The following is a 55781-nucleotide window of genomic DNA, read 5'->3' as shown; positions in this document are numbered from 1 at the left end:
GCCCGTGTGCGATTGTCAGACCTGACACCGTTTTTTGTTAGCGGCCGCGACCGCCGCTGCGGTGCTGGGCTGCCGCGCGTGGGGCATTGCCACCACCGCCGCCGCCGCTGCGCGCGCCACCACCGTTGCCGCTGGCCGAGCGTGGCTTGTTGCCGCCGCCGTTGCCATTGCCGCCGCCCGGTTTGCGCGGGGCGCCGCTGTTGCGGTTGCCGCCGCCGCCGCCGTTGCGGTGGCCCGGGCCGCCGCTGCGCAGCTGGATCGGTTGCGCCCGCGCGGTCGGATCAGGCTCGAAGCCCGGGATGACTTCGCGCGGCAGCGTTTGCTTGATGAGCTTTTCGATGTCTTTCAGCATGTCGTGCTCGTCCACGCAGACCAGCGACACCGCCTCGCCCGTGGCGCCGGCGCGGCCGGTACGGCCGATGCGGTGCACATAGTCTTCCGGCACGTTCGGCAGGTCGTAGTTGACCACGTGCGGCAGCTGGTCGATGTCGATGCCGCGCGCGGCGATGTCGGTGGCCACCAGCACTTGCAGCTTGTTGTCCTTGAACTCGGACAGCGCCTTGGTGCGCGCCGACTGGCTCTTGTTGCCGTGGATCGCCATCGCGCCGATGCCGTCCTTCTCCAGCTGTTCCACCAGCTTGTTGGCGCCGTGCTTGGTGCGGGTGAAGACCAGCACCTGGCTCCACTGGTGCGTTTTGATCAGGTGCGCCAGCATCGGGTGCTTCTTGTCGCGGTCGACCGGGTGGATCTTCTGGGCGATGATTTCCACCGTCGAGTTGCGGCGCGCCACTTCGATCGTCGCCGGCTTGTTCAGCAGGCCGTCGGCCAGCGCCTTGATGTCGTCCGAGAACGTGGCCGAGAACAGCAGGTTCTGGCGCTTCGGCGGCAGGCCGGCCAGCACCTTGCGGATGTCGCGGATGAAGCCCATGTCGAGCATCCGGTCGGCTTCGTCCAGCACCAGGATCTCGACCTTGCTCAGGTCGACCGTGCGCTGGTCCATGTGGTCCAGCAGGCGGCCCGGCGTCGCCACCAGGATGTCGACGCCGTGCTTGAGCTGCTTGATCTGCGGGTTGATGCCCACGCCGCCAAAGATCACCGCCGAGTTCAGCTTGGTGTACTTGCCGTAGATGCGCACGCTTTCCTCGACCTGCGCCGCCAGTTCGCGGGTCGGGGTCAGGATCAGGGCGCGGATGGCGCGCGGCGAATTGTTGCTGGTGAGCTTGGCGCCGACCGCGTCGGTCGACAGGCGCTGCAGCAGCGGCAGCGTGAAGCCGGCGGTCTTGCCGGTGCCGGTCTGCGCGCCCGCCAGCAGGTCGCCGCCGTTGAGGACGGCGGGAATGGCCTGTTGCTGGATGGGCGTCGGCGTGGTGTAGCCGGTTTCGCTAACCGCGCGCATCAGGGCGTCGGACAAACCGAGAGAGGAAAAAGACATATTAACTTTACGTAAAGATTCTACAGGTGGGGCGGTTGCCGCAGGTTTTCAGTATAACAGCTTGTTTCAATACGGAAATAAAACCTGCGATCAAAAAAGGGAGCCGCGGCTCCCCTCTATCACGGCATGCGCTGGCTTATGCGTAGGGGGTGAGGAGGCCCACCATCTGCGCGAAGATTTTCGGGCTGGCGGCGATGACGTCACCCTTGTACAGGTAGTCCGATTCGCCGCTGAACTCGCCGACGATGCCGCCGGCTTCGGTCACCAGCAGCGCGCCGCCGGCGATGTCCCACGGTTTCAGGCCTTTTTCATAGAAGCCGTCCAGGCGGCCGCAGGCGACGTAGGCCAGATCCAGCGCGGCGCTGCCGGCGCGGCGGATGCCCTGGGTGCGCTCGGCCATGACGCCGTACATTTCCAGGTATTCTTTCAGCGCCTTCGGGCTGCCGGTCTGGTAGCCGGTGGCCAGCAGGGCGTTGGCGATGCGGTCGAGCTTGCCGACGCGGATGCGTTTTTCGTTCAGGTAGGCGCCGGCGCCCTTGGTGGCGGTGAACAGGTCGTTGCGCACCGGGTCGTAGACCACCGACTGGGTGATGACGCCGCGCTGCGACAGCGCGATCGAGATCGAATATTGCGGGAAGCCGTGCATGAAGTTGGTGGTGCCATCGATCGGGTCGATGATCCAGGTGTATTCCGCCTCGTCGTGGGCATTGGCCGATGCGCCGGATTCTTCCGCCAGGAAGGCGTGGTCGGGATAGGCTTTCGACAGCACTTCGATGATCGCTTGTTCAGCGGCCTGGTCAACGTCGGTGACGAAGTCCTTGTGGTTTTTTTCGGTGACGATGACGCGGTCAAGGTCGAAGGAAGCGCGGTTGATGACAGCGGCGCCACGGCGCGCGGCTTTCACCGCCGTGTTGATCATTGGATGCATGGGCTTTTCCGTATAAAAATGCTAACGCCCACCGGGGGATTTCCAGCCCGGCGGCACGACAGGAGACAAAATGACAAAGAGCGGGGCGGCAGCAACAGGTAGAATTCTGCTGGAATTTCCGGATCAATACCGCGCGATTGCGCTATTTTAAATGAACCTGCCCCAAATCAACACGAATCTTTTCAACCAACTGCGATTTATTCTGGTCGAGACCAGCCGCGCGGGCAATATCGGGGCGGTGGCGCGGGCCATGAAAACCATGGGCTACAGCGACCTGGTGCTGGTGACGCCGCGCTGCGACCACCCGCTGCACGACCCGGAAGCGGTGGCCTTCGCCAGTGGCGCGCAGGATATCCTGGCGGCGGCGCGGGTGGTCGGCAGCATCGCCGAGGCGCTGCAAGGCGTCAACTTTGCCGCCGCCGTGTCGGCCCGCTTGCGCGAGTTTTCGCCGCCGGTGTTATCTCCGCGACAATTCGCCGGGCAACTGGTGGCGCCGCCGGAGGCGCGCGCGGCGCTGATTTTCGGCAACGAGCGCTTCGGCCTGCCCAACGAGCTGGTCGAGAAATGTAATGTGTTGATCAACATTCCCGCCAATCCGGAGTATTCGTCGCTGAATCTGTCGCAGGCGGCGCAGGTGCTGGCCTACGAGTGCCGCATGGCGGTGCTGGACGGTGGCGGCGTCCTGCACACGCCGCGCCTGCCGGTCGGCGATGCCAATCCGGTCGGCTTCCACGGCGAGGCCGCCAGCATTGCGCAGATCGAGGGCATGTATGCGCATCTGGAGCAGGCGCTGGTGCACATCGGTTTCCTCGACGCCAGCAATCCGCGCAAGCTGATGCCGCGCCTGAAGCGCCTGTTCGCGCGCGCGCAACTGGAAAAGGAAGAGGTCAACATTCTGCGCGGCATCGCCCGCCACATGAGCGGCCGCGACGGCAAGCAGGACCCCTGAGCCGGCGACGCTGACGCCGGGTTAGATGCCGTCCTCTAACTTTGCCGCCTACACTGTCGGCTAACGACAAAAAAATAAACGGAGACCATGCTCATATCCCGCAGATCCTGGCTGAAGATCGGCGTGGCCGGCGCCTGCGCGCTGGCCGCCGGCGGCGCAGTCTATCGTCTGGCGCAAGCGCCGGCGGCGGCATCGCGCTTCGCGCTCGATGGCGAAGCCCTGGCGGTGCTGTACGCCATCATTCCCGTCATGCTGGGGCCGGTGTTGCCGGCACCGCCGGCCGCGCGCGCCACCGCCCTGACCGCCGCCAGCGGACGGGTGCGCGACGCCGTGTTGAGCCTGCCGCTGGCGACGCAACCGCAAGTGCAGGATCTGTTCGGACTGCTGGCGCTGGGGCCGGCGCGCCGTCTGCTGACCGGCGTGCGCGGCGGTTGGGCGCAGGCCGATCCGGCGCAGGTGGCCGCTTTCCTGCAAAGCTGGCGCACGCATCGCCTGCAGACGCTGCAAACGGCCTACCACGCGCTGCACGACTTGATCATCGGCGCCTGGTACGCCGATCCGTCCACCTGGGAAGCCATCGGCTATCCGGGACCGCCGAAGGCGCTGCTGGCATGAGCGTGATGCCCGATCCCATCCAGGCCGGCCTGGCCGAGGGCTGGCGCGTCATCGATGGCGCGCAACTGCAGGCGGACCAGACGCTGGAAGCGGACGTGGTCATCGTTGGCAGCGGCGCCGGCGGCGGTGTCACGGCCGAGATTCTGGCGCTGTCCGGGCTGAAGGTGATCCTTGTCGAGGAGGGTGCGTTGAAGTCGTCCAGGGACTTTAAGATGCGTGAGGCCGACGCCTATCCGGCGCTGTATCAGGAAGCGGCCGCGCGCAAGACCCGCGACAAGGGCATCAACATCCTGCAGGGCCGCACGGTTGGCGGCGGCACCACCATCAACTGGACCAGCAGCTTCCGCACGCCGGACAGCACGCTGCGTTACTGGAACCAGCATTTCGGGCTGACCGACTACACGCCGGCGGCGCTGGCGCCATGGTTCGACCTGATGGAGGAACGGCTGGGCATCCGCGACTGGCCGACGCCGCCCAACGAAAACAACGATCTGCTGCGGCGCGGCGCCGCCAAGCTCAACATCACAACCGGACTGATACGCCGCAACGTCAACGGTTGCTGGAATCTCGGCTACTGCGGCATGGGCTGCCCGACCAACGCCAAGCAGTCGATGCTGATCACCACCATACCCTCGGCGCTGCGGCACGGCGCCACCTTGCTGACGCGCACCCGCGCCGAACAACTGCTGATCCAGAACGACCGCGTCACGCGGCTTGACTGCGTGGCGCTGGCCGCGGACGGCCTGGCCGCCACCGGCCGTCGGCTGACCTTGCGGGCCCGGCACTTTGTGCTGGCCGGCGGCGCCATCAACACGCCGGCCTTGCTGATGCGTTCGGCCGCGCCCGATCCGCACGGCCTGCTGGGCAAGCGCACCTTCCTGCACCCGACGGCGATCTCCGCCGCCGTGTTCGCCCAGCGCGTGGACGGCTTTGCCGGCGCGCCGCAGACGGTGTACTCCGATCATTTCCTGCACACCGGCCCCCTCGACGGTCCGATCGGCTACAAGCTGGAAACCCCGCCGTTGCATCCGCTGCTGTTCGCCACCACCATGCCGGGCTTCGGCGCGCCGCACGCCGGCGTGATGCGCCAGTTCCCGCAGGTGCACGCGCTGCTGGCCTTGCTGCGCGACGGCTTCCACGCCGACGCGCCCGGCGGCAGCGTGGCGCTGGCGAACGGCGCGCCGGTGCTCGACTATCCGCTGACGCCGTTCCTCTGGGACGGCGTGCGGCGCGCGCTGCTGAGCATGGCCGAAATCCAGTTTGCCGCCGGCGCCCGCAGTGTCACGCCGGCGCACGAGCGGGCCGGCGCCTACAACAGCTGGACGCAGGCGCGCGCCGCCATCAACGCGCTGCCCTACCAGGTGCTGCAAACGCGGCTGGTGTCGGCGCACGTGATGGGCGGCTGTGCGATGGCGGACGACGAGCGCCTCGGCGTCACCAGCGCCAATGGCCGCTACCACGGTCTGACGAATCTCTCGGTACACGACGGCTCGCTGTTCCCGACCGCGATCGGCGCCAATCCGCAGCTGTCGATCTACGGCATCGTGGCGCGCCTGGCCAGCGGGCTGGCGCAACAGCTGACTGGTCGCCCGGCGGCCCGACCCGCGCCCGCCTGAACACGGTATCATGCGTGCATGATTAAACGACTGCTGATCCTGCTGTTGGCGGCGCAAGCCGCACTCATCGGTTTGCTGGCGGCCGCCCTGTATCACGGGTGGCGTCCCGCCTGGCAGGCTGAGCTAAGCGCGCCGGCGACGGCGGTGGTTTACCTGGCCTGCGGCCTGGCGCTGATGGTGTTGCTGCGGTTGCTCATCTCGGCCAACAATTTCTACCTGAGCGCACGCGCCGGCAGCGTCACGCCGCCGGCCCACGCGCTCAATCTGTTCAGTGCCGCCAGCCTGTTCTGTCATGAATTCCACGCCTCGATGCTGACCTCGTCGTACTACATGCTGCGGCCGATCGGCCTGCGGTTGCAACCCGACGCGCAAGGCCTACCGGTGTTGCTGATCCACGGCTACGCCTGCAACAGCGGCTATTGGCTACCGATGAGCAAGTGGTTGACGCGGGCACGCATCAGCCACTACGGCATTGACCTCGAACCGCCGGGCGCGGCGATCGACGAGTTCGCACCGCAGGTGCACGCCGCCGTCGAACGGCTGTGCCGGGAAACTGGCAGCGCGCAAGTCATCATCGTCGGCCACAGCATGGGCGGGCTGGTGGCGCGCGCGTATCTGCGCCGCTATGGCGCGGCCCACGTGGCCCGCGTCATCACGCTGGGCACGCCGCATTACGGCACCGCGTTGGCCCATTTCGGCCCCGGCAGCAACGCGGCGCAAATGCGGCGCGACAGTGACTGGCTGAACGCGCTGGCGGCATCTGAGGCAAATACGCAACGGACATTGATCAGTTCCATCTATTCTGTCCATGACAACATCGTCGCGCCGCAAGACTCCAGCGCACTGCCGGGCGCGCGCAATCTGGTGTTCGGCGCCATAGGCCACGTCGCGCTGGGTCGGCATCCGGCCATTCTGCGTTGCACATTGCAAGAGATTGTGGCGGCGGTGCCAAGCGCGTCCGCGTGATTTTGTGTGAGTTTCTGCCGGTCCTGTTAAGGTATGGTGAGTGCTGTACGCATGGCAATAAAGGCGGAGCGATGACGATCGATTTCGGCACCCTGATCCTGAATGAGAGTCCAGACGCCGTTGTGGTGACCACGCCCGGGGGCGAGGTGGTGTGCTGGAGCAATGGCGCGCAAGCCGTGTTCGGCTATACCAGCGCCGAGGCGCTGGGGCGCCAGCTGGAGGCGCTGATCGCGCCGGCGGGGCTGGCCGGCGACGCCGCGCCGCGGCACGCCGTCAACGATTGCCTGGTCAGCTACGAGTCGGTGCGCCGGACCAAGGACGGCACGCTGGTGTATATCGATGGCTCGTGCAAGGTGCTGCGCGACGCCGACGGCCGGCCCGTCTACATTTTGTGGAGCAAAAAAGACGTTACCGCGCTGAAGGTGCTGCGCGACGCCAAGCTGGTCGAGGCGCGTTACGACGGCATCCTGGAGTCGATGCCGGACGCCATCATCCTGGCCAACGCCGCCGGCCGCATCGTGCTGGCCAACCGTCAGGCCGAGGCGCTGTTCGGCTACCCGCGTCACGCGCTGCGCGGCATGGTGCTGGAAGCGTTGATGCCGCCACGCTTCCGCGCCGCCCATATGCAGCACCGCGCCGGTTTCGCCGCGCAGCCACTGGTGCGCCCGATGGGCAGCGGCCGCGACCTGTACGGCCTGCGCAGCGACGGCGTCGAGTTCCCGGTCGAGATCAGTCTCAGCCCGGTCGCCACGGAGGAGGGGGCATTGGTGATGAGCGCCATCCGCGACATCAGCCAGCGCAAGCAGATTGAATTGGCGTTGCAGGAAAAGAATGTCGAACTGGCCAAAGCGGTTGCCACCAAGGACCGCTTCCTGGCCGGCATGTCGCATGAATTGCGCACGCCGTTGAACGCGATCATCGGTTTTACGGGTACTATGTTGATGAAGTTGCCTGGGCCCATCAATGATGAGCAAAGCAAACAGCTGCGCATGGTGCAAAGCAGTGCCCGCCATTTGCTGTCGTTGATCAACGATTTGCTGGACCTGACGCGCATCGAGTCCGGCCACATCGCGTTGGACGTCGAGCCGCTGCCGTGCCGCGAACTGATCGATGAAGTGCTGAGCTCGTTAAAGCAGCAGGCACGCAGCAAGGGGCTGGCGCTGGAGTTCGAGCCGCCGCCGGAAAACCTGATGGTAAACAGCGACCGTCGCGCGGTGCAGCAGATCCTGATGACGTTGCTGGACAACGCGATCAAGTTCACCAACAGCGGCGCGGTGCTGGTGCGGCTGGCGCGCTCGGTGATGGGGGCGCGGCCGTGCGCGGCAATCAGCGTCAGCGATACCGGCATCGGCATTGGCAGCGGGCAGCGCGACACCCTGTTCCAGGCGTTCTCCCAGCTTGACGGGAACGCGCTGCGGCAGTTCGAGGGCACCGGACTGGGCCTGCATCTGAGCCGCAAATTGGCGGCGCTGTTGCAGGGCGAGATTTTATTTGATAGTGAGTATGGCAAGGGCAGCGTGTTCACGCTGGCCTTGCCGCTGGACGACTACCGCAAGGGAGATGCAACGTGGCAGCACGTATCCTGATCATCGAAGACAACGCCACCAATATGGAATTGATGGTGTATCTGCTGCGTGCCTTCGGCTATGAACCGCTGTCGGCCAGCGATGGCGAGGCCGGCGTGGCGGCGGCCAGGCGCGAGCGCCCGGACCTGATCATCTGCGACGTGCACCTGCCCAAGCTGGACGGCTACGGCGTGGTGGCGGCACTCAAGGCCGATCCCGAAGTACAACACATTCCGACGCTGGCGGTGACCGCGCTGGCGATGGTCGGCGACCGCGAGAAACTGCTGGAGGCCGGCTTTGACGGCTATATCGGCAAGCCGATCGAGCCGGACAGCTTTGTCGCGCAGATCGAGTCTTTCTTGCAAGGGGTTGTCTCGTCCCCGCACACTAAAAACGATACCGCCACGATTCTGATCGTCGACGACCATGTGCTCAACCGCGAATTCCTGATGACGCTGCTGAGCTACGGCGGCCATCGCCTGCTGGAGGCGGCCAACGGCGCCGAGGGCCTGAAGATGGTGCTGGCCGAAAAGCCGGACCTGGTGATCTCGGACATCCTGATGCCGAATATGGATGGCTACGAATTTGTCACCCGCATGCACGAGCACCAGGAAACGGCCGATGTGCCGGTGATTTTCTACACCGCCACCTACCGCGAGCGCGAGGCGGTGGCGGTGGCGCAGTCGTGCGGCGTGCGCTGGGTACTGCCCAAGCCGTCCGATCCTGAGGTGATCCTGGCCACGGTGCAGGAGGCGCTCGGCCTGGCGGCGCCGCCGCCGGCCGACGGCCGGCCGCCGTTCGCGCCGGAGCCGCCGCCGGAAGGGCGCTTCCACGACATCGACCACCAGGTGGCCGAGTATCTGGACGAGCTCGAATCGAGCAGTCAGCTGATCACCCGGCTGGCCAACGACACCGACGAGGCGTCGCCGGAAAGCCTGGCGCGCATGACGCAGCGGCTGTCGCAATCGCTGTCGAGCCTGCAGGCGGTGAGCCTGCGCCTGACCGCGCTGATCGAGCTGGGCATCGAGCTGGGCGCCGAGCGCGATCCGGGCGCCCTGGTGGAAATCGGCTGCCGCGTGGCGCAGAACATCTGCGTGTCCAAATATGCCTGCATCGGCGTGCTGGAGCCGGGCGCGACCGAACTGACCCATTTCGCCAGCTGCGGCGCCGGCATGCCGTTGCGGCAGATCGCGCAAACCCCGCGCGCCGGCGTGCTGCGCGGCCTGCTGGACCAGCGCCTGCCGTGTCGCGTCAACGACCTCAACGGCGACCCGGCCACGCTCGGCCTGCCGCCGGCGCATCCGCCGGTGCACTCCTTCCTCGGCGTGCCGATCGCCTCGCCCGAGCGCACCCATGGCTGGCTGTACCTGGTGGACAAGCTCGGCGCCGACGGCTTCTCGGAAGTCGACGAGCGCGTGGCCGGCACGGTGGCGGCGCAGGTGGCGGTGGCGTTTGAGAACCTGCTGCTGTACGATGAAATCAAGCGCCACCACGCGCAACTGACGCTGGACATGAACGCGCGCATCCGCCTCGACGAGGACCTGCGCCGCTTCCGCCTGGCGATGGACGCCACCGCCGACGCCATCTTCCTGGTCGACCGCGCCGGCATGTGCTTTGTCGACGTCAACGCCACCGCCTGCCGCATGCTGGGCTTCGAGCGCGAGGAGTTCCTGCAGATCGGTCCCAACAAGGCGCTGGAAGGCGATCTGCACCCGCTGGAGGCGCTGCACGACAAGCTGCTGTCGGGCGACCAGAGCGGCGCCATGACCGAGCTGCTGCTGCACTGCAAGGACGGCGCGCCGCTGGCGGTGGAGGTGCAGCGGCGCACGCTGCGCTCCGGCGCCAGCTGGATCCTGGTGGCGGTGGCGCGCGACATCACCGAACGCAAGGAAGCCGAGCAGCGGCTGCTGAAGCTGGCGCATTTCGACACGCTGACCGGTCTGCCGAACCGCAGCCAGTTCCACGACTCGCTGGTGCACTCGCTGCGTCAGGCGCAGGAGCACAAGTGGTCGCTGGCGGTGCTGTTCCTCGACGTCGACCGCTTCAAGAACGTCAACGACACGCTGGGCCACAGCATCGGCGACGAGCTGCTGCGGCAGTTCTCCAGCCGGCTGGTGGACTGCCTGCGCGTGCGCGACACCATCGGCCGCTTCGGCGGCGACGAGTTCGCCGCCATCCTGATGCTGCCGGAAGGGGCGCAGAACACCATCACGGTGGTCGACAAGATCCGCGAATCGCTGCGCCGCCCGTTCGACCTGAAGGGGCACGAGGTGACGGTGACGGCCAGCATCGGCATCGCCGTCTATCCGGATGACGGCGCCGAGCCGGACACGCTGATCCAGTACGCCGACACCGCCATGTACCGCGCCAAGGAGGCCGGGCGCGACGCCTTCCGCTTCTTCACCGCCGAGATGAACGCGCAATCGCTGGCGCGGCTGGACCTGGAAAACGCGCTGCGCCGCGCCATCGAGAACAACGAGTTTGTGCTGCACTTCCAGCCCAAGGTCAGCATCGACAGCGGCCGCATCAGCGGCGCCGAGGCGCTGATCCGCTGGCAGCGGCCAGGGCACGGCATGGTGTCGCCGGCGCTGTTCATCCCGCTGCTGGAGGAGACCGGACTGATCGTGCGCGTCGGCACCTGGGTGCTGCACGAGGCCTGCCGCAAGATCGCCCACTGGCACAAGACCAATGTCGGCGCGGTGCATCTGTCGGTCAACGTCTCCGGCATCCAGTTCTTTGTCGGCGGGCTGGAGGAGGAGGTGCTGAAGGCCATCCGCGAGCACGGCATCGCGCCCGAGCTGCTGGAGCTGGAGCTGACCGAAAGCTCGCTGATGTCCAACGCCGAGGAAACCATCAGCGTGCTGCAAAACCTGAAGGCGCTGGGGATCCAGATCTCGATCGACGACTTCGGCACCGGCTACTCCTCGCTGGCGTATCTGAAACGCTTCCCGATCGACAAGTTGAAAATCGACATCGCCTTCGTGCGCGAGGTGACCAGCAATCCGGACGACGCCGCCATCGTGCTGGCTATCATCAATATGGCGCACAGCCTCAAGCTGAACGTGATCGCCGAGGGGGTGGAAAAGGAGGCGCAACTGGCCTACCTGCGCCGCCACAACTGCGACGAGATGCAGGGCTACTTCTTCAGTAAACCGCTGCCGGAAGAGGAATTCGAGGCCATGTTGCGCGAGGGGCGCCGGCTGCAGGCGCCGCCGGACGCCGAGCTGGACCACCGGCAGACGCTGCTGATCGTCGACGACGACGCCTTCATGCTGGAGGTGCTGACCGATTTCCTGGCGCAGGATGGCTACCGCATCCTCACCGCGCAGACCGCCGCCGAAGGCTTCGACCTGCTGGCGCGCAACCGGGTGCAGGTGATCCTGTGCGACCAGTGCATGCCGCAGATGAGCGGCACCGAGTTCATGGAGCGGGTCAAGAACCTGTGCCCGGACACCTTCCGCATCATGCTGTCGGCCTATGCGGATCTGACGCCGATCATGGCCGCCATCAACCACGGCGCCATCGACCGCTTTTACACCAAGCCGTGGAAGGGCGCGGTGCTGCGTGAAAACATCCGCGAAGGCTTCCGCCTGCAAGCCCAGGCGCATGGCCGCGCCGGCGCGCCGGCCTATCCCAACCCCGCAGCGGCGGTCAAGCTGGAAAGCTAGTAACCCTGCTCTAGTGCTGCCGGCGTAGAATAAACTACCGGCAAACACAACCGACAGGATGGAAATGGCTAAGAAGTTGAAGAAGAGCGACGACCAGTTGGCCGACGCCGTGCGCATGTCGTCGCAGGAAATCTGGCAGGCCGGCCTGGCCGCCTTCGCCAAGGCGCAGGAGGATGAGGGCAAGTTCTTTTCCATGCAGCTGTTCGAGGAGCGCGTGCTGCGCGCGCTGAGCTCGATCGGCGTGCCGACCCGGCAGGAAATCGACGCGCTGCACCAGCGCATCGACGCGCTGACCCAGCAGGTCGCCGCGCTGAGCGCCAAGCCGGCCGCCAAGGCCGGCAAAGCGGCCGTCAAACCGCCCGCCGCCAAGCAAGCCGCCGCTAAAAAAGCTGCCGTCAAGAAAGTAAAATAGCGCGCCGGCGGCGGCCGGCCGCACTGTGTTTAAGCGTGCGCGGGTGTTCCTCTGTGGCGGGCATCGGTGTTATGCTTGCAGCAGAAAAAACAGAGGTCACCCCCGTCATGCTACAAAAAGCCCCCCGCCGCACCCGAGAACGCATTTTAGAGCTGTCGTTGCGCTTGTTTAATGAATTTGGCGAGCCGAACATCACCACCACGGTGATCGCCGAAGAGATGAATATCTCGCCGGGGAACCTGTACTACCATTTTCGTAACAAGGACGATATCGTCAACTCGATCTTCGTCCAGTTTGAAGCCGAGATCGAACGCATCCTGACCGTGCCCAACGGCCGCCGCTCCAATATCGAGGACGTGTGGCTGTACCTGCATCTGATGTTCGAACTGATCTGGCGCTACCGCTTTTTCTACCGCGACCTCAACGATCTGCTGTCGCGCAACCGCAAGCTGGAGCTGCACTTCAAACAAATCCTGGCGCACAAGATCAAGGTCGCCAAGCAGCTGTGCGAAGACCTGCGCAGTGAAAAATCGCTGGAGGCGTCCGATAACGCCATCGACGCCATGGCCACCAATATGGTGGTGGTGGCGACTTATTGGTTATCCTATGAATACGTGCGCAATCCGCGCAAATACAGCGAGCAGCAGTCGATGGCCGACGCGCTGGCGCGCGGCTGCTATCAGGTGCTGTCGCAGATCGGCCCGTACCTGCGCAATGAGACGGCGCTGCTGTTCCAGAAACTGTCCGAAGAATATCTGAAGAAGCTGAAATAGCCGGCAAGGAGGCCGCGATGGCATGGACCGCTTTTCCGTATGCCGACCCGGCATACCGCTATACGCCGGAGACGCTGCAAGCGGCCTGGCCGCAATTGCACGGCGGCGACCGCGAAACGTTCCCGACCCATCCGGTGCTGCTGCAGGCCTGGATCGCCTTCCACGCCGGCGAGTTCGAGCGCGCCGCGCGGCTGGGGCTGGACGTAGGCGTCAACGGCTATGCGGTGGCCCACAAGGCCATCTGCATGTACACCAACTATCTGGAACCGAACGACAAGAAGCGGCTGGCCACGTTCGAGTGCGTGGCCGAGCGCTGCGAGCGGCAGCAGCTGGAACAGCCGGGCAACCTGGCCGGCTATTACTGGCATGCCTATGCGCTGGGCCAGTATTCGCGCGGCATCTCGGTGGTGAAGGCGCTGGCCCAGGGCTTGGGCGCCAAGGTCAAGCGCAGCCTGGACATCGCCATCCGGCTGGAACCGCAGCGCGCCGACGCCCATGTGGCGCTGGGCGTCTACCACGCGGAAATTCTGGATCAGGTCGGCGCCGTGCTGGCCGGCCTGACCTACGGCGTGAAGAAGGAAGAGGCGTATCGCCAGTTCGAGCTGGCGTTAAAGCTGAATCCGGATTCGGCCATCGCCCGCATCCAGTACGCGCGCGCGCTGCTGATGCTGGACAAAAAACACAAGGTGGCGCAGGCCATGGATTTATACAAGCAAGCCGCCGACGGCAACGTGCGCGACGCCACCGAGCGTCTCGATCAACTGGCGGCGCAGAAAGAACTGGACGAGGAAAAACTCAGTGGTTAAGTCGATTTGTGTGTACTGCGGCGCCAATGCCGGCGTCTCGCCCCGTTTCGCCGAACAGGCGCGCGTGCTGGCCAAGGTGCTGGTCGAACGCAACCTGGCGCTGGTGTATGGGGGCGGTAATGTCGGCCTGATGGGCATCATCGCCGACGAGGTGTTGCGCCTCGGCGGCGAAGTGACGGGTGTGATTCCGAGCGCGCTGGTCGAGCGCGAAGTCGGCCACACCGGCCTGACGCGCCAGTTCATCGTCAAGGACATGCACGAGCGCAAAGCCATGATGGCGCAGTTGTCCGACGGCTTCATCGCCATGCCGGGGGGCATGGGCACGCTGGAGGAATTGTTCGAGATGCTGACCTGGGCCCAGCTTGGCATCCACAGCAAGCCGATCGGCGTGCTCAACGTCGACGGCTACTACGACAGCCTGGTGGGCTTCATCCGTCACGCCACGCAGCAAGGGCTGGTGCGGCCGCAGCACGCGGAACTGATGATGGTGGAAAGCGAACCGGAAGCGTTGCTGCGCCGCTTCATTTAACGCCACAACTTGCGGCCTTCGGTCTCCAGCTGCGTCAGATAAAGGCGCAGGTCAAATTCATACTGGTGGTAGTTGGGCTCCATATAGGTGCACAGCTTGTAGAACGCCTTGTCGTGCTGCTTTTCCTTGATGTGCGCCAGCTCGTGCACCGCGATCATGCGCAGGAATTCCAGCGGCACGTCCTTGAACATGCTGGCCACGCGGATCTCGTGTTTGGCTTTCAGTTTGCCGCCTTGCACGCGCGAGATCGCCGTGTGCAGCCCCAGCGCGTGATTGATCACATGGATCTTGCTGTCGTACTCGACCTTGTTGATCGGTTCGGCATTGCGCAAATATTCGGATTTCAAATCCTGCACGTACTGGTACAGCGCGCGGTCGGTGCGCAGTTCGTGCGGCGTGCTGTAGCGCTTGAGTAGTACCTCGCCCAGCTTGTTCTGGGCGATCAGTTGCGAAACTTGCTGCCGCGTTTGTTCGGAATAGGCGCTGAGGTACTTCAGGGAAGGCATGACGGCTGCATCAAAATGGCGAGCCGAGACTGTACCACAGCACCTGCAGCTAGTCGGTGATCGCCAGCGCGCTGAAGGCCTTGCCGTTGAAATAGACGATCTGGCAGCTCGCTTCGCCGAAGCACAGGCTAATGGCGTCGGTATGGATCTCGACCGGCGCGCAGGCGCCGCCGTGATGGCAGACCGGCTGATAGCTGCCTGGGCGGACCAGCGACCATTGCGGGGGATTGGCCTGGATATCGCCGAAGGTCTTGACCACGCTGACCGCGCCGTTGCCGGCCGCTATCACGAGCAGGCCGTACGTGGCGCCGTTTTTGGCCAGCACAGCGACATCGCGCTGTCCCTCGCGCTGGAAATTCCCCGACACCGTCGGTGCCGCCAGCGCTTGCCAGCCATGGGGTAGCGGGGGCGTGCCGCTGGTGGCGGCATGGACACTGGCGGTGGCCAGCAGCGCGCATAGCGAAAGCCGGAATTTGTGCATGGCGTCCCCGAAGATGAGTCATTGAACGTAGCCACAGGGTAGACCCGATTAGCAAGATTTCATCATTACGGTTGTGTAATCCACCCGCCGGAATGCCTAGTTCTTCCGGAGAATGGCCAGATTGCTCTAGCGCTATATAATTGAGTTTATTGCGGTTCATCTCAAAGGAGTGTGTATGTTGAAAGCAAGTGTGGCGGTCGTGCTGGCTGCCTGTGCGGCTTCGGCCTCGGCAACGGACATCACGGTCTCGGCGGCCGCCAGCCTGACCAATGCCTTCAAGGAAATCGGCGCCGCCTTCGAGAAGGCGCATGCCGGTGACAAGGTGCTGTTCAACTTCGCCGCCTCCGACCCGCTGGTGCAGCAGATCAGCAAGGGCGCGCCGGTCGATGTGTTCGCCTCCGCCGACCAGGATGCGATGGACAAGGCTGACAAGCTGAACCTTCTGACGCCGGGCAGCCGCAAGAATTTCGCCAGCAACAGTCTGGTGCTGATCGTGCCCGAACACGGCAAGGTGGCGGTCCGGTCGCTGGCCGATGTGACCCAGCCGGGCGTGGCGCGGATCACCATCGGCAATCCGGCCAGTGTGCCGGTCGGCCGCTACACCAAGACCGCGCTGGAGAACGCCAAACTGTGGAACCTGGTCGAGCCCAAGCTGATACTCGGCACGTCGGTGCGCCAGTGTCTGGACTACGTGGCGCGTGGCGAGGTCGATGCCGGTTTCGTGTATGCCACCGATGCGGCCATCGTCAAGGACAAGGTCAACGTGGTGGCCACGGTGCCGACCGCGACGCCGGTCACGTATCCGATCGCGGTGATCGCCGCCGGACCGCAAGCGGCCGCCGGTCGCAAGTTCGCCGACTATGTGCAGTCGTCCACCGGCCAGGCGATTCTGGCCAAGTACGGTTTCGGCCGTCCGTAAATGGACGGGTTGTTCGCCGAACCGGCCTGGGTGGCGCTGCGGCTGTCGCTGAAGGTCGCCTTTTTGGCCACGCTGATCGATCTGGTGGTCGGCGTGGCGCTGGGCTATCTGCTGGCGCGCAAGCGCTTCCCCGGCCGCGAGCTGCTGGACGCGCTGCTGACGTTGCCGATGGTGATGCCGCCGACCGTGCTGGGTTACTATCTGCTGGTGCTGATCGGCCGTAACGGCGTGGTGGGCGCGTGGTTGCAGCAGCACTTCGGCATCAACCTGATTTTCACCTGGCAGGCGGCGGTGATCGCGGCGGCGGTGGTGGCGTTTCCGCTGGTGCTGAAGGGCGCGCGGGCGGCGTTCGAGAGCGTCGACACCCAGTTTGAACAGGCGGCGCAGGTGTTGGGCGTGTCCGCGTTCGGCACGTTCCTGCGCGTGACCTTGCCGCTGGCCTGGCGCGGCGTGCTGGGCGGCACCTTGCTGGCCTTCGCGCGTTCGATGGGCGAGTTCGGCGCAACGCTGATGGTGGCCGGCAGCATTCCCGGCAAGACGCAAACGCTGTCGATCGCCGTCTACGAAGCCGTGCAGGCGGGACAGGACGATCATGCCAACCTGCTGGTGATCATCACGTCGCTGGTGTGCGTGGGCGTGCTGGTCGCCGCCAACAAACTGACGCCTAACCGTCATCCTTTGGCATGAGTATGCAATTTACAGTCGATCTCCAAAAAAACCTGCGCGCCGGCGACCGAACCTTCCAGTTGCAGGCGCGGTTTGCATCGGCCAGCCAGCGCGTGGTGGTGTATGGCGCGTCCGGCGCCGGCAAGAGCCAGATGATGAAGGCGGTGGCCGGGCTGATGACGCCCGACAGCGGCCGCATCGAGCTGGCCGGACGCTGCCTGTTCGACAGCGCGGCGGGTGTGAACCTGCCGCCGCAGCAGCGCAAGGTGGCGTATCTGTTCCAGGATTACGCGCTGTTTCCGCATTTGAATGTGCGGCAGAACATCGGCTTCGGCCTGCTGCATGGCTGGCGCAATCCGCTGGCGCGCGCGGACCACGCGGCGATCCGCCACTGGCTGGACGCGTTCGAGCTGACGCCGGTGGCCGACCAGTACCCGCATCAGTTGTCGGGCGGGCAGCGGCAGCGCGTGGCGCTGGCGCGCGCGCTGGCGCCGCAGCCGCAGGCGCTGCTGCTGGACGAACCGTTCGCCGCGCTCGATCCGGCGCTGCGCGAGCGCATGCGCGCCGAGCTGGATACCGTGCAGCGCCGCCTGGCCATCCCGATGCTGATGATCACCCACGACCCAGAGGATGTGCGCGCCTTCGGCGACCATGTGCTGCGCATGGAACATGGCAGCATCTTCAGCGAGGAGGAAAACGCGGCATGAGCATGGAACTGGAAGGCAATGTCTGGATGACCATCGACGGCCAGAAGCTGGGCGGACCGGACCGTGTGGCCTTGCTGGCGGCGGTGGCGTCGGCGGGATCGATCACGGCGGCGGCCAAGGCGGTCGGCATGAGTTACAAGGGCGCGTGGGACGCGATCGAGGCGATGAACAATCTGGCCGGCGAGCCGCTGGTGGAACGCGTGGTGGGCGGCAAGGGCGGTGGCGGCACGCGGCTGACCGCGCGCGGCGCGCAGCTGGTGCAGAACTTCCGTAAGGTCGACGCCGCCCACCGCGAGTTTGTCGCGCACCTGAGCCGCCAGTCGCATGCGCTGGCGGATGATTTTTTGCTGATACAAAGGATGAAGATGAAAACCAGCACCCGCAATCAGTTCACCGGCACGGTGGTCGCGTTGACGCGTGGCGCCGTCAACGACGAGGTGGTGCTGGAGATCGTGGGCGGTCAGCGGATCGTCGCCACCATCACCCGCGACAGCAGTGACAGCCTCGGGCTGGCGGTGGGCGCGGAGGCGTTTGCGTTGATCAAGGCCTCGTCGGTTATCGTCGCCACCGAACTGGGCGGCGCCAGGCTGTCGGCGCGCAACCGGCTGACGGGCAAGGTCAGCCGTGTGCAGCCGGGCGCGGTCAACACCGAAGTCAGCATTGAACTGCCCGGCGGCGGCACCATCGCCGCCATCGTCACCAGGGACAGCGGCGAGGCGCTGGCCTTGGCGGTGGGCGCCGAGGCCAGCGCCATCTTCAAGGCTTCCAGCGTCATCATCGGCACGCCGGCCTGAAGCACGAAACGCCCCGGCGGCAGGCCTACTGCTGGTTGCCTCCCTTGGTTGATTGTTCGGACCCGGCGCCACGTCCTTTCTCGGCGGCGGCGCGGGCGGCGGACTGGCGGCTCTCGCCCCCCTTGCGGCCGATGGCGGCCATGTGCTCGCGGTCGCGGCTGACCGCCTCGCCGCCTTTCTGTCCGGCCCGGCGGGCTTCTTCAGAATCGAACTCGTGCGCCGTGCCTTTCTGGTGGGCGGCTTGACCGCCCTTGCTGGCGATGGCGCGCTGGGTGGCTTCGTCCATGGCGGCAAAGCCGCGCTTGGCCGTGCCTTTGGGTTTGTCGTTCGTGGTATTGCTGGCCATATTGAACCTCCGTCGGATATTGAAAGAAAACAGCGGGTAACCCTGCTGTTCTGTGTGGTTAGAGTTGCAAGGTTGACGGAAGTTCCAGTTAATGGTGTAGCGGACTGCCCGGCTGGAAGCGCGCCAGCTGTTCGGCGGCGTGCGCGCCGTGGGCGGCGGCCTCGTGCGCCATGTCCTCGGCCATGGCGTTGGCGCTGCGGCGCACCGCCGGCATGTGCTTGGCGGCGCTTTGCGAAACGCTGGCCTGGCAGCGGCTGAGCACCTCGGCCACGCGGCGCTGGTAGGTGAGCAGCGCATGGCTGCCGCCCGGCCGCAGTTGGGCGGCGACGTTCGCGCCCAGCTGGCAGGCGTTCCTGCTCGATAGCAGGCGCTGTGTGTTGGCACCGGTTTCGGCGAGCAGGTCGCGCCCCAGCTGCAGATTCAGTTCGGTCAGGCTTTGCGCGGCTTCGAACATGCGCTGCGACAGGTCGACGTAGAAGCCGAGCAGGGTTTCGATGTGGGTACGGACGGCGGGGGAAGGAAATTGGGGGAACATGGTGGGTCCTCGGCGTGTTGGCGGTATTTGCATAGACGCCGAGGCGAACGGAAGGTTCCCTGAATTATGCTGTCGCCACCTGTAACACCAGTTTGCCGAAGTTCTTCCCTTCAAACAGCATGTTCAGCGCCTGCGGGAATTGGGTCAGGCCCTGCACCACGTCTTCCTTGCTTTTCAACTTGCCTTCCTTCATCCAACCGGCCAGCGCGGCGACGCCGAGGTGGTAGCGGTCGGCATAATCGAAGACCACGATGCCTTCCATGCGGGCGCGGTTGACCAGCAGCGCCAGATAGTTCGACGGCCCCTTGACCGGCGTGGTGTTGTTGTACTGCGAGATGGCGCCGCAGATGACGATGCGCGCCTTCAGGTTGATGCGGGTGAGCACGGTATCGAGAATTTCGCCGCCGACGTTGTCGAAGTAGACATCCACGCCTTGTGGACAATGCTGCTTGAGGCCATCTTTGACCGACGCGTTCTTGTAGTCAATGCAGGCGTCGAAGCCCAACTGGTTGACGACGAAGTCGCACTTGTCCTGGCCGCCGGCGATGCCGACCACACGGCAGCCCAGCTGTTTGGCGACCTGGCCGACGGTCTGGCCCACCGCGCCGGCCGCGCCCGATACGACGACGGTTTCGCCGGCCTTCGGCTGGCCGACTTCGAGCAGGCCGAAGTAGGCGGTCATGCCCGGCATGCCCAGCGTGTTCAGATAGGTGGTCAGCGGCGCCAGTTGCGGATCGATGGTGTGGAAATGGCCGGCCTTGTCGTCGGCCGCGCCGGTCCAGTAGCGCTGCACGCCGGTACCGCCGGCGACGTGGTCGCCGGGCGCGAACCGGGGCGACTTCGACTCCACCACCACGCCGACGCCGCCAGCGCGCATCACCTCGCCGATGGCGACCGGGCGGATGTAGGATTTGCCTTCATTCATCCAGCCGCGCATGGCCGGATCGAGCGACAGGTACAGCACTTTGACGCGAATCTCGCCGTCGGCCAAGGGGCGCAACGCTTCCTCGACGACTTGCCAGTCGCTGTCCTTGACCATGCCGACCGGACGCGCGGCCAGGCGAAACTGCAGATTGGTCTCCATCGTTTTCATCCTCTCATTGGTGGGGGGAATTCATTATAGGCGAAGCAAATCCGGCGCCGGCGGACGGCTGCGGCGGCGCTATTTTTGTCGTGGAAGTCAAGGCGTGCGACAATACACGACTTTGTCCACTCCCCACGGTAGTTATGAGCAATCCCGAATACATTCTGACACTGTCTTGCCTCGACCAGCGCGGTATCGTGCATCGCGTATCGGGCTTCCTGGCTGAACACGGCTGCAACATCATCGATTCGGCCCAGTTTGGCGACAGCGAATCGCGGCTGTTCTTCATGCGCGTGCACTTCGCCCGCGAAGACCAGCAGGTCAGCGATGAATTGCTGCGCGCCGATTTCGGCCAGCTGGCGGCCGGCATGCAGCTGGACTGGGAGCTGCGCGACGCCCACTATAAGCCGCGCGTGATGCTGATGGTGTCGAAGATCGGTCATTGCCTGAACGACCTGCTGTTCCGCTACAAGAGCGGGCTGCTGCCGGTGGAGATTCCGGCCATCGTGTCGAACCACATGGACTTCTACCAGTTGGCCGCCAGCTACAACGTCCCGTTCCACTACCTGCCGCTGGCCGCCGGCGCGTCGGCGCAAGAGAAGCTGGCGCAGGAAGCCCGCATCATCGAGCTGGTCAACAATCACAAGATCGACCTGGTGGTGCTGGCCCGCTACATGCAGATCCTGTCGCCTGGCCTGTGCGAGGCGCTGAAGGGCAAGGCGATCAATATCCACCACTCCTTCCTGCCGAGTTTCAAGGGCGCCAAGCCGTATGCGCAGGCGCATCATCGCGGCGTCAAGCTGATCGGCGCCACCGCGCACTTCGTTACCGGCGATCTGGATGAAGGTCCGATCATCGAGCAGGATGTCGAGCGCGTCGATCACGCGATGGACGCCGAAACGCTGTCGGCGATTGGCCGTGACGTCGAGTGCGTGGTGCTGGCGCGCGCGGTCAAATGGTTCGTCGAGCACCGCGTGCTGCAAAACGGCCAGAAGACCGTGGTATTCAATTAAGAGATTTTCAGATGGCCCTCAAAGCAACAATTTACAAAGCCGAACTGTCGATTGCGGACATGGACCGCAACTACTACGAAACGCACCAACTGACGCTGGCGCGCCATCCCTCGGAAACCGACGAGCGCATGATGGTGCGCCTGGTGGCCTTCGCCATCCACGCCAACGAAGCGCTGACCTTCACCAAGGGCCTGTTCGACGTGGAAGAGCCCGACCTGTGGCACAAGGACCTGACGGGCGCGATCGAACTGTCGATCCAGGTCGGCCAGCCGGACGAGAAGGTGATCCTGAAAGCATGTGGCCGCTCCGAGCACGTCTACGTGTACAGCTACGCCGCCACCAGCCACATCTGGTGGAAAGGCCTGGCCAACAAGGTCGAGCGCTGCAAGAACCTGACCGTGGTGGATCTGGACGCCACCGCCACCGAGCAGCTGAGCAAGATGGCGCAGCGCACGATGCAGCTGCAATGCACGATCCAGGACGGCCAGATCTGGCTGACCGACGGCACCGACACCGTCGAAATCACTCGCGAAGTGCTCAAAGCCGAGCGCTAACCCAAATTCCGGTGTCAGACCTGACACCGGAATTGCTCTGCGCCGTTTTATTGAGGAGAGCCAAACCGGGCTCGCTTCCTGGCGCACTCGGCAATGATGGCGAAAGCTACAATCATTTTCATGAGCGCCAGCGCCGACATCCTGTACAAGCAGTTGTTCGCCCACCCGGAAATCGTGCGCGATTTGGTGGCGGGGTTTCTTGCGGCCGACTGGGCGCCGGCGTTGCCGGTGCGGGCGTTCGAGCGGGTCAACGCGAGCTACGCCAGCGACCAGGGCCGGGCGCGGCATGAGGATGTCGTATGGCGGGCGCACATCGGCGGTGACTGGGTGTATGTGTATATTCTGCTGGAGTTCCAGTCGCGGCCGGATAAATGGATGGCGCTGCGCATGCAGGTGTATGTGGGCTTGCTGTATCAGGATCTGGTGGCGCAGCACAAACTGAGCAAACACGGCAAGTTGCCGCCGGTGTTGCCCATCGTTCTGTATGACGGCAGTCGTCCGTGGCGTGCGGCAACGCGGTTGGCTGAGCTGATGCTGCCGGCGCCCGCCGGGCTGGAGCACTTTCAGGCCAGCCAGCAGTATCTGCTGATTGACCGGCATCACGCCGGCAACCGTGCCAATATCGTCAGCCTGTTATTTCGTTTGTTAAGCGCGGTCACGGATGCCGAGATGCGTGGGGCATTGGATGCCGTGGCGGAGCGGATACGCGAACGCGATCTGGACCCGGCGCGAGAAAGCCTGACGCGCTGGATTCAGATCACCTTGCAAGACGCTGTGGTGGCGACTAGCATGGATCTGGAGGAGGCATTCACCATGAAGATGCGACGTAAATTCACTTACGATGAAATGTTCGATCCGGGAATGTTTGAACGTCCTATCGCCAAGGCCCGCGCTCAAGCCATTGTTGAAGGATTGCAGCAAGGCCGGGAGCAAGGTCTGGAAGAAGGTCTGGAACAAGGTCTCGAACAAGGTCTCGAAGCAGGTCGACAGCAAGGTGAGCGACTCGCCTTGCAGCGGGTGCTGCGCCGCCGCCTCAGTCAGGAACACATGCCAACCAATGTGGCGGTAAAAATCGCTGCCGCCAACCCTGAGCAGCTGACTGACTGGATCGAGGCGCTGTTTAACGGCGCCAGCCCCCGCCAATTGTTTGCCGGGGACCAGGCCGATTAGATCAGACGCCCAGCAGCGATACCGACTTGGTGTTCAGGTAGGCTTCCAGCGCTTCCGGGCCGCCTTCCGAGCCGTAGCCCGAATCCTTGACGCCGCCGAACGGCATCTCGGCGCTCGGCGTGGCCGGTTGATTCAGCCACAGCATGCCGACTTCCACGTTGTGCATCAACTGGTGCGTATTCTTGATCGAACGCGTAAACGCATAGCCCGCCAGGCCAAACGGCAGACGGTTGGATTCGGCGATCGCTTCATCGAGCGTGTCGAAACCGCGGATCGCTGCCAGCGGGCCAAACGGCTCATCATTGAACACACTTGCGTTCAGCGGCACGTCGGCCAGAATGGTCGGCGCAAAGAAGTTGCCTTCCGCGCCCACGCGCGCGCCGCCGGTGATCACGTTGGCGCCCTTGGCGCGGGCATCGTCGACAAACTGCGTCATCGCCGCCACGCGGCGCGGATTGGCCAGCGGCCCCAGGGTCGTGCCTTCGACCAGGCCATTGCCCAGTTGCAGACGCTCGGCATGGGCCACCATCGCGCGGGTGAATTCGTCCTTGATGCTGTTGTGCACCAGGAAGCGGGTCGGCGAGATGCACACCTGGCCGGCGTTGCGGAACTTGGCGCCGCCGGCGGCTTCCACGGCCAGCGCCACGTCGGCGTCTTCCGCCACGATGACCGGCGCATGGCCGCCCAGCTCCATGGTCACGCGCTTCATGTGCGCGCCAGCCAGCGCCGCCAGCTGCTTGCCCACCGGCGTGGAACCGGTGAAGGTCACCTTGCGGATCACCGGATGCGGAATCAGGTAGTTTGAAATCTCGGCCGGATCGCCAAACACCAGGCCCACCGTGCCCGCCGGCACGCCGGCGTCGATAAAGCACTGGAACAGCGCCGCCGGCGAGGCCGGGGTCTCTTCCGGCGCCTTGCACAGGAAGGAGCAGCCGGTGGCCAGCGCCGCCGCCAGCTTGCGCACCACCTGGTTGATCGGGAAGTTCCACGGCGTGAACGCCGCCACCGGGCCCACCGGCTCTTTCAGCACCAGCTGCTGCGCCGCCGGATTACGCGACGGCACGATACGGCCGTACACGCGCATGCCTTCGGCGGCGAACCAGTCGATGATGTCGGCGCCGGCCAGCGCCTCGGCGCGCGCCTGGGCCAGCGGCTTGCCCTGTTCCTGCGTCAGCAGGCGGGCGATTTCGTCGGCGCGCTCGCGCAGCAGGGCGGCGGCGCGCCGCAGCGTGGCGGTGCGCTCGAACGCCGGCACTTTGCGCCAGGCGTCAAAACCCTTTTGTGCCGCAGCCAGCGCGCGGTCCAGGTCGGCGATGCTGGCGTGGGCCACGGTGCCGATCGGCTTGCCGGTGGCCGGGTTCACCACGGGAATCGTCTTGCCGCCGGTGGCGTCGGTCCACTCATTGGCGATCAGTAAGCGTACGTCTGGATAGGTAACGGTCGTCATAGGAAATCTCCATTCATGTCAGGGCGCGCGGCTGTTTCAACGCGCGTGCAAGCGCTACTTTGCCAGAAATTCATCAACTCCGTATTCCTCCACCAAAAGCGGGTCTTATACAGTTTTGCTTGAGGTTAACTAAAAACCGCAATATAATTTTCACTGTTCGAATTAAAGTTCGCATTCCGAATTTTCCAGAAAGAGTACAATTCGCTATCCGAACTATTGATGAGATTAACCATGAAACCAACCGCCGCGCCGGCAGATACCAAGAACACCGTGCAGTCCCTTGCCAAGGGCTTCAAGGTGTTGCAGGCCTTCACCGCGCAGGAACCGGAACTGACGATGGCCGAAGTGGCCCGCAAGGCCGGACTGGACAACGCCACCGCGTTCCGCTTCCTCAACACGCTGGTCAGCTTGGGCTATGTCGACAAGGTCGACAACAGCCGGCTGTTCCGGCTGTCGCTGAAAGTGCTGGACCTGGGGTTTCACGCGATTGGCCGCTCGGACCTGCGCACGCGCGCGCGGCCCATCCTGCGCGGCCTGGTGGGCGAGGTCAACGAGGCGGCATCGATCGGCGTGCTCGATGGCAGCAGCGTGATGTATGTGGAACGCGTGCAGGCCGGCCTGACGCAGCTGGGTGTCGATGTGCGCATCGGCAGCCGGGTGGCGGCGTATTCCAGCGCGGTGGGGCAGGTGATTCTGGCCTGGCTGCCGCGCGAGCGGCAGATTCAGGTACTGGAGGGCCAGCCGCGGGTGCAACTGACCGCGACCACGCTGACCGATCTGGACGCGCTGCTGGCGCGCCTGCAGGATATTCGCGGCCTCGGCTACGCGGCGTCGAACCAGGAAACCGTCAGCGGCTTGTATGTGCTGGCGGCGCCGGTGCTCGATATCGACGGCATGCCGGTGGCGGCCTTGAGCGTGGCGGCGCCGGCGCACCGCGGCAGCTTGCAGCAGTTCCAGGACAACGCGCTGCAGGCGGTGCTGGACGCGGCGCAGCAGTTGTCGAGATCGTTGCACGCAACCGGCGCTTATGCGGGGACGGCGATCAACTAGGCCGCCACGCTTCGGCGCAGCCAGAGGGGAAGATGGATACATGAGCACGTTCGGACCGGCCGATACGCTGATCATCATTGCGATGGTGGTGTTCTACATTGCATTGACCGCGTGGCTGACGGCCCGCTCGCGCAGCAAGTCGTCGAGCGAGTTCATGGTGGGCGCCCGCAGCATGCCGGCGCTGGTGGTGGGGATTTTGATGGTGTCCGAATTCGTCGGCGCCAAGTCCACCATCGGTACCGCGCAGGGCGCGTTCGAATCGGGCATGGCCGCGTCGTGGGCCGTGCTCAGCACCGCCATCGGCTTCCCGCTGTTCGGGATGCTGCTGGCGCGCAAGCTGTACAACTCGGGCGAGTACACGATCTCCGGCGCGATCTTCCAGCGCTACGGCCGCTCGACGCAGTTGATCGTGTCGCTGATCATGATTTATGCGCTGTTGCTGGTGAATATCGGTAACTACCTCAGCGGCGCGGCGGCGATCGCCACCGTGCTGCACATAAGCCTGCCGCTGGCCGCGCTGCTGATCGCGGTGGTCAGCACGTTTTACTTCGCGTTGGGCGGCATGAAGAGCCTGGCCTACGTGAACATCTGGCACAGCGCGCTCAAGTACCTGGGCGTGTTGATCGTGCTGGCGGTGGCGCTGAGCATGACCGGTGGCGTGGAGCCGATCCGGGCGGCGCTGCCGGCGGCGTATTTCACATGGGACGGCACGCTGGGCGCGTCGACCATCGTGGCGTTTTTTATCGGTAACGTGGGGGCGATTTTTTCGACGCAGTACATCATCCAGGCGATCTCGTCGACGCGCAGCGCCAATGGCGCGCGCAATGCGACTTTCATCGCCGGCGCGCTGGCGATCCCGCTCGGCCTCGCGCTGGGACTGATCGGCGTCGCCGCGCGCTATCTGTATCCGGATATGCAGAGCCTGTACGCGCTGCCGATCTTTTTGCAGAGCATGAATGTGTTCCTGGCCGGGCTGGTGACGGTGTCGCTGGTGGCGGCGATTTTTGCCGGCGTGAGCACGGTGGCCTTGGCCATCGCCTCGCTGGTGGTGAGAGATTTTTATGTGCCGTTTTACCAGCCCTCGGCCGAACGCGAATTCCGCGTGACCCGCTGGCTGGCGTTGGCGACCGGCCTGGTGCCGCTGGTGTTCGCCTGGTTGGCGCCGGGCTTGCTGCAGCTGTCGTTTTTTACGCGCGCCTTGCGCCTGTCGATTTCCGTCGTCGCCCTGATCGGCCTGTACCTGCCGTTGTTTGGCTGCAACCGCGGCGCGACCGCCGGCCTGCTGGCGGCGACGGTCACCACGACGGTCTGGTATCTGCTGGGAGATCCCTGCGATATCGACAATATGTATATCGCGCTGGTAACACCAGCGATTGTAATTCTGGTTGATCGGCTGCTCGGCTGGTCGCGGAACCCGCGCTGACGCTGCGCTCGGCCAGGCAAGTCGCATTGGAGGTGGATGCGCCGCCTGGTTTTTTTTGTCGCTTGGTGCGACCTTATTTGGAAAAGCTATGAAACAATCTCAACTCCTGATCGTGGGCGGCGTGCTGCTGTCCAGCGCCACCGGCATGGCCGCCGCCCAATCGAACGTGTCGATGTACGGCATCGTCGATGTCGGCATCACGCATATCGACAACCTGCCGGGCGGCTCCAAGACGTATATGCGCTCCGGCTCCAAGGATGGCAATCGCCTGGGCTTCCAGGGCAGCGAGGATCTGGGCGGCGGCACCAAGGCGATCTTCAAGCTGGAGGCCGGCTTCAACGCCGATGACGGCACCGCCGGTCAGGCCGGCAGCATCTTCAACCGCGCCGCCTTCGTCGGCCTGAGCGACAAGACACGCGGCACGCTGACGCTCGGCCGCCAGTACTCGTCGTATTTCGACGCCGTCAATCCGCTCGGTCCGGTGCCGCCGGTGACCGGCGCGGCCGGCGACCACCCGGGCGATATCGACGGCTTCGACATCACCATCCGCAGCAATAACGCCGTCAAGTACACCTCGCCGACCTGGGCCGGTTTCACCGCCAGCGCGATGGTGGCGGCGGGCGAGCAGGCCGGCCACGCCGGCAGCGGCGGCGCGCATAGCGCGTCGATCCGCTATGAGGGCGGCGGCTGGCGCCACGCGCTGGCCTACCAGGTGCTGAAAAACGGTCCTGTCCAGACCAACTGGGACCCGAATGCGTCCACCAGTTTCTCCAAGTCGGCGGTCAACGCCGGCTACCTGTCGGCGTCCGAGGTGCAGTACGTGGCCGCCGCCACCCGCTACGAGCAATCCAACTGGAGCCTGGGCGGTTCGTTCAGCAACGTGCAGTACCGCGCCAACAGCGCCTCGCTGTTCCGCGACACCGCCACCTTCAACACCGGCGCGCTGCTGGCGACCTGGCAGACCAGCAGCCCGTGGCTGCTGGGCGCAGGGTTCACCTACACCCGCGCCAACCGCGCCAACGGCATCAGCGACAACGCCAACTACCGCCAGTTCGCGCTGCAACAGGCTTACTGGCTGTCCAAACGCACCTCGATCTACATCCTGGAATCGACCCAGCGCGCGCGCGGCAAGACCCTGGGCACCAACGGCGTCAGCGTGATCGACGCCAACGCCACGATCGGCGTTTCGCAATCGGGCCTGGTCGCCTCGGACCGTAGCCAGATGCTGCTGGGCATAGGTCTGCGCCACGCGTTCTAAGCACATGGCGCCTGCGCTCCCGCGCAGGCGCCCAAGATCAAGGTGAAACAACATATGGCACTCACTAGACGCAAATTGTTGCTGGGCGCGGCCACCGTGTCGGCCACCTGGCTGACCTGGAGCGGCGTGCCGGCCTGGGGACTGGCGCCGGCCCCGCCGCAAGAGCAATTCATGCAGGTCTCGGCGCTGCTGGTCAACCACCGGCTGGACGCCCGCGTGGGCGCGCGCATGGCCGCCGCCGCCGCGCAAAAATTTCCGCAGTATGCGCAGATGATGAAATCCATCATCGGCATCGCCAACGCCAAACAGGCGCGGCAAGTGGAAGACTTCTTCGCCGATATCCCGGCAGGGCCGTTGCAGGACTTCGCGCACTGGATCATCTTCGCCTGGTACAGCGGCTGCTCGTCGCCGAAGAAAGACGCGCAGGTGTTCGCCTATGAAACCGCGCTGACCTATCAGACCACGGCCGACGCGGTGGCGATTCCTTCCTATGGCTTCTCCGGCCCGAACCAGTGGGGCCGTCCTATCGTGCCGCTGACGCCGATGCCGAGTTTCTGAAAGATTTATTCATGCCTATCTCAACAAGCGCCGACGTGGTCATCGTCGGCACCGGCGTCGTCGGCGTGGCGATTGCCGAAACCCTGCTGGACGCCGGCATTTCCGTGCAGATGCTGGAAGCCGGCCCGCGCGTCAGCCGCGCCGAAGTGGTGGAAAATTTCCGCAACCTGCCGCTGGCGCTGAAGGGCGATCCCTCGTCCTGCTATCCGCCGGCGCCGTGGGCGCCGCATCCGATGCCGTCGCAGGAGACGCCGGAAGACGCCTACCTGCAATTGAGCGGCCCGGACCGCTACGCGCAAAGCTTCATCCGCTACGCCGGCGGTTCGACCTGGCACTGGGCCGGCACCTGCTGGCGCCTGACGCCGGACGACATGCGCCTGCAAAGCACATACGGCGTCGGCCGCGACTGGGCTTTCGATTACCAGACGCTGGAGCCGTACTACGCCCGTACCGAACATACACTGGGCATCTGCGGCCCGTCCGACCCGGCCCTGCAATGGCCGCCGGGTGACGACCTGCGCTCCCAACCCTACCCGATGCCGCCGCTGCCGTTCGGCCCCGGCGAGCAGCGCTTCACCGACGTGGTCAAATCGCTCGGCTACCACAACATCCCGACCGCGCAGGCGCGCAACAGCGGCACCTCGTATGATGACCGTCCGGCCTGCTGCGCCAACAACAACTGCGTGCCGGTCTGCCCGGTCGGCGCCAAGTACGACGCCGCCACCGCGCTGTCGCGCATTGAGGCCAAGGGCGCGGTGATCACGCCCAACGCGGTCGCCTATCGCGTCGAAACCAATGCCGCCAATCACATCGAGGCGGTGCATTACCTCGACCAGAACAAGCAGTCGCACCGCGTGACCGGCAAGCTGTTCGTGCTGGCCTGTAACGGCATCGAAACGCCGAAGCTGCTGCTGATGTCCAAGAACGACCGCAACCCGAACGGCCTGGCCAACAGTTCCGACCAGGTCGGCCGCAACATGATGGACCACCCGCAGCTGACCATGACGCTGACGCTGGAAGAACCGTACTGGGCCGGTGTCGGCCCGGTGGTCAACAGCGGCATCATGGAAACCTCGCAAGGCGATTTCCGCGGCGAGCACGCGGGCGCCTACTTCCGCTTCAATAATTTCGCGCGCAACCGCTTCGTCACCTTCAACGCGTTGAAGCAGGGCCTGGTCGGCAAGGCGCTGGACACGGAAATCCGCCGCATGACCGCCTGCACCGCCGACATCGTGCTGGCGCATGAAGTGCTGCCGGACCCGAACAACCGCCTGACGCTGTCGGACCAGCGTGACTGGCTGGGCCTGCCCAAGCCGGCCATCCACTACGATGTTGGCGACTACACGCGCAAGGCGGCCGAGCAGTACTCGATCCCGATCGGCAAGCGCATCGCCGCCGCCATGGGCGCGACCGACATCAAGATCAGCCCGAAGTTCAACCAGAGCAAGCACATCATGGGCGGCACCATCATGGGCAACGACCCGGCCAACTCGGTGGTCAACGCCGACTGCCGCGCGCACGACCATGCGAACCTGTACCTGCCGGGCGGCGGCGCCATGGCCAGCACGGCCTGCGGCAACAGCACCATCACCATGGTGTCACTGGGTTTCAAGGCAGCCGACGCCATGGTGCGTCAGCTGAAGGGGGCATGATGATGCGTACTGTCTTCATGCTGCTGGCGGCGCTGGCGCTGCACGCCGAAGCCGCCACCTTTGATGCCGCCACCGTGGAGCGCGGCCGCTACCTCGCCACCGCCTCGGATTGCATGGCCTGCCACACGGCGCGCCATGGCAAGGCGATGGCGGGCGGCCTGGTGCTGTCCTCGCCGGTGGGTAACATCGTCTCGACCAACATCACGCCGTCGAAGCAATACGGTATCGGCAACTACACCGAACAGCAGTTCAGCGACGCCGTGCGCAAGGGCGTCCGCGCCGATGGCCAGAACCTGTATCCGGCCATGCCGTACAACGCCTACGCGGTGATGACCGACGACGATATCCGCGCGATGTACGCCTACTTCATGCAGGATGTGACGCCGGTGGAGCAGGGCACCAAGCCGACCGAGCTGCCGTTCCCGATGAGCGTGCGCGCCTCGATGAAGGTGTGGAACGCCATGTTCCTCGACAACAAGCCGTTGAAACCGGAACCGCAGCGTTCCGAGCAATGGCTGCGCGGCCGCTACCTAGCCGACGGCGCCGCCCACTGCAGTAGCTGCCACACGCCGCGCGGCCTGCTGATGCAGGAGAAGAAGGAGCTGTACCTGACCGGTTCCCAGGTGGGCCCTTGGTACGCCCCTAACATCACCTCGCATCCGACCGCCGGCATCGGCAGCTGGACCGAGGCGGAACTGGTGCGGTATCTGCGCACCGGCCGCGTCGAAGGCAAGGCGCAGGCGGCGGGCAGCATGGCCGAGGCGATCAGCTACAGCTTCAGCCGCCTGAGCGATGCCGACCTGCGGGCCATCGCCGTCTACATCAAGGATCTGCCGCCGGTGGCGGGCGAGCAGCCCGTCGCGCGCTTCAATCAGGGCCAGGCCGGCAATGCCTTGCCTGGCTTCCGCGGCAAAACCTACAACGAGAGCATCAAGGGGCCGCATCTGGGGGCGCAGGTGTTTTCGGCCAACTGCGCGTCCTGCCACGGTTTCAACGGGCAGGGCAGCAAGGATGGCTACTACCCGAGCCTGTTTCACAACTCGGCCATGATGAACAACAGCAATCTGCTGGCGACCATCCTGTTCGGCGTGGAGCGGGAAACCAAGGACGGCCATGTGTTCATGCCGCCGTTCGGCGACCAGCCGAATGCCGTCAAGCACCTGTCGAATGACGAGGTGGCGGCGCTGGCCAACTACCTCCAGGTCAGCTATGGCGGCGGCGCGCCCGGCATCAAGGTGGAGGACGTGGCGATGATCCGCCAGGGCGGTCCACAGTCGAACCTGCTGTTACTGGCGCGGCTGGCCATGATCGTCGGCCTGCTGGCGCTGGCGGCGCTGATCATCGTGCTGTTGCGCCGTCGCGCCCAATCCAAACAAGGGGAATGAAGATGAAGACGAATCCACTGTCGCGCCGTGGCGCGCTGAAGGTGGTCGGCGCGGTGATGCTGTCCGGCGTTGCCGGCCAACTGCTGCTGAACACCCGCGCCAGGGCGGCGCTGGCGCCCGCCGGCCAGGGCTTGCAGGACTTTATCGCCGTGTCCAAAGAATTGACCGGCAAGACCGCGCTGAACGCCACGCTGGCGCTGGCGCTGCACGCGGCGTTGCTAAAAGCCACGCCGGAGTTCGACGCCGCGCTGCTGAAGCTGAAAGACACGCTGGCCGCGCAGGGCGAACCGGACAAGGCGCTGGTGCAGGCGATTTTGCAAGGCTGGTATCTGGGCGTGGTGGGCAAGGGCAAGAAAGCCGTGTGCGTCACCTTTGTGGACGCGCTGTCCAACCTGGCGGTGGCCGACGTGCTGGTGCCGCCGAGCTATTCCTACGGCCCTTGCGGCACATGGTCGGCCAAGCCTTGAGCAACTCTGAAAGAATGCTATGAACAATACTAATTCGGCCGATGTGGTCGTGATCGGGGGCGGCATCTGCGGCTCGCTGCTGGCCCGCAAGCTGGCGCTGGCCGGCAGCTCCGTGCTGATGCTGGAATCGGGCCCGCGCGTGGTACGCGGCCAGCTGGTCGAGCGTTATCGCCATTCGGCCTTCAAGGCGGACTTCATGGCGCCGTATCCGTTCTCGGAAATGGCACCGCACCCGACCTTCTCGCCGGAACCCAATAAGTACATTGAACAGACCGGCCCGCACCCGTTCCAGGCGCAGTACATCCGCATGCTGGGCGGCACCAGCTGGCACTGGGCGGCGCAGATGTGGCGCAACCTGCCGAGCGATTTTCGCACCCAGTCGATGTATGGTGTCGGCAAGGACTGGCCGATCAGCTATGACGATCTGGAGCCGTACTACTACGAGGCGGAAGTGATCGCCGGCGTCGGCGGCGCCCCGGATACCGGTTCGCCGCGCGCCAAGCCGTTCCCGATGGACCGCGTGCCGGCCTCGTACTTCCAGCAGCGCGTGAGCGAGCGGCTGGCGCCGAAATTCAAGGTGCAGGACGATTGCACCGCGCGTAACAGCCGCAGCTTCGACGGCCGTCCTGCCTGCTGCGGCAACAACAACTGCATGCCGGTGTGCCCGATCGACGCGCAATACCACGGCGGCATCTCGGCCGCCAGCGCCGAGCAAGCTGGCGTGGCGATCGTGACCGAGGCGGTGGTGTACAGCTTCGAGCATGACGCCAGCGGTGCCATCGTCGCCGTCAACTACTATGACTGGAAAAAAGTCAGCCACCGCGTGACCGGCAAGACCTTCGTGCTGGCCGCCAACGCGATCGAATCGGCCCGCCTGCTGTTGATGTCGACCAGCGACAAGTTCCCGAACGGCATGGCCAACAGCAATGGCTTCGTCGGCCGCAATCTGTGCGATCACCCGGCCATCGGCGTCACCTTCGACATGGACGAGCCGGTATGGCCGGGCCGCGGTCCGGTCAGCCCGTGCTCGATCGGCGATTTCCGCGACGGCGCCTTCCGTTCCGAATCCGCCGCGTTCCGTATCGATATCTCGAACGCTTCGCAAGTGGCGTCGGTGACCAAGGAGCTTATAGGTGAAGGCGTGTATGGCGTCAAGCTGGAAGGCGCGATCCGCGACCGCGCGTCGCGCCGCGTCAGCATCAAGAACGCGCTGGAGCAACTGCCCGATCCGAACAACCGCGTCACCCTGGGCAAGAACAAGGATGCGATGGGTCTGCCGGTGCCGAGCATCTACTGGAATATGGACGACTACGTGCTCAAAGGCACGGAGGAAACCCGCAAGCGCTACGACGAGATCGCCAAGCAACTGGGCGCGACCAACATCAAGCACAGCAAGGCGGGCGCGTTCAGCAATCGCCAGCACATCATTGGTACGCTGTCGATGGGCAAGGACGCGGCGACCAGCGTGACCGATCCGTTCGGCCGCGCGCACGATCACACCAATCTGTACATGGTCGGCACCGGCGTCATGCCGACCGTCGGCACCTGCAACGTCACGCTGACCGCCGTGGCGCTGGCCCTGCGGACCGCGGACAAGATTCTGTCGGAGGCACGTCATGGCTAAGCTGATGCAATCCCTGCTGGCCTGCGGCCTGTTGATCGCCTCGACCGCCTTCGCGGCCGATAGCGCGCAAATCGAACGTGGCAAGTATCTGGCCACGGCCGGCGACTGCGTTGCTTGCCATACGCAAGCCGGCAAGGCGCCGTTCAGCGGCGGCGTGGCGATCTCCAGCCCGCTGGGTACGATCTACTCGACCAATATCACGCCATCGGCCAACGCCGGCATCGGCGGCTACACGCTGGAGCAGTTCAGCCGCGCCGTGCGTGGCGGCGTGCGCGCCGACGGCAGCCATCTGTACCCGGCCATGCCGTACACCGCCTACGCCAAGCTGAGCGATGAGGACACGGCCGCGCTGTACGCCTACTTCATGCAAGGCGTTGCCGCCAGTGACACGCAGGCGCCGCCAACCCGGCTGCCGTTCCCGTTCAACATCCGCGCCTCGATGGCGGTGTGGAACGCGCTGTTCGTCGAAACGCAACCCTATGTGGCCGACCAGCGCAGATCGGTGGAATGGAACCGCGGCGCTTATCTGGCGCAGGGTCTGGCACACTGCAGCACCTGCCACACGCCGCGCAACTTCCTGATGGCCGAGAAGCACGAACTGTATCTGCAGGGCGGCTCGCTGGGCACCTGGTACGCGCCGGCCATCACGCCCGGCACGAACGGCTGGGACCAGCAAGCGCTGATGGACTACCTGCGCACCGGCCACGCCAAAAACGGCGCCACCGCCGCCGGCCCGATGCTGGAAGCGATCGACAAGAGCTTCGCCAAGATGGACCCGGCCGACATCAAGGCCATGGCCGTCTACCTGTCCGACCTGCCCGGCGCCAAGCCCGCCACCGCTGCGGCTGCCGCAGCGGTGGTGCCGCCGGTGTCCGGCAGCGATATCGTCGAACTGGCCGGCAAGGCCAGCGCCGGCGAACAGCTGTATCGCAACAACTGCGCCTCCTGCCACCAGAACAACGGTGACGGCGTGCGCGGCCTGCCGGCGCTGCGCAATCACACCGTGTTGCGGCAGCCGAACGCGGACAACGTCAGCATGGCCATCCTGGCAGGCGTCTGGCCAGAAGCGGGGCAGGGCATGCCCGGCTTCGCGCACGAGCTGAGCGACAAGCAAATCGCCGATGTCACCAACTATGTGATGACCACCTTCGGCGCCAGCAAAGCCGGCACGGATGAGCATCGTGTGGCGGCCCTGCGCCAAGGTGGCGAAGCCCCGCTGCTGCTGTGGCTGGCGCGTGCTGGCATGTTAATGCTGGTCATGTTGGCGCTGGGCCTGCTGCTGCTCTGGCGCCGCCGCAACAGTAAGGCGTAACCGTTTCATCTCCGCCGCCAAGGCATCGGCGGCGTGGCAATCCCATTGAAAGGAATCATCATGAAGTGGTTTTACGATCTGAATATCGCCAAAAAACTGATCCTGTCGTTCGGCGTGATGCTGCTGTTGACGTCGATCCTCGGCGTCACCACCATCAGCAGCATGTCGCGGATGAACGTCGCCTCGCAGAAGCTGTCGGAGCAATCGTTGCCGAGCATGCGCTACATCCTGGCGCTGAAGGCCGCCGTCAACACCAAGCGCCGCTACGAGATGGAGCAACTGCTGAGCGATAAGCCCGAGCACCTGGCCCGCTACGACAAACTGATTGACCGCATGCTGAACAAGGTCGGCAAGCTGCAGGGCCAGTACAAGGAGACGGTTGCGTCGCCGGAGGAACACCAGCTGCTGGAACAGTTCGTGCGCGTGCGTGGTGAATATTCCATCGAGCGCCGCAAGATTTCCGAGATGGCGCGGCAGGGCCGTCGCGACGACGCCGTGGCGCTGGCGACCGGCCACTCGTTCGACCTGATGAACCAGCAGGCCGATGTGCTCGACAAGATCGCCCAGTTCACGCAGGACAGCGGCGACACCGCCGGCAAGAATGCCGAGCAAACCTACCTGTCGGCGCGCAACGTGGTGATTGGCGTGCTGGCGCTGGATATCGTGATCGGCGCGCTGATGGCGCTGTGGCTGGCGCGCATCGTCGGGGAACCATTGCGCCGCGCGGTGGCGGTTGCCCGCCAGGTGGCCGATGGCGACTTGACCGCCGAGGTGCCGGTCACTTCGGCGGATGAAACCGGCCAGTTGATGGAAGCGCTGAAGCACATGAATGGCAGTCTGCAGCGTCTGGTCGGCCAGGTGCGGGGCAGTACCGACACCATCGCCACCGCGTCGACGCAGATCGCCGCCGGCAACCAGGACCTGTCCTCGCGCACCGAGCAGCAGGCCAGCTCGCTGGAAGAGACCGCATCGTCGATGGAAGAGCTGACCTCGACCGTCAAGCAGAATGCCGACAACGCGCGCCAGGCCAACACGCTGGCGCTGTCGGCGTCCAGCATCGCCGTCAAGGGGGGCGACGTGGTGGGGCAGGTGGTCGATACCATGGCCTCGATCAACGCGTCGTCGAAGAAGATTGTCGACATCATCGCGGTGATTGACGGCATCGCGTTCCAGACCAACATCCTGGCCTTGAATGCCGCGGTGGAAGCGGCGCGCGCCGGCGAACAAGGGCGCGGCTTCGCCGTGGTGGCGTCGGAAGTCCGCACGCTGGCGCAGCGCTCGGCCGCCGCCGCCAAGGACATCAAGAGCTTGATCGGCGATTCGGTGGTGCAGGTTGAGGCCGGCACGCGGCTGGTGGACCAGGCGGGGACGACGATGGGCGAGATTGTCGCCAGCATCACCCGCGTGGCCGACATCATGAGCGAGATCACCGCCGCCAGCCAGGAGCAGAGCATCGGCATCGAGCAGGTCAACCAGGCCATCACCCAGATGGACCACGCGACCCAGCAGAACGCCGCGCTGGTCGAAGAAGCCGCCGCCGCCGCCGAAGCGATGCAGGCGCAAGCCAGCGGCCTGAGCGAAATGATGAGCGTGTTTAAACTTGCGCCGTCCGCCTCGGCCCCGAGAACTTACCCAGTAGCATTGCAATAAGGGTAAGATGGCGGGATGCGAAAAATCATCTCCTCCATGTTTCTGCTGGCCGCCGCCAGCGTCCACGCCGCGCCGCCGGCCGGCCAGAACGCGCTGGCCGGCGCCCAGATGAAAGTCGATGTCGGCGGCCACAAACTCAATCTGTATTGCACCGGCAAAGGATCGCCGACCGCGCTGTTCGAGGCCGATCTGGGGCGCGCCGGCTGGGACTGGTCGGCGGTGCTGCCGGCGGTAGCCCAGCGCGCCCGCGCCTGTGTCTATGATCGTGGCGGCCTCGGCGCCAGCGATCCCATCCTCCGCGCCGCGACGGTTGCCAACGCCAGCAAGGACCTGAATTTTCTGATCAAGAACGCCGGCCTGGAAGCGCCATTCGTGCTGGTCGGCGCCGGCTATGGCGCGATGGTGTCGCAGCACCTCGCGCTACGCTCGCGCAACGCCGGCGCGACAGTGGCCGCGACTGTGGTCGGATTGGTGCTGGTGCAGCCGATGCACGAAGACGCCTTGCCCGTCGACCGCGGCGCGCAGCTCGACACGGCGCTGGCACGCCAGCCCGCCTACTGGCGCGCCCGCGCGTCCGAGCTGGACAGCCTGGACACCAGCGCCAACCAACTGCGCACCGCCCGCAAGCCGTTCGGCGAACTGCCGGTGATCGAGGTACGGCAGGCCGAGCCGGCGGCCATCACCGCCGCCATCACGCAGTTGCTCGACCGGCTCAAACCGTAAATGCGCACCAGGCCGGTAGCACCCGGCGTGGCGCTGGTGCTGTTGTTGCATCTGGCGCTGCTCTGGCTGGCGCTGCGGCCGGTGCATCAGCCGCTGGTCCGCGATGATCGCATCTGGCTGCAACTTTGGCAGCCGACAGTGAAATTGACGCCGTCGCCGCCGGCCGTGGTGCAGGCGCGGCGCGTTCCCGTGCCCGCGATGGCGCCGCCACCGAGGACGCGCGCGGCGCCGCCGCCCGATGCCGCCGCGCCGGCCCCAACGGTGCCGGTCCCGGCGGCGTCAGCCGACACGCCGGAAGTCCAGGCACTGCTGGCCGAGCCGGCGCCGGCCAAGTCGCTGCCGCCCGACCTGGTGCGCCAGGCATTGAAAGATGTCGCCGCGATCGACCGCCAACTGCGCGCCGAGCATCCTCAAGCGCTGACCCCGCCGCCTGGCTCGCCGAACGCGCGTCTCGCACGCGGCATCGCGGCCGCCGGCGCCGCGGTCAAACCGAAGTGGTTCGAGCAGGCGCGAATCGAGCTGTTCAGCGCGCCCAATGATCCCAAGCGCATCTACCGCGTGATCACGGCGACGGGGGAATATTGCCTGTTCTACCCGGACACCGGCAGCATCGCCTTCAACAGCGCGCCGAAATCCGGCTGGGCCGGTAGCGGGCAGCCCACCCTGTCGGACTGCCCCACCCGGTTCTAGCTTACATCGGCGCGCCACCCAGGCGCTTGATGGTGCCGGAGCCCATGATGCTCTTGCTGATCTGCGGATCGCCGTAGTAGTTGATGTCGCCCGAGCCGGCCACGCTGACGCTCAGCGTTTTCTTGGTCCACACGGTCGCCTGGCCGGAGCCGCCGATGCTGACCACGGCGTCGCGGCTTTGCAGCTGGCCGGCCTGGACGCGGCCCGAGCCGCCGATCGACACTTGCAGGCGCTCGACGTTGCCGGCGGCCTTGAAGTTGCCACTGCCGCCCAGCGCGACCGCCAGCGATTCGCTATCGATCTGGTCGATGTTGACCGAGCCGGAACCGCCGACGTCGATGGTCAGCTTTTCGCCGCGCAGCTTGTCGGCGCTGACGTTGCCGGCGCCGCCGATCGACATCTTCTCCAGCGCGCGCGCGTTGACGATGACTTTCATGTGGCGGGTATCGAGCCGCACATTGTTGCGCACCGTGCGGATGCGCAGCGTGCCGCCTTCCACCACCGTCTCGATCATCGCCTGCAGGTTGTCGTCGGTCTCCACGGTGACGCCCTCGGTGTTGCCGGAGCGGATTTCCACATCGCCGTTGATGCCTATCGTCAGCGCGCGGAAATGGCCGACATCGCGATTCTGTTTGACGATGTTGCCATTACCTTGCACCCGCTCGCCGCCGCTGAGCCAGCTCAGCGGCCCGGCCTGCGCGGGCAGCGATGGCGAAATGGCGGCCAGCAGGCCGGCGGACAGCAGCAGGGTGGACAGGATGCGGGGGGCGGCCATGGTGTTCTCCTCTAATTCGGTTAGCTTGAGCCTGCATCCTACGGCGTCGCCCGGCTGAGTGGAACCGTGCTGCGACGAAGTGCATTCTGCGCGGCGCAGAATGCCGCCAGCCGGGAACAGGCCGCGCATGAGGTATCATTCGGGCTATGCTTACCATCACCATCAAACAAGGCAAGGAAAAACGCCTGCTGGCCGGCGACTTGCTGATTTACGCCACCGCCATCGAGCGCGTGGACGGCCGCCCGCAAGAAAAGAACAAGCCCGGCGCCACCGCCGTCGTGCAAACCTCCGCGCGCCAGTTCCTGGCGCGTGCCGCCTACAATCCGAAATCCGAGGTGGTCGCGCGCGTCTGGAGCTACAAGGAGGACGAGCCGGTCGACCACGCGATGATCAAGCGCCGCGTGCGCGCCGCCGTCGCCAAGCGCGCCGCCGCCGTGCGCGCGGCCGCGCCGACCGATATCGTGCCGGTGATTCGCGGCGATCAGGACGGTCTGCCCGGCTTGCTGGTCGATAGCTGGGGCGGCACCGCCGGCTATCTGATCTGCCAGTTCCAGTCGGCCGGCGTCGACGCCTGGAAAGTGCCGATCGTGCAAGCGCTGCTGGCCGATACCGGTTGTCCGAATGTCTACGAGCGCTGCGATGAGCTGATCCGCAAATCGGAAGGCTTGCCGGTGTTTTACCGTGCGCTGGCCGGCGAGGAGCCGCCCGAGCATGTGCTGGTCACGGAAAAGGGCCAGCGCTTCAGCATGGATCTGCGCACCGGTTTCAAATATCCCCGCTTGCGCGATTAATAGTTTCGACGTTGAAAGTTTTTCTCTTATAATCGTCCGCGCATCCCACGGAGATCCGAGCAGAGATGGAACACTATCAATCGTCGCAAATTCGCACCCTGAGCTACATCGAGAACGAAGACCATCCGGTCTTCGGCACCCTCGTCGAGCAGATCCTGCACCTGCTGAACTCCAAGCTGATTTTCAGCGACATCCTGATTCACCAGAACAGCCCGCTGATGCTGCGCCAGCCGAAAGGCCTGGTCGCGGTGAGCGACTCGCCGATCACGCGCGAGGAGTTGCAGGAATTCTTCGAGGTGGTGGAGCCGAACTGGGCCGAACGCATCCAGGAGCGCGCCTTCGACCGCGCGGTGGACCTGCACACGGCCCGCATCCGCGCCAACTGCTTCAGCTTCCAGGGCCGCAAGCGGCTCGGCTGCGTGATCCGCCGCTTCCCGAAGGAACCGATGCCGCTGGCCAAGCTGGGCCTGGGCAAGCATGAGCAGAACTTCGCCCGCCTCACCAGCGGCCTGGTGCTGATCATCGGCGACACCTGCCAGGGCAAGTCGACCACCATCGCCTCGATGCTCGATGAAATCAACAAGCACCGTTCCGGCCATATCATCACGATTGAAGATCCGGTCGAGACGCTGATTCCGCAGCGCCAGTGCGTGATCACGCAGCGCGAGGTGGGGGCGGACGGCGACGTCGAGAGCTTCTACCTCGGCGCGCTGGATGCGCTGCGCGAGCGTCCGGACGTGATCGTCATCGGCGAAATCCGCGACGCGCAGACGGCGCAGGAGGCGCTGGCGCTGGCCGAAGCGGGCCCGCTGGTGCTGGCCTCGCTGCACGCGCGCTCTACCGAGCTGGGCTTGCAGAAGATGCTGCGCCTGCTGGGCAACACCGAAGCACAGGCGCAGGCGCTGGCGCACGCGCTGCGCGGCGTGCTGTGCCAGGCGCTGCTGCCGGCGGTCAATGGCGAGCGCTATTACCTGGCCACCGAGTGCCTGACCAACAATCCGCAAGTGACCGAGATGATCGCCAACGGCCAGATTGCCAATCTGCGCATCTGGATGGAAGACAAGCCGGGCGAGGGCTGCCACACCATGAACACCTCGCTGCACGCGCTGCTCGACGCCGGCAAGATCGCGGTCGATGATGCGCGCAACGCCACCACCGACCGCATCGGCTTCGTCGCCTAATCGAGCGGCACGGCCCGGTAGCGATTGACGTCGGTGCCGCTGACCGGCGGCGCGTTGTTGCCCCAGGCGCTGCGCAGGTAGGAGACCACCTGCGCCACTTCCATGTCATTCAACGCGTGACTGAACGGCGGCATGCTGTACGGCCGCGGATTGCCCGCGGTGCCGGGCGCGAAGCCGCCGTTGAGCACGATGCGGATCGGATTGACCGCGCTTTCCATGGTTAATGCCTGGTTGCCTGCCAGCGGCGGGTAGGCCGGCGTCTGACCGGTGCCGCCGGCGCCATGGCAATCGACACAGTGTTTCTCATACAGCCGGGCGCCGGCCTTCAGGAAGGCGGTCGCCTCGGGATCGGTGTCGCGCTCGAAGGGCTTCGGTGGCGCGGCCGGCGGCAGCGCTTTCAGGTAGACGGCGATGGCGTTGATGTCGCCGTCGTCCAGGTATTGCAGGCTTTGCCGCACCACTTCCGCCATCGGGCCGAACACGGTGGCGCGCGGCGAGGTGCCGGTTTTCAGCAGTGCCGCCAGATGCGCCTGTTGCCAGTCGCCGCGTGCGTTCAACGCGGGGGCGTACCAGCCCTGGGCCGGGATCATGCCACCGGACAGGCTTTCGCCCGCCGATGCGCCGAGCGGATTGCGCGCGCTATGGCAGGCGCTGCAATGACCGAGGCCTTGCACCAGGTAGGCGCCACGGTTCCATGCGACGGACTGGCCGGTTTCCTCGCGGAACACGGCGGGTTTGAAGTACAGGCCGCGCCAGACCGCCAGCGAGATTTGCAGGTTGTAGGGGAAGCGTAGCTGGTGCGGTTGATTCGGCTGGTTCACCGCCGGCACCGACTGGAAGTATGCGTACAGCGCGTCGGCGTCGTCGCGGTTGATGCGGGTGTAGTTGGTGTACGGGAAGGCCGGATAGAGCAGGCGGCCGTCGCGCGATTTGCCGTTGTGCAGGGCACGCCAGAAGTCGTCCGCGCTCCACATGCCGATGCCGGTACCGCGGTCGGACGTGAGGTTGGGCGAGATCACCGCGCCGAACGGCGTTTGCAGCGCGCGGCCGCCGGCGTAGGCCTGGCCGCCGCGGGTGGTGTGGCAGGCCAGACAGTCGCCGGCCTTGGCCAGATAGGCGCCCCGGGCGACGCGCTCGGCCGATGTCAGCGTGGCGGTTCGGGTGGCCGGCGGGCCGATGTCGTCGATTTGCCAGAACAGCCAGACGGCCGCGGCGGCGGCGCTGACCAACACAGCGGCGAGCAGGGTATAAACGATTTTCTTCATTGCGCGCCTCCGGCCGGCACGCTGCCGCAACGGATGGGCAACGGTGCGGGCAGGCTGCTGGCGGGGCGGGCGTCGGCGTCCGGCGCTTGTCTGCCGAGCCAGGCGGAAACGGCGGCGACGTCTTCCACGCTGAGGCGGGCGGCGATGTCGGCCATGCAGTCGGGCGCGGCGGCACGGCGGCTGTGGTTTTTCCAGTTGCCGAACTGGGCGTTGATGTAATCGCTGGGCAGACCCAGCAGCCCGGGAATCGCCGGCGCCACGCCGTTCAGCGCCGTGCCGTGACAGCTGACGCAGGCGGGAATCTTCCTGCCGGCATCGCCTTGCCGCACCAGCACCTCGCCGCGCTCCAGTTGGGCCGCCGACGCGGTGGCGCCGCTGCCGGCGGTGGCGGTGGCATAGGGGGGATGCTGGCCGGCGAAGTAGTCGGCGATCTCGCGCAGGTAGGCGTCGGGCAGATGCGCCACCATGTAGTTCATCATTGGATATTGCCGATGGCCGTTTTGGAAATTGCGCAGCTGGTTGTACAGATAGCCGGCCGGTTTGCCGGCGATGCGCGGGAAGTAGGCGTCGCCGTGCTCCTTCACGCCATGGCAGGACAGGCAGGCGGCGATGCGCTGCTCCAGGGTGTCCGGCGGCGCGGCGGACGCCATCGATGCGACGCTCAGCGCGGCGGCAAGGCCCAATGCATGAAATAACCGCATACCCCTCCTTGTGCAAGGCGGCGCATGGCGGCCGCGTGACTAGGATATACCGTTTTTTGGCGGTTTTGGCAACTTCACCGGTTTCAGCGGCGGCAGCGTGTTGCCCAGGCCGATCCAGTGACGGTAGACCCGCAACGCTACTTGCGCGTCGTCGGCGGCGTACAGAATCTGCTTTTCGCTCAGGCGCGGCAGCGCCCAGTTGGTGACGGAAATCTTTTTCGATTTTTGCAGCGCGAGGCCGAAGAACTTGGCCACCGCCGTCTTGGCGCCGAGGTCGTTGCGCTGACCCGGCGTGCGCAGCACCACCGACATGTCGACCACGCCGGCGGCACGGATGTCGAGCTTGGCGTGCACGCGCTTGACGTCGTCCGCCAGGCCGAAGCCGATTTTCAGCGGCAAGGGGCGTTCCAGCACGGCCAGCAGCAGGGCGCGGATGTGCGGTTCGGGGCTGTCGCCGATTTGCAGCAGCCAGGCCTTTTTGTCGGTGGCGAACTGGATCAGGTGCGGCCCGGTCGAGGTTTCGCCGCGGGTGAAGGTGGGCTTGGATTCGGTGTCGAAGCCGATGGCGTCGCACACCAGCAGGGCCTCGCGCGCGGCGCTGGCCTGCTCCAGTGTGACCACCATGTGAACGTCGGCGCGGTCGATGCCGAAGTAGGGCGGCAGAGGGTCTGCCGCCGCTGCCGGCACAGGCTGGTGGTCCAACTCAGCCCTTTTTCGAGAACTTCGCGGCCAGCTGGTTCAGCTTGTCGGCGTGCACGCGCGCGGCTTCTTCCGCCGCCTTGGCGTCGCGTTCGGCCTTCTTGCGTTCCGCTTCCTTCTTGTAGCGTTCCTGCAGCACCTGGGTGGCGTGGGCGCGATGGGTGTCGGTCACTTCCGCGCCCGGCTTGCCGTCCAGATCGTGGCGAAGCTTGGCCTTTTCCATGACTTTCAGGTAGCGCAGCGAGCCGGTGTGGATGCCCAGCGCGGTGCGCATGGTCTTGCGATCCAGGTCCGGCATCACGGCCAGCAGCTGTTTATCGATACCGATCGCCAGCGGCAGAAAGTCGCGGAAAGCGGGGAATTGGGTTTGCAGTTGTTTCAGCAGGCTGCGCGGGGTTGGGGCGGCAGCCGTCGGTGTGGCGGCAGCGGCGGCTGGCTCGGCTACCGGTGGCTGGGGGGTAAGACTATTGTTCATCGACTTCATAGGTTAAGCAACAACCGTCAGCATAGCATGCGGCCCAGCGGATTGCAGTGCATTTTAGGCCACTGTATCGAATTGCCTAGGCTTAGGATGGGGTTAAAACGACGCGTGGGCGTGCGCTGGGTGCCTAAAATGTGTATAATGCTCGACGCACTACTGCAGTAAGGTGTGGTTCAGCTTGGAACAGGATGCGATTCGGATGGTCTGACCAAGGGCGTTTGCCCTTCTCATTTGCCCTTCTCATTCTTCCCTGAAAAGAGAAACAAGCCCGTGGCTGGAAGCGGGCTTTTTTTATTCCGCAGAAAATCGTCAACTAAATTACAACATTTTCGCCCATGCGCACCGTTCGCGGTCGGCGCGGGGTCCGCTTTTTTGTAATTTCTGGCGAATACGCATTGAGAGATTTTAATGACAAAACCGAAAACTTTAACGTTGTCCGTCAAAAAGCCCACCCGCGCAAGCGCCGCGCCGCTGGTCGTGCCGAAGACGACTCTGTCCTATGTCATCGATAATGAAGAGGCAGCGAGCAAAGTTACGGTAGTCAAGAAGAAAACCCGCTTGAGCGCCACCGCCGACGCCGCACAAGCCGAGGTGCCGGTGGCCGACGCCAATGACGACGTCAAAGTGGCCAAGGCGACGCGCAAGAGCGCGGCCGCCACGGCGCTGGACGCCGACGCGCCGGCCGTGAGCGTCAAGGCGGCGCCGAAGTCGAAACTGGTCAAGGTGGCCAAGGTCGACGTGGCGCCGGCCGGCGCCATCGCCGGCGCGCCGGCGGTCAACCAGGTGACCGACGCCGCCGCGCTGGCGTCGATCGACACCTCGGGCTATCTGCTGCCGGGCGTCAAGGTGCCGGGCCGCCGCGGCCGCAAGCCGTCCGAATTCACCCCGGAAAACGATGAAGTCGCCGCGCTGAACGCGGTCGAGCGCGCCGAACTGAAAGCGGTGTCGAAGGCGCGCGAGCGCAAGGCCAAGGGCATCGACACGCTCGGCATCGATCCGAAAGCGTCCGCCGAGGAGCTGGAAAAGCGCCGCGCCCAGATCAAGAACCTGATCAACATGGGCAAGGAGCGCGGTTTCCTGACCTACGCCGAGATCAATGACCAGCTGCCGGAAAACATCATCGATCCGGAGGCGATTGAAGGCATCATCGCCACCTTCAACGACATGGGTATCGCCATCTACGAGCGCGCGCCGGATGCCGAGGCGCTGCTGCTGAGCGACAACGTGGCCACCGTGACCTCGGACGACGAGGTCGAGGCGGCCGCCGCCACGGCGCTGTCGACGGTCGACTCCGACTTCGGCCGCACCACCGACCCGGTCCGCATGTACATGCGTGAGATGGGCGCCGTGGCGCTGCTGACCCGCGAGGGCGAGATCGAGATCGCCAAGCGCATCGAAGGCGGCTTGAAGGACATGATCCAGGCGATTTCCGCCTGCCCGACCACCATCGCCGAGATTCTGGCGCTGGCCGACAAGATCGGCGCCGACGAGATGAAGATCGACGACGTGGTCGACGGCTTTGTCGATCCGAACGAATCGGCCCCGGCGCCGGCCGTGAGCGCCGCCGCCGACGACGAGGACGACGAGGATGAGGACGACGTCGAGGAAGAAGACGGCGACGCCGCCGGCGGCGCCGCCGGCTACTCGACCGAGCAACTGGCGCAGCTGAAAATCGCCGCGCTGGACAAGTTCGCCTTCATCTCGGCCCAGTTCGAGAAAATGCGCAAGGCCAGCGGCGGCTACGGCTCCAAGGCCTACGTCGCGGCGCAGGAAGCCATTTCGGCCGAGCTGCTGGGCATCCGCTTCACCGCCAAGGTGGTCGAGAAGCTGTGCGACACGCTGCGCGGCCAGATGGAAGAAGTGCGCTCGATCGAGCGCGCCGTGCTGGACCTGTGCGTCAACCGCTGCGGCATGCCGCGCGCCCACTTCATCAAGGTCTTCCCGGGCAATGAGACCGACCTGGACTGGGTGGACGGCGAAGTCGACGCCGGCTATCCGTACAGCACCGTGCTGGGCCGTAACGTGCCGGCGGTGAAGGAACTGCAGCGCAAGATGATCGACCTGCAGGTGCGCGTGGCGCTGCCGCTGGCCGACCTGCGCAAGATCAACAAGCAGATGGCCGCCGGCGAGAAGCGCGCCCGCCAGGCCAAGCGCGAAATGACCGTGGCCAACTTGCGTCTGGTGATCTCGATCGCCAAGAAGTACATCAACCGCGGCCTGCAATTCCTCGATCTGATCCAGGAGGGCAATATCGGCCTGCTGAAGGCGGTCGACAAGTTCGAATACCGTCGCGGCTACAAGTTCTCGACCTATGCGACCTGGTGGATCCGTCAGGCCATCACCCGTTCGATCGCCGACATGGCGCGCACCATCCGCGTGCCGGTGCACATGATCGAGACGATCAACAAGATGAACCGCATCTCGCGTCAGATCATGCAGGAAACCGGCAGCGAGCCGGACCTGGCGACGCTGGCGCTGAAGATGGAAATGCCGGAGAACAAAGTCCGCGAAATCATGAAGATCGCCAAAGAGCCGATCTCGATGGAAACGCCGATGGGCGAGGACGGCGATTCGCAGCTGGGCGACTTCATCGAAGACAACACCACGCTGGCGCCGCTGGACGCCGCGTTGCACGCCTCGATGCGCAACGTCATCAAGGAAGTGCTGGACTCGCTGACCCCGCGCGAGGCCAAGGTGCTGCGCATGCGCTACGGCGTCGAAATGTCGAACGACCACACGCTGGAAGAAGTGGGCAAGCAGTTCGACGTGACCCGCGAGCGTATCCGCCAGATCGAAGCCAAGGCGATGAGCAAGCTGCGCCAGCCATCGCGTTCGGACAAGCTGAAAACGTTCCTGACACAAAACTAAGCTTGCGCGAGCAAACAAGAGGGGAGGCACGGTGCCTCCCTTTTTTTTCGCCGTGCTACTATCCTTTTGAGGAGGACGGTGCGATGAATCAACTGCAGGGAAGTTGTTTGTGTGGTGGCGTGCGCTACAGGGCGGCGCTGCCGGTGTCTCACGCCAGCCATTGCTACTGCACCATGTGCCAGAAGCAGCACGGCGCCGCTGCGGGATCATACGCCAACGTGGCCAGCGCCGGCTTCGCCATCGAGCAGGGCGCGCACCTGATCACCGACACCAAACCTGCCTGGCTGCCGCACGCATGAGCAAGCGCTGGCTTGCCCTGGCGTTGGCGGTTGCCGCCCTGCGGACGCCGGCGGCGGACACCTGTGGCGGCTTCCCGCGTCTGGATGTCAGCACGCCACGCGGGATGTGCGCGGCGGTGCTGGCCGACGGCTTCAAGTTTCCGCGTGGCATACAGCCGTTGCCGAATGGCGACCTGGTGGTGGTCGACATGCGCAACTGGGAGCCCAATCGCGGCAGCGTCTGGCGTCTGAAGCTGGTGGATGGTCGCTATCAGCGCGACCAACTGTTAAACCGGCTCGACCGGCCGAATGGTATTGTGCTTGGTCCGGATGGCATGCTCTACGTTGGATTGGTTCACCGCGTCATCCGCTTCCATCCGGACCACCCGGACAAGGTGGAGGACGTGATTGGCGACCTGCCCGGTGTCGGCCGCCACTTGCTGACCACCATGCGCTTCGATGCGCGCGGCGACTTGTTCGTCAATGTCGGCTCCGCCAGCGATCATTGCGAAGGCAAGGACGGCAAGGCGCCGGCGCCCACGCAACCATGCGCCGAGGCGGAGGGACCGCAAGCGCTGGGTGTGATCCGCCAATACAAAATGGTGCAGGGGAAGGCCGTCGGCTGGGAAAACTATGCGACCGGTTTGCGCAACTCGCAGGCGATGGCCATCCACCCGGTCAGCGGCGCCCTGTGGCAGGCCGACAATGCCCGCGATTTCATCCAGGCCGCCATGCCTGGCCTGGCGAATGACAATGAGCTGCCGCACGATGAGCTGAACCTGATCCAGCGCGGTGCCAACTATGGCTGGCCTTACTGCTACGACGATAACCGCGCCAGTCCCGAATATCCGCACGCCAATTGCAAACCGTACGCGTTGCCGAAACGGCTGTTGCCGGCCCATGCCGCGCCGCTGGGCATGACCTTCTACACCGGCGACAAGTTTTCCGCCTACAAGCATAGCCTGATTATCGGTTTCCACGGTTACCGCGAGCATGGCCACCGCCTGGTCGCCATTCTGCCGGACCGCAATGGCGCGCCGCTCGGCAAGATGTATGAGCTGATCGGCGACTGGGGCCCCAAGGACAAGCAGGCGATGGGTGCGCCGGTCGATGTCAAGCAAGGCGCCGACGGCTATATCTATTTGGTGGAAGACCGTACCGGCCGCGTCGTGCGGCTGCAGGCCGATAAGTAAAACGCCCCGGCGAGCGGGGCGTTGGGGGGATTAGCCGGTGTTGCGCAAGCCGGCCGCGACGCCGTTGATCGACAGGTGGATGCCGCGATGGACGCGTTCGTCGGCCTTGCTCTCGGCCGACAGCGCGCGGTGGCGCTTGATCAGTTCAACCTGCAAGTGGTTCAGCGGATCGAGGTAGGCGAAGCGATTCTGGATCGAGCGCGCCAGCAAGGGGTTGCCGGCCAGGCGCTCGTCGGCGCCGGTGATGCTTTCCAGGATGTTGATGGTGTCCGAGTGCTCTTCGGTGATGCGTTTGAAGATGCGCTCGCGCAGTGCCTTGTCCTGCACCAGTTCGGCATAGCGCGAGGCGATCGCCAGGTCGGTCTTGGCCAGCACCATGTCCATATTCGACAGCAGCGTGGCGAACAGCGGCCAGTGCTTGAACATCGCTTGCAGCTGCGCCAGCCGCTCGTCGCGGTCGCCGTCGGCCAGCCAGCCGCCGATGGCGCTGGCGAAACCGTACCAGCCCGGCAGCAGCAAGCGGCACTGGCCCCACGAGAAGCCCCACGGAATCGCGCGCAGGTCTTCGATCCGCTTGGTCGATTTGCGCGAGGCCGGGCGCGAACCCAGGTTCAGCTCGGCGATCTCGGCGATCGGCGTGGCGGTGAAGAAGTAGTCGGTGAAGCCCGGGGTTTCATAGACCAGGTTGCGGTAGGCCTGGTAGGCGCGGTCCGAAATCTCGGCCATGATGGCCTCGAACTGGCGCAATTGACTGCGGTCGGCCTCGTCTTCCGACAAGGGCATCAGGCTCGCCTCCAGCGTGGCGGCGACCAGCAGTTCCAGGTTGCGGCGGCCGATGTCCTTGTTGGAGAACTTCGACGCGATGATTTCGCCCTGTTCGGTCAGGCGGATCTGGCCGTTGACGGTGCCGTGCGGCTGCGCCAGGATGGCGTCGTACGACGGGCCGCCGCCACGGCCGACGGTGCCGCCGCGGCCATGGAACAGGCGTAGCTTGACGCCGGCCTTCTCGAACACCTTAACCAGGTTGGTCTCGGCCTTGTACAGCTCCCAGTTGGAGGTGAGGAAGCCGCCGTCCTTGTTAGAGTCGGAATAGCCCAGCATCACTTCCTGGATCTGGCCCTGCTTGGCGATCAGTTGCTTGACCAGCGGAATCGCCATCACCGCTGCCATGATGCCGGCCGCGCGTTGCAGGTCGGGAATGGTTTCGAACAGCGGGATCACCATCAGGTCCAGCTCGGGTCCGGCCTCACCGGCGGCCAGGCGCAGCAGGCCCAGCTCTTTTTGCAGCAGCAGCACTTCCAGCAGGTCGGACACGGTCTCGGTGTGCGAGATGATGTAGTTGCGGATCGCCCGCGCGCCGTAGCGGGCGCGGATCTCGCGCGCGGCGCGCAGCACGCCCAGTTCCGAGACCGTCTCGGCCGAGTAGCTGACATACGGCGAATTGAGCAGGCGCGGCTGCGACAGCTCGCTCAGCAGCAGCTTCACCTTGGCGTCCTCGTCCAGCGCGGCGTAGTTGGCCTGCACGCCGGCGGTGGCGAACAGCTCGGCCAGCACGCGCTCGTGGATGTCCGACGACTGGCGCATGTCCAGCGAGGCCAGGTGGAAGCCGAAGATGTCGGCGGCGCGCTTCAGCGTGGCCAGGCGCGGCTGCACCAGCATGCCGCCGTGGTTGGCGTTGAGCGAATCGATCAGCACTTGCAGGTCGGCCGAGAACGCGGCGGCGTCGGCATACGGCTCGGCATGGCCGACTTCCTTGCGCAGGATGTTGGTGGCGCCCAGCGCGCGCGCGGTCGAGGCCAGGCGCGCGTAGATGCCGATCAGCGCGCGGCGGTACGGTTCGTCGGCGCGGTGGTCGGAGGTGTCCGGCGACTGGTCGGCCAGCGCCTGCAGTTCCGGCGTGCAGGCGATCATCAAGGTCGAGATCGACAGTTCGGCGCCCAGCGCGTGCGCTTCCTCTAAATAGAAGTCGAGGATGGTGGTGGCCTGGCGCGTCAGCGCGTGCGACATGGTGTCGCCGTTGACGTTGGGATTGCCGTCGCGGTCGCCGCCGATCCAGCTGCCCATCTGTACGTAGGGGGCGTCGATCGGCGCGTGGCCGGCCGCCGGCGCGCCGTAGTGGTGGGCGATGTCCTGCTCGATGTCATCGTACAAGCCCGGCAGTTCGCGCAGGAAGGTGATGCGGTAGTAGGACAGGGCGTTCTCGATTTCGTCGGCCACGGTCAGCTTGGTGTAGCGCAGCATGCGGGTCTGCCACAGCGTGGCGATGCGCGCGCGCAGCAGGTGCAGGTTGGCGGCGGTTTCCTTTGGTGTCAGCGGCAGGTCGCGTTCGGCCAGCAGGCGCGCGATGTCGTGTTCGGCGTCGAGGATGGATTTGCGTTGCACCTCGGTCGGGTGGGCGGTCAGTACCGGCGCGATCAAGGCTTGCTGGAAGAAGCTTGATACGGTCTGGTGCGCAACGCCGGCTTGCTTCAGCTTGCACAGCGCGTAGTTGACGCTGCCTTGCTGCGGCGCCGAGCCGGCCAGCAGGTGGGCGCGGCGGCGGCGGATGTGGTGCTGGTCTTCGGCGATATTGGCCAGGTGCGAGAAGTAGGAAAAGGCGCGTACCACCGAAATGGTTTGTTCCTTGGTCAGGATCTTCAGCATGCCGTCCAGTTCCTTGGCGGCGCCGGCGTCGGCCTCGCGGCGGAAGCGCACGGCGGTCTGACGGATGGTTTCGACCACGGCGTAGACTTCCTCGCCTTCCTGGTCGCGCAGCACGTCGCCCAGCAGGCGGCCGAGCAGGCGAATGTCTTCTTTCAGAGGGGCATCCTTATCGGCGCCCGGTTGTTTAGCAGTTGCTTCGTTGAATGCACTAGATTGATTTGCCATGTGTTAAGCCACAAAGAGTGAAAATATCGGTGCAAGGGCTCTTAACCCGGTTTTGCAAAGTGAGCATGCTAAAATTTGTGATCTTAAACATGCGCGTGGTACTGGCTTGTGCCGGTAAGCGTCAGCTACAGCGAAAGAACTGGTTTTGAAAACATCCGAAGCGGGCTCCATGGACCCTCAGAATCCCCCCTCCAGACTGGTGATCGCCTCGCGCGAGTCGCGGCTGGCCATGTGGCAAGCCGAGCACGTACGCGATCGCTTGGCATTATTATATCCCCAGTGCGATGTCAAAATTCTTGGAATGACGACCCGTGGCGATCAAATTCTGGATCGCACCCTGTCCAAGGTGGGCGGCAAGGGACTGTTTGTCAAAGAGTTGGAAGTGGCCATGGCCGAGGGCCGCGCCGACCTGGCGGTGCACTCGCTCAAGGACGTGCCGATGACGCTGCCCGAAGGCTTCGCGCTGGCGGCCGTGCTGGAGCGCGAGGACCCGCGCGACGCCTTCGTCTCCAACGATTACGCCTCGCTCGACGCGCTGCCGGCCGGCGCCGTCATCGGCACCAGCAGCCTGCGCCGCCAGGCGCTGATCGCCGCGCGCTACCCGCATCTGGTGATCAAGCCGCTGCGTGGCAACCTGGACACCCGCCTGGGCAAACTGGACCGTGGCGATTACGCCGCCATCATCCTCGCCGCCGCCGGCCTCAAACGCCTGGGCCTGCCGCAACGGATACGCGCGCTGCTGTCGCCCGAGTCCAGCCTGCCGGCCGCCGGCCAGGGCGCGATGGCCATCGAGATCGCCGAACGCAGCGACGGCCTCGACCTGATGGCCATCCTGGCGCCACTCAATCACACCGCCACCGCGCGGGCGGTCACCGCCGAGCGCAAGGTGTCGCAAGTGTTCGGCGGCAGCTGCCAGGTGCCGCTGGCCGCCTTCGCCACCGTCGACGGCGACGCCATGCATTTGCGCGCCATGGTCGCCACGCCGGACGGCTTGCGCGTGGCCAGCGCCGAAGTGCGCGGCGCCGCGTCCGCGCCCGAGGCGCTGGGCGCCCAGGTGGCCGAACTGCTGCGTGCCCAGGACGCCGAGGACATCCTGGCGTCGTGCCTGAGCGAAGCGGCGCAGGCCGAGGCCGACGCCCGTTCGGCCACGCTGACCGGCGCGGGCACGCCGGGCGCGTGATCCGCGGATGAGCGGCGCCGTCGTCATCACCCGTCCGCTGGCGCAAGCCCAGGCGCTGGCCGACCGTGTGGCCGCGCTGGGCCGTCGCGTGGAAATCCTGCCGTTGCTGGAGATCGCGCCGCTGCCCGACCAAGGTCCGTTGCGGGCCGCGCTGGCGCGGCTCGATCACTACCGGCTGGTGGCCTTCGTCTCGCCGAACGCCATCGACGCCGCCTTCGCCCATATTGCGCAATGGCCGGCCGGCGTGACGGCGGCCGTGGTGGGCGAGGGCAGCCGCGCCGCGCTGGCGGCACGCGGCGTGCCGCGCATCATCAGCCCGGCCGACAGCGCCCACAGCGATTCCGAACACCTGCTGCAAACGCTGGACCTGACGGCCCTGAACGGCCAGCCGGTGCTGATCATCCGCGGCGAAAGCGGGCGCGAGTTGATGGCCGACGGCTTGCGCGCGGCCGGCGCGCTGGTCGATGTGGTGCCGGCCTACCGCCGCTCGGTGCCGGCGCTGACGCCGGCGCTGGCGGACCGGCTGCGGGCCTTGCTGGCGCAGCCCAACGACTGGATCATCACCAGTTCCGAGGCGTTGCGTGGGCTATGCCACCTTCTGGCAAAAGTGGACTTGCAGCAAGCCGACGCGATGCCGCACAATAGCGTTGTAGCTATGCAACAACAGCATTTGATCGTGCCACATGCCCGAATTGCCGAGACGGCAACCAATTTAGGATTTTCCAAGCTGACGCTCACAGGATCAGGCGACGAACGCCTGCTGGCCGCGTTACAATCACGCCTATGAACGATTTGCCTACATTACCCGACCCAGCCGTCTCGTCCGCCAAGGCCGCCGAGACCCCGCCTGCGCCACCGCCGTCGCAGCCTGAACAGAGCTTGCTCGAGACCTTGCAGCAGCCGCAAGTGCTGCTGGCCGGCATCGCCATGCTGGTGATCATGCTGGCCGCCCAGACCTGGTCGTCGCACGCGCGCGTCACCAAGCTGCGCGAGGAAATGGCGACCCGTCTGCAGAAGGGCGACGCGAGCAACGCCGACACCGGCAACCTGGTGCGCAACGTGCAGGAGAGCACCAAGGAACTGCAAACCAAGGTGGCGCTGCTGGAAAGCAAGCAACTGGAGGCGCAGAGCCAGCAACTGGCGCTGGAGCAGCTGTACCAGGACCTGTCGAAGAACCGCGACGAGTGGGCGCTGACCGAGATCGAACAAGTGCTGTCGACCGCGTCGCAGCAGCTGCAACTGGCCGGCAACGTGTCGGGCGCGCTGATCGCGCTGCAAAACGCCGACCGCAGCCTGTCGCGCTCGGACAAGCCGCAATTCATCACCATCCGCCGCGCCATCGCGCGCGACACCGACAAGCTGAAAGCGCTGCCGAGCGTGGACTCGGTCGGCGTCGCGCTGCGCCTGGACAACGCCATTGCCCAGATCGACACGCTGCCGATGCTGTCGGACGAAAAGCCGACGCTGCCGGCGCCGCCGGACAAGAAAGCCAAACCGGCCAAGGTCGCGCACGACAAGCTGGGCAAGCCGGTCAAGGCCGAGGCCGAGGCGCCGGCCACCAGCCCATGGCTGCAATCGCTGCAGGACGGCTGGACCGGCTGGAGCACCGAGATGTGGACCGACGTGCGCCAGCTGATCCGGGTGCGCAACGTGGATACGCCGGAAGCGCTGATGATGTCGCCGACGCAAGCCTACTTCATGCGCGAAAACCTGAAGCTGCGCCTGCTGAACGCGCGCATGGCGCTGCTGTCGCGTAACGAGGGCGCCTTCCGCGCCGACCTGATCGCCGCGCAGGACGCGCTGAACAAGTATTTCGACACCCGCGCGCGCGCCACCCAGACCGTGCAGGTGCTGCTGCGTCAAGTGCAGGGCAGCAATCTGGCGATTGAGATGCCGACGCTGTCGGACAGCCTGAACGCCGTGCGCAACTACAAAGCGAAGCCATAACCATGCGTTTATTTCTCTGGCTAGTCGCCCTGATGGCCGCCGCCATCGGTATTGCCGTGACGGCGCGCTTTAATCCTGGCAATGTGGTGCTGTTCTACCCGCCGTACCGTGTTGACTTGTCGCTCAACTTCTTCATCGTGCTGGAGGTGGCGCTGTTCGCCTTCCTGTACCTCGTGATCCGCGCCTTCCGGGCGACGGTCAAGATGCCGGTCAAGGTGGCCGCGTACCGTCAGCAAAAGCGCGAGCGCGAAGGCAACAAAGGCCTGCGCGAAGCGCTGAAGGCGCTGTTCGAGGGCCGCTTCGGCCACGCCGAAAAAGCCGCGCTGCGCGCCGCCGAGCTGAGCGAGAACGCCGGCGTGGCCGCGCTGATCGGCGCCCGCGCCGCGCACCGCATGCGCCAGGCGGCGCGCCGCGACCAATGGCTCAACAAGCTGGTCGACGACAACGCCATGAAAACCGCGCGCCTGATGACGATGACCGAACTGCTGGTCGACGACCACCAGCCGGAAGCGGCGCTGGACGCGGTGCGCGAACTCAACGCCAGCGGCACGCGCCACATCCACGCGTTGCAGATGTCGCTCAAAGCGCAGCAGCAGGCCAAGAACTGGCCGGAAGTGCTGCGCCTGGTGCGGTCGCTGGACAAGCACCGCGCGCTGCATCCGGCCTTGTCGTCGCGCCTGCGCGAGCTGGCCTACGACGACCTGCTGTCGGACGCCAGCCACGACGCCGAATCGCTACTGCGGGTATGGTCGACGGTGCCGACGGCCGACCGCATCAAGCCCTACATCGCCTGCCGCGCGGCGACCGCGCTGAACGCCCGTGGCCTGCACGACGAAGCGCGCCGCGTCGCCGAGGAATCGCTGGCCGCCGACTGGGACGAGCGGGTGGTGCGCACCTACCGCGAAGCCGCCGCCCCGGCCGGCTCGGCGGCGTTGCTGCTGCAGATCGAGCATTGCGAAGCGTGGGCCAACACCCGCCCGACCGACGCCGAACTGGCGCTGACGCTGGGTTCCCTGTGCCTGAAACAAAAGCTGTGGGGCAAAGCGCAGCGCTACCTGGAGCAGGCGCTGTCGGACGCGTCCGATTCGCGCATGGTGCGCGAATCCCACCTCAAGCTGGCGCAGTTGCACGAAGCGCTGGGCCAGGAAGAAGACGCCGCCAACCACTACCGCCAGTGCGCGCTGGCCACCATCCTCTAAAAAAACGGTGTCAGGTCTGACATTCGCACACGGCCTCAACTGCGGAGCAGTTGAGGCCGTGTGCGAATGTCAGACCTGACAC

Annotated in this window: 52 protein-coding genes; 38 read left to right on the top strand and 14 right to left on the bottom strand. The window is 65.3% G+C overall.

Annotated elements, in window-relative coordinates:
- Positions 1–37 precede the first annotated feature (37 nt).
- Positions 38–1432, bottom strand: coding sequence for a DEAD/DEAH box helicase (locus tag GTP44_RS15080; RefSeq protein WP_161020071.1), 1395 nt, complete (start codon positions 1430–1432; stop codon positions 38–40).
- A 136-nt stretch (positions 1433–1568) separates the two neighbouring features.
- Positions 1569–2351, bottom strand: a complete 783-nt coding sequence (locus GTP44_RS15075) for an inositol monophosphatase family protein (protein WP_161020122.1) — start codon at positions 2349–2351, stop codon at positions 1569–1571.
- 160 nt (positions 2352–2511) lie between these two features.
- Here GTP44_RS15075 and GTP44_RS15070 point away from each other — a divergent pair, with 160 nt between their 5' ends.
- From GTP44_RS15070 to GTP44_RS15025, 10 genes are all read left to right on the top strand, one after another.
- On the top strand, positions 2512–3309 hold the full coding sequence (locus GTP44_RS15070) for an RNA methyltransferase (protein ID WP_161020070.1): 798 nt from the start codon (positions 2512–2514) through the stop codon (positions 3307–3309).
- Between the two features lie 87 nt (positions 3310–3396).
- Positions 3397–3924, top strand: a complete 528-nt coding sequence (locus tag GTP44_RS15065; RefSeq protein ID WP_161020069.1) for a hypothetical protein — start codon at positions 3397–3399, stop codon at positions 3922–3924.
- The gene (locus tag GTP44_RS15060) at positions 3921–5540 is read left to right on the top strand and encodes a GMC family oxidoreductase (RefSeq protein WP_161020068.1); all 1620 of its coding nucleotides are present in this window, start codon (positions 3921–3923) and stop codon (positions 5538–5540) included. Before GTP44_RS15065 ends, GTP44_RS15060 begins: the two co-directional genes overlap by 4 nt.
- A gap of 18 nt (positions 5541–5558) precedes the next feature.
- Positions 5559–6506: an esterase/lipase family protein gene (locus GTP44_RS15055; RefSeq protein ID WP_161020067.1), complete on the top strand. Its 948-nt coding sequence runs from the start codon at positions 5559–5561 to the stop codon at positions 6504–6506.
- Between the two features lie 71 nt (positions 6507–6577).
- On the top strand, positions 6578–8092 hold the full coding sequence (locus GTP44_RS15050) for a PAS domain-containing sensor histidine kinase (RefSeq protein WP_161020066.1): 1515 nt from the start codon (positions 6578–6580) through the stop codon (positions 8090–8092).
- The gene (locus tag GTP44_RS15045; RefSeq protein WP_161020065.1) at positions 8074–11739 is read left to right on the top strand and encodes an EAL domain-containing protein; all 3666 of its coding nucleotides are present in this window, start codon (positions 8074–8076) and stop codon (positions 11737–11739) included. The genes GTP44_RS15050 and GTP44_RS15045 overlap by 19 nt, the downstream gene beginning before the upstream one ends.
- A 64-nt stretch (positions 11740–11803) precedes the next feature.
- Positions 11804–12151: a phasin family protein gene (locus GTP44_RS15040; RefSeq protein ID WP_161020064.1), complete on the top strand. Its 348-nt coding sequence runs from the start codon at positions 11804–11806 to the stop codon at positions 12149–12151.
- A gap of 107 nt (positions 12152–12258) precedes the next feature.
- Positions 12259–12924, top strand: a complete 666-nt coding sequence (locus GTP44_RS15035) for a TetR/AcrR family transcriptional regulator (protein ID WP_110848588.1) — start codon at positions 12259–12261, stop codon at positions 12922–12924.
- Positions 12925–12941: 17 nt separating this feature from the next.
- Positions 12942–13730 carry a tetratricopeptide repeat protein gene (locus GTP44_RS15030; protein ID WP_161020063.1) on the top strand — a complete coding sequence of 263 codons (789 nt, stop codon included), beginning with the start codon at positions 12942–12944 and terminating at the stop codon, positions 13728–13730.
- Positions 13723–14259 carry an LOG family protein gene (locus GTP44_RS15025; protein ID WP_161020062.1) on the top strand — a complete coding sequence of 179 codons (537 nt, stop codon included), beginning with the start codon at positions 13723–13725 and terminating at the stop codon, positions 14257–14259. The genes GTP44_RS15030 and GTP44_RS15025 overlap by 8 nt, the downstream gene beginning before the upstream one ends.
- Here GTP44_RS15025 and GTP44_RS15020 read toward each other — a convergent pair.
- Together GTP44_RS15020 and GTP44_RS15015 are read right to left on the bottom strand one after the other, a co-directional pair.
- Entirely contained in the window at positions 14256–14765 is a 510-nt protein-coding gene (locus tag GTP44_RS15020) for a YgjP-like metallopeptidase domain-containing protein (RefSeq protein ID WP_160992432.1), read from the bottom strand. The genes GTP44_RS15025 and GTP44_RS15020 overlap by 4 nt on opposite strands.
- A gap of 49 nt (positions 14766–14814) precedes the next feature.
- Positions 14815–15246, bottom strand: coding sequence for a hypothetical protein (locus GTP44_RS15015; RefSeq protein WP_161020061.1), 432 nt, complete (start codon positions 15244–15246; stop codon positions 14815–14817).
- A 175-nt stretch (positions 15247–15421) separates the two neighbouring features.
- Here GTP44_RS15015 and modA point away from each other — a divergent pair, with 175 nt between their 5' ends.
- From modA to GTP44_RS14995, 4 genes are read left to right on the top strand one after another with little or no spacing between them, the layout of a single operon-like run.
- Entirely contained in the window at positions 15422–16165 is a 744-nt protein-coding gene (gene modA / locus GTP44_RS15010; protein ID WP_161020060.1) for a molybdate ABC transporter substrate-binding protein, read from the top strand.
- The gene (modB, locus tag GTP44_RS15005) at positions 16166–16852 is read left to right on the top strand and encodes a molybdate ABC transporter permease subunit (protein WP_161020059.1); all 687 of its coding nucleotides are present in this window, start codon (positions 16166–16168) and stop codon (positions 16850–16852) included.
- Positions 16853–16854: 2 nt separating this feature from the next.
- Positions 16855–17538, top strand: a complete 684-nt coding sequence (locus GTP44_RS15000) for an ABC transporter ATP-binding protein (RefSeq protein ID WP_160992436.1) — start codon at positions 16855–16857, stop codon at positions 17536–17538.
- Positions 17539–17540: 2 nt separating this feature from the next.
- The gene (locus tag GTP44_RS14995) at positions 17541–18332 is read left to right on the top strand and encodes a TOBE domain-containing protein (RefSeq protein ID WP_161020121.1); all 792 of its coding nucleotides are present in this window, start codon (positions 17541–17543) and stop codon (positions 18330–18332) included.
- Between the two features lie 25 nt (positions 18333–18357).
- Here the strand turns inward: GTP44_RS14995 and GTP44_RS14990 are convergent, their stop codons facing one another.
- The 3 genes from GTP44_RS14990 to GTP44_RS14980 all read right to left on the bottom strand — a co-directional run bounded on the left by GTP44_RS14990 (position 18358) and on the right by GTP44_RS14980 (position 20306).
- The gene (locus GTP44_RS14990) at positions 18358–18678 is read right to left on the bottom strand and encodes a KGG domain-containing protein (RefSeq protein WP_161020058.1); all 321 of its coding nucleotides are present in this window, start codon (positions 18676–18678) and stop codon (positions 18358–18360) included.
- A gap of 88 nt (positions 18679–18766) precedes the next feature.
- Entirely contained in the window at positions 18767–19213 is a 447-nt protein-coding gene (gene phaP / locus GTP44_RS14985) for a TIGR01841 family phasin (protein WP_161020057.1), read from the bottom strand.
- A gap of 64 nt (positions 19214–19277) precedes the next feature.
- Positions 19278–20306, bottom strand: a complete 1029-nt coding sequence (locus GTP44_RS14980; protein WP_161020056.1) for an NADP-dependent oxidoreductase — start codon at positions 20304–20306, stop codon at positions 19278–19280.
- A gap of 134 nt (positions 20307–20440) precedes the next feature.
- Between GTP44_RS14980 and purU the strand changes: the two genes are divergently transcribed.
- The 3 genes from purU (at position 20441) to GTP44_RS14965 (ending at position 23034) form a co-directional block, all read left to right on the top strand.
- Entirely contained in the window at positions 20441–21310 is an 870-nt protein-coding gene (purU, locus tag GTP44_RS14975; protein WP_161020055.1) for a formyltetrahydrofolate deformylase, read from the top strand.
- 11 nt (positions 21311–21321) lie between these two features.
- Complete coding sequence (locus GTP44_RS14970) at positions 21322–21864, top strand: YaeQ family protein (RefSeq protein ID WP_160992441.1); 543 nt, start codon at positions 21322–21324, stop codon at positions 21862–21864.
- Between the two features lie 93 nt (positions 21865–21957).
- Positions 21958–23034 (top strand): Rpn family recombination-promoting nuclease/putative transposase, encoded by a 1077-nt coding sequence (locus GTP44_RS14965; protein ID WP_229256924.1) that lies wholly within the window; start codon positions 21958–21960, stop codon positions 23032–23034.
- 1 nt (position 23035) lies between these two features.
- Here the strand turns inward: GTP44_RS14965 and GTP44_RS14960 are convergent, their stop codons facing one another.
- Positions 23036–24481 carry an NAD-dependent succinate-semialdehyde dehydrogenase gene (locus tag GTP44_RS14960; protein WP_161020054.1) on the bottom strand — a complete coding sequence of 482 codons (1446 nt, stop codon included), beginning with the start codon at positions 24479–24481 and terminating at the stop codon, positions 23036–23038.
- A 231-nt stretch (positions 24482–24712) separates the two neighbouring features.
- Between GTP44_RS14960 and GTP44_RS14955 the strand changes: the two genes are divergently transcribed.
- From GTP44_RS14955 to GTP44_RS14900, 12 genes are all read left to right on the top strand, one after another.
- Complete coding sequence (locus tag GTP44_RS14955) at positions 24713–25531, top strand: IclR family transcriptional regulator (RefSeq protein ID WP_161020053.1); 819 nt, start codon at positions 24713–24715, stop codon at positions 25529–25531.
- Positions 25532–25571: 40 nt separating this feature from the next.
- Positions 25572–26954 (top strand): sodium:solute symporter family protein, encoded by a 1383-nt coding sequence (locus tag GTP44_RS14950; RefSeq protein ID WP_161020052.1) that lies wholly within the window; start codon positions 25572–25574, stop codon positions 26952–26954.
- Between the two features lie 88 nt (positions 26955–27042).
- On the top strand, positions 27043–28212 hold the full coding sequence (locus GTP44_RS14945) for a porin (protein WP_161020051.1): 1170 nt from the start codon (positions 27043–27045) through the stop codon (positions 28210–28212).
- A gap of 54 nt (positions 28213–28266) precedes the next feature.
- Positions 28267–28770 (top strand): sugar dehydrogenase complex small subunit, encoded by a 504-nt coding sequence (locus tag GTP44_RS14940; protein WP_161020050.1) that lies wholly within the window; start codon positions 28267–28269, stop codon positions 28768–28770.
- Positions 28771–28781: 11 nt separating this feature from the next.
- Positions 28782–30422, top strand: a complete 1641-nt coding sequence (locus GTP44_RS14935) for a GMC family oxidoreductase (protein ID WP_161020049.1) — start codon at positions 28782–28784, stop codon at positions 30420–30422.
- Positions 30419–31807 carry a cytochrome c gene (locus tag GTP44_RS14930; protein WP_229256923.1) on the top strand — a complete coding sequence of 463 codons (1389 nt, stop codon included), beginning with the start codon at positions 30419–30421 and terminating at the stop codon, positions 31805–31807. The genes GTP44_RS14935 and GTP44_RS14930 overlap by 4 nt, the downstream gene beginning before the upstream one ends.
- Positions 31808–31809: 2 nt before the next feature.
- Positions 31810–32274 (top strand): sugar dehydrogenase complex small subunit, encoded by a 465-nt coding sequence (locus tag GTP44_RS14925; RefSeq protein ID WP_161020048.1) that lies wholly within the window; start codon positions 31810–31812, stop codon positions 32272–32274.
- Between the two features lie 19 nt (positions 32275–32293).
- The gene (locus GTP44_RS14920; protein WP_161020047.1) at positions 32294–33898 is read left to right on the top strand and encodes a GMC family oxidoreductase; all 1605 of its coding nucleotides are present in this window, start codon (positions 32294–32296) and stop codon (positions 33896–33898) included.
- Positions 33891–35210 (top strand): cytochrome c, encoded by a 1320-nt coding sequence (locus GTP44_RS14915; RefSeq protein WP_161020046.1) that lies wholly within the window; start codon positions 33891–33893, stop codon positions 35208–35210. The genes GTP44_RS14920 and GTP44_RS14915 overlap by 8 nt, the downstream gene beginning before the upstream one ends.
- 60 nt (positions 35211–35270) lie before the next feature.
- Positions 35271–36860: a methyl-accepting chemotaxis protein gene (locus GTP44_RS14910; RefSeq protein WP_161020045.1), complete on the top strand. Its 1590-nt coding sequence runs from the start codon at positions 35271–35273 to the stop codon at positions 36858–36860.
- A 15-nt stretch (positions 36861–36875) separates the two neighbouring features.
- Positions 36876–37583 (top strand): alpha/beta fold hydrolase, encoded by a 708-nt coding sequence (locus GTP44_RS14905; protein ID WP_161020044.1) that lies wholly within the window; start codon positions 36876–36878, stop codon positions 37581–37583.
- Positions 37584–38273, top strand: a complete 690-nt coding sequence (locus GTP44_RS14900; protein ID WP_161020043.1) for a hypothetical protein — start codon at positions 37584–37586, stop codon at positions 38271–38273.
- Between the two features lies 1 nt (position 38274).
- Here the strand turns inward: GTP44_RS14900 and GTP44_RS14895 are convergent, their stop codons facing one another.
- Positions 38275–39048, bottom strand: a complete 774-nt coding sequence (locus tag GTP44_RS14895; protein ID WP_161020042.1) for a head GIN domain-containing protein — start codon at positions 39046–39048, stop codon at positions 38275–38277.
- Between the two features lie 146 nt (positions 39049–39194).
- Between GTP44_RS14895 and GTP44_RS14890 the strand changes: the two genes are divergently transcribed.
- Entirely contained in the window at positions 39195–39839 is a 645-nt protein-coding gene (locus GTP44_RS14890; protein ID WP_160992447.1) for a class I SAM-dependent rRNA methyltransferase, read from the top strand.
- A gap of 65 nt (positions 39840–39904) precedes the next feature.
- A complete protein-coding gene (locus GTP44_RS14885) occupies positions 39905–41020 on the top strand; it encodes a type IV pilus twitching motility protein PilT (protein WP_161020041.1) in 1116 nt (371 codons plus the stop codon).
- On the opposite strand, the gene GTP44_RS14880 is transcribed toward GTP44_RS14885, so the two are convergent.
- The 4 genes from GTP44_RS14880 to GTP44_RS14865 form a co-directional block, all read right to left on the bottom strand.
- Entirely contained in the window at positions 41017–42285 is a 1269-nt protein-coding gene (locus GTP44_RS14880) for a cytochrome c (RefSeq protein ID WP_161020040.1), read from the bottom strand. The genes GTP44_RS14885 and GTP44_RS14880 overlap by 4 nt on opposite strands.
- Complete coding sequence (locus GTP44_RS14875; protein WP_161020039.1) at positions 42282–42986, bottom strand: c-type cytochrome; 705 nt, start codon at positions 42984–42986, stop codon at positions 42282–42284. The genes GTP44_RS14880 and GTP44_RS14875 overlap by 4 nt, the downstream gene beginning before the upstream one ends.
- A gap of 39 nt (positions 42987–43025) precedes the next feature.
- Positions 43026–43610: a 3'-5' exonuclease gene (locus GTP44_RS14870; RefSeq protein ID WP_161020118.1), complete on the bottom strand. Its 585-nt coding sequence runs from the start codon at positions 43608–43610 to the stop codon at positions 43026–43028.
- A gap of 79 nt (positions 43611–43689) precedes the next feature.
- Positions 43690–44169: a ProQ/FINO family protein gene (locus tag GTP44_RS14865; protein WP_160992451.1), complete on the bottom strand. Its 480-nt coding sequence runs from the start codon at positions 44167–44169 to the stop codon at positions 43690–43692.
- Positions 44170–44574: 405 nt separating this feature from the next.
- Between GTP44_RS14865 and rpoD the strand changes: the two genes are divergently transcribed.
- The 3 genes from rpoD to GTP44_RS14850 all read left to right on the top strand — a co-directional run bounded on the left by rpoD (position 44575) and on the right by GTP44_RS14850 (position 48505).
- Entirely contained in the window at positions 44575–47034 is a 2460-nt protein-coding gene (gene rpoD, locus GTP44_RS14860; protein ID WP_161020038.1) for an RNA polymerase sigma factor RpoD, read from the top strand.
- Positions 47035–47117: 83 nt separating this feature from the next.
- The gene (locus GTP44_RS14855; RefSeq protein WP_161020037.1) at positions 47118–47333 is read left to right on the top strand and encodes a GFA family protein; all 216 of its coding nucleotides are present in this window, start codon (positions 47118–47120) and stop codon (positions 47331–47333) included.
- Complete coding sequence (locus tag GTP44_RS14850; protein WP_161020036.1) at positions 47330–48505, top strand: PQQ-dependent sugar dehydrogenase; 1176 nt, start codon at positions 47330–47332, stop codon at positions 48503–48505. Before GTP44_RS14855 ends, GTP44_RS14850 begins: the two co-directional genes overlap by 4 nt.
- 30 nt (positions 48506–48535) lie before the next feature.
- Here GTP44_RS14850 and ppc read toward each other — a convergent pair whose 3' ends face one another.
- On the bottom strand, positions 48536–51373 hold the full coding sequence (gene ppc, locus GTP44_RS14845; RefSeq protein WP_161020035.1) for a phosphoenolpyruvate carboxylase: 2838 nt from the start codon (positions 51371–51373) through the stop codon (positions 48536–48538).
- A 169-nt stretch (positions 51374–51542) separates the two neighbouring features.
- Between ppc and hemC the strand changes: the two genes are divergently transcribed.
- Genes hemC through GTP44_RS14825 form a run of 4 tightly spaced genes read left to right on the top strand, consistent with a single transcriptional unit; the run spans position 51543 to position 55699 of the window.
- Entirely contained in the window at positions 51543–52553 is a 1011-nt protein-coding gene (gene hemC / locus GTP44_RS14840) for a hydroxymethylbilane synthase (RefSeq protein WP_161020034.1), read from the top strand.
- Between the two features lie 7 nt (positions 52554–52560).
- Positions 52561–53340 carry a uroporphyrinogen-III synthase gene (locus GTP44_RS14835; RefSeq protein ID WP_161020033.1) on the top strand — a complete coding sequence of 260 codons (780 nt, stop codon included), beginning with the start codon at positions 52561–52563 and terminating at the stop codon, positions 53338–53340.
- On the top strand, positions 53337–54500 hold the full coding sequence (locus GTP44_RS14830; protein WP_161020032.1) for a uroporphyrinogen-III C-methyltransferase: 1164 nt from the start codon (positions 53337–53339) through the stop codon (positions 54498–54500). The genes GTP44_RS14835 and GTP44_RS14830 overlap by 4 nt, the downstream gene beginning before the upstream one ends.
- Positions 54501–54502: 2 nt before the next feature.
- Positions 54503–55699, top strand: coding sequence for a heme biosynthesis protein HemY (locus GTP44_RS14825; protein WP_160992459.1), 1197 nt, complete (start codon positions 54503–54505; stop codon positions 55697–55699).
- Positions 55700–55781: the final 82 nt, after the last annotated feature.

It is taken from the genome of Duganella lactea, assembly GCF_009857505.1.
Lineage (GTDB): Bacteria > Pseudomonadota > Gammaproteobacteria > Burkholderiales > Burkholderiaceae_D > Rugamonas > Rugamonas lactea.
Note: the sequence above shows the minus strand (reverse complement) of the source record. Positions and strands in the feature narration are given on the sequence as shown.

What these genes read in the sequence shown, in the direction of transcription:
- GTP44_RS15080 (WP_161020071.1), bottom strand. Translation starts at nt 1,432, where the DNA reads ATGTCTTTTTCCTCTCTCGGTTTGTCCGACGCCCTGATGCGCGCGGTT.
- GTP44_RS15075 (WP_161020122.1), bottom strand. Translation starts at nt 2,351, where the DNA reads ATGATCAACACGGCGGTGAAAGCCGCGCGCCGTGGCGCCGCTGTCATC.
- GTP44_RS15070 (WP_161020070.1), top strand. Translation starts at nt 2,512, where the DNA reads ATGAACCTGCCCCAAATCAACACGAATCTTTTCAACCAACTGCGATTT.
- GTP44_RS15065 (WP_161020069.1), top strand. Translation starts at nt 3,397, where the DNA reads ATGCTCATATCCCGCAGATCCTGGCTGAAGATCGGCGTGGCCGGCGCC.
- GTP44_RS15060 (WP_161020068.1), top strand. Translation starts at nt 3,921, where the DNA reads ATGAGCGTGATGCCCGATCCCATCCAGGCCGGCCTGGCCGAGGGCTGG.
- GTP44_RS15055 (WP_161020067.1), top strand. Translation starts at nt 5,559, where the DNA reads ATGATTAAACGACTGCTGATCCTGCTGTTGGCGGCGCAAGCCGCACTC.
- GTP44_RS15050 (WP_161020066.1), top strand. Translation starts at nt 6,578, where the DNA reads ATGACGATCGATTTCGGCACCCTGATCCTGAATGAGAGTCCAGACGCC.
- GTP44_RS15040 (WP_161020064.1), top strand. Translation starts at nt 11,804, where the DNA reads ATGGCTAAGAAGTTGAAGAAGAGCGACGACCAGTTGGCCGACGCCGTG.
- GTP44_RS15035 (WP_110848588.1), top strand. Translation starts at nt 12,259, where the DNA reads ATGCTACAAAAAGCCCCCCGCCGCACCCGAGAACGCATTTTAGAGCTG.
- GTP44_RS15030 (WP_161020063.1), top strand. Translation starts at nt 12,942, where the DNA reads ATGGCATGGACCGCTTTTCCGTATGCCGACCCGGCATACCGCTATACG.
- GTP44_RS15020 (WP_160992432.1), bottom strand. Translation starts at nt 14,765, where the DNA reads ATGCCTTCCCTGAAGTACCTCAGCGCCTATTCCGAACAAACGCGGCAG.
- GTP44_RS15015 (WP_161020061.1), bottom strand. Translation starts at nt 15,246, where the DNA reads ATGCACAAATTCCGGCTTTCGCTATGCGCGCTGCTGGCCACCGCCAGT.
- modA (WP_161020060.1), top strand. Translation starts at nt 15,422, where the DNA reads ATGTTGAAAGCAAGTGTGGCGGTCGTGCTGGCTGCCTGTGCGGCTTCG.
- modB (WP_161020059.1), top strand. Translation starts at nt 16,166, where the DNA reads ATGGACGGGTTGTTCGCCGAACCGGCCTGGGTGGCGCTGCGGCTGTCG.
- GTP44_RS15000 (WP_160992436.1), top strand. Translation starts at nt 16,855, where the DNA reads ATGCAATTTACAGTCGATCTCCAAAAAAACCTGCGCGCCGGCGACCGA.
- GTP44_RS14995 (WP_161020121.1), top strand. Translation starts at nt 17,541, where the DNA reads ATGGAACTGGAAGGCAATGTCTGGATGACCATCGACGGCCAGAAGCTG.
- GTP44_RS14990 (WP_161020058.1), bottom strand. Translation starts at nt 18,678, where the DNA reads ATGGCCAGCAATACCACGAACGACAAACCCAAAGGCACGGCCAAGCGC.
- phaP (WP_161020057.1), bottom strand. Translation starts at nt 19,213, where the DNA reads ATGTTCCCCCAATTTCCTTCCCCCGCCGTCCGTACCCACATCGAAACC.
- GTP44_RS14980 (WP_161020056.1), bottom strand. Translation starts at nt 20,306, where the DNA reads ATGAAAACGATGGAGACCAATCTGCAGTTTCGCCTGGCCGCGCGTCCG.
- purU (WP_161020055.1), top strand. Translation starts at nt 20,441, where the DNA reads ATGAGCAATCCCGAATACATTCTGACACTGTCTTGCCTCGACCAGCGC.
- GTP44_RS14970 (WP_160992441.1), top strand. Translation starts at nt 21,322, where the DNA reads ATGGCCCTCAAAGCAACAATTTACAAAGCCGAACTGTCGATTGCGGAC.
- GTP44_RS14965 (WP_229256924.1), top strand. Translation starts at nt 21,958, where the DNA reads ATGATGGCGAAAGCTACAATCATTTTCATGAGCGCCAGCGCCGACATC.
- GTP44_RS14960 (WP_161020054.1), bottom strand. Translation starts at nt 24,481, where the DNA reads ATGACGACCGTTACCTATCCAGACGTACGCTTACTGATCGCCAATGAG.
- GTP44_RS14955 (WP_161020053.1), top strand. Translation starts at nt 24,713, where the DNA reads ATGAAACCAACCGCCGCGCCGGCAGATACCAAGAACACCGTGCAGTCC.
- GTP44_RS14950 (WP_161020052.1), top strand. Translation starts at nt 25,572, where the DNA reads ATGAGCACGTTCGGACCGGCCGATACGCTGATCATCATTGCGATGGTG.
- GTP44_RS14945 (WP_161020051.1), top strand. Translation starts at nt 27,043, where the DNA reads ATGAAACAATCTCAACTCCTGATCGTGGGCGGCGTGCTGCTGTCCAGC.
- GTP44_RS14940 (WP_161020050.1), top strand. Translation starts at nt 28,267, where the DNA reads ATGGCACTCACTAGACGCAAATTGTTGCTGGGCGCGGCCACCGTGTCG.
- GTP44_RS14935 (WP_161020049.1), top strand. Translation starts at nt 28,782, where the DNA reads ATGCCTATCTCAACAAGCGCCGACGTGGTCATCGTCGGCACCGGCGTC.
- GTP44_RS14930 (WP_229256923.1), top strand. Translation starts at nt 30,419, where the DNA reads ATGATGATGCGTACTGTCTTCATGCTGCTGGCGGCGCTGGCGCTGCAC.
- GTP44_RS14925 (WP_161020048.1), top strand. Translation starts at nt 31,810, where the DNA reads ATGAAGACGAATCCACTGTCGCGCCGTGGCGCGCTGAAGGTGGTCGGC.
- GTP44_RS14920 (WP_161020047.1), top strand. Translation starts at nt 32,294, where the DNA reads ATGAACAATACTAATTCGGCCGATGTGGTCGTGATCGGGGGCGGCATC.
- GTP44_RS14915 (WP_161020046.1), top strand. Translation starts at nt 33,891, where the DNA reads ATGGCTAAGCTGATGCAATCCCTGCTGGCCTGCGGCCTGTTGATCGCC.
- GTP44_RS14910 (WP_161020045.1), top strand. Translation starts at nt 35,271, where the DNA reads ATGAAGTGGTTTTACGATCTGAATATCGCCAAAAAACTGATCCTGTCG.
- GTP44_RS14905 (WP_161020044.1), top strand. Translation starts at nt 36,876, where the DNA reads ATGCGAAAAATCATCTCCTCCATGTTTCTGCTGGCCGCCGCCAGCGTC.
- GTP44_RS14900 (WP_161020043.1), top strand. Translation starts at nt 37,584, where the DNA reads ATGCGCACCAGGCCGGTAGCACCCGGCGTGGCGCTGGTGCTGTTGTTG.
- GTP44_RS14895 (WP_161020042.1), bottom strand. Translation starts at nt 39,048, where the DNA reads ATGGCCGCCCCCCGCATCCTGTCCACCCTGCTGCTGTCCGCCGGCCTG.
- GTP44_RS14890 (WP_160992447.1), top strand. Translation starts at nt 39,195, where the DNA reads ATGCTTACCATCACCATCAAACAAGGCAAGGAAAAACGCCTGCTGGCC.
- GTP44_RS14885 (WP_161020041.1), top strand. Translation starts at nt 39,905, where the DNA reads ATGGAACACTATCAATCGTCGCAAATTCGCACCCTGAGCTACATCGAG.
- GTP44_RS14880 (WP_161020040.1), bottom strand. Translation starts at nt 42,285, where the DNA reads ATGAAGAAAATCGTTTATACCCTGCTCGCCGCTGTGTTGGTCAGCGCC.
- GTP44_RS14875 (WP_161020039.1), bottom strand. Translation starts at nt 42,986, where the DNA reads ATGCGGTTATTTCATGCATTGGGCCTTGCCGCCGCGCTGAGCGTCGCA.
- GTP44_RS14870 (WP_161020118.1), bottom strand. Translation starts at nt 43,610, where the DNA reads ATGGTGGTCACACTGGAGCAGGCCAGCGCCGCGCGCGAGGCCCTGCTG.
- GTP44_RS14865 (WP_160992451.1), bottom strand. Translation starts at nt 44,169, where the DNA reads ATGAAGTCGATGAACAATAGTCTTACCCCCCAGCCACCGGTAGCCGAG.
- rpoD (WP_161020038.1), top strand. Translation starts at nt 44,575, where the DNA reads ATGACAAAACCGAAAACTTTAACGTTGTCCGTCAAAAAGCCCACCCGC.
- GTP44_RS14855 (WP_161020037.1), top strand. Translation starts at nt 47,118, where the DNA reads ATGAATCAACTGCAGGGAAGTTGTTTGTGTGGTGGCGTGCGCTACAGG.
- GTP44_RS14850 (WP_161020036.1), top strand. Translation starts at nt 47,330, where the DNA reads ATGAGCAAGCGCTGGCTTGCCCTGGCGTTGGCGGTTGCCGCCCTGCGG.
- ppc (WP_161020035.1), bottom strand. Translation starts at nt 51,373, where the DNA reads ATGGCAAATCAATCTAGTGCATTCAACGAAGCAACTGCTAAACAACCG.
- hemC (WP_161020034.1), top strand. Translation starts at nt 51,543, where the DNA reads ATGGACCCTCAGAATCCCCCCTCCAGACTGGTGATCGCCTCGCGCGAG.
- GTP44_RS14835 (WP_161020033.1), top strand. Translation starts at nt 52,561, where the DNA reads ATGAGCGGCGCCGTCGTCATCACCCGTCCGCTGGCGCAAGCCCAGGCG.
- GTP44_RS14830 (WP_161020032.1), top strand. Translation starts at nt 53,337, where the DNA reads ATGAACGATTTGCCTACATTACCCGACCCAGCCGTCTCGTCCGCCAAG.
- GTP44_RS14825 (WP_160992459.1), top strand. Translation starts at nt 54,503, where the DNA reads ATGCGTTTATTTCTCTGGCTAGTCGCCCTGATGGCCGCCGCCATCGGT.